A 55,676-nucleotide genomic window follows, 5' to 3' on the forward strand; every position below is an offset into this window, starting at 1 on the left:
ACCGAAAGGTGGGCCGTTTTGTTTAGGCTATAGCGCCGGTCGCTCCTCGGCTTGAGCCAAGGATTCATGTCGCGAGGTTAGCCGAGAAATGCGGCTCCCTCTCCGCGCTGGGACCACGAAGCGTTGATCGCCTTTAGCTAAATGTGGAGCGGCTTGAAGAACGTTGCCAGCGCCGCCTCCTTGACCGCTTCCGACATCGTCGGATGTGCGTGGCAGGTGCGGGCGAGATCCTCGGACGAGCCGCCGAACTCCATCAGCACCGCCGCCTCGTGGATCAGCTCGCCGGCGCCGAAGCCGACGATATGCACGCCGAGCACGCGGTCGCTCGTCTTGTCGGCGAGGATCTTCACAAAACCGTCGGTATGCAGCATGGCGCGTGCCCGGCCATTGGCGCTGAAGGGAAACTTTCCCACCTTGTAGTCAATGCCTGCCTTCTTCAGCTCTTCCTCGGTCTTGCCGACCGAGGCGATTTCCGGGCTTGTGTAGACGACGCTCGGAATGACGTCATAGTTCACGTGGCCGGCTTGGCCGGCAATGATTTCCGCCACCGCCACGCCCTCGTCCTCGGCCTTGTGCGCAAGCATCGGTCCGGCGATGACATCGCCGATAGCATAGATGCCGGGAACGTTGGTCCGCAGATGGCCATCGATCTTGACACGGCCGCGTTCGTCGACCTCGACGCCGGCTTCCTTCAGCCCGAGGTTGTCGGAATAGGCGCGGCGTCCCGTCGAAATCAGCACCGCGTCGGCTTCGATGGACTCGGCGGCACCGCCCGTGACCGGCTCAAAAGTGACGGTCGCGCCCTTCTTGGCCTTGGCGACGCCGGTGACCTTGGCGCCGAGCTTGAACTCGAAACCCTGCTTCGACAAAAGCCGCTGGAACTGCTTGGAGACCTCGCCGTCCATCCCGCCCAGGATCGTGTCGAGGAACTCGACCACGGTGACCTTGGCGCCGAGCCGGGCCCACACCGAGCCGAGCTCGAGCCCGATAACCCCGCCTCCGACCACCACCAGATGGCCGGGCACCTTCTCCAGCGACAACGCCCCGGTCGAAGACACGATCACATTCTCATCAATGTCGACCTTGACGCCGGGAATGCTGGCGACATCGGAGCCGGTGGCGATGACGATGTTCTTCGTCTCGATCTCCTCGACCTTGCCGTCCTCGCCGGTCACCGAGACCTTGCCGGCCGCGATCACCTTGCCGGTGCCGCGAAACGCGTCGATCTTGTTCTTCTTGAACAGGAAAGCGACGCCGTTGACGTTCGAAGACACCGTCGCGTCCTTGTGCGCCATCATCTTCTTCAGGTTCAGCTTCGGCGCCGGTATCTCGACGCCCAGCGTGTCGAAGGAATGCCCGGCCTCGGCGAACATCTCGGAGGCATGGAGCAGCGCCTTGGACGGGATGCAACCGATGTTGAGACAGGTGCCGCCGAAGGTCGCGTTCTTCTCGACCACCGCGACCTTCAGCCCGAGCTGCGCCGCCTTGATGGCGCAGACATAGCCGCCCGGTCCCGATCCGATGATAACGACGTCATAAGCCATGATACTGTCCTTCTTGATTGGGGCTCAGCGGCCGCCGCTGACATTCAGGATCGCGCCCGTCGTATAGGACGCCGCATCGGATAGGAGATAGAGAACCGCACTCGCGACTTCATCCGCGGTGCCCGCTCTTTTCATCGGCAGTATATCGCGGAACCGTTCTATCCTGTCCGGCTGCCCGCCAGAGGCATGGATCTCGGTATCGATGAGGCCCGGCCGCACCGCATTGACGCGGATACCTTCCAGGGCGACTTCACGGGCGAGCCCGATGGTAAAAGTGTCGATGGCACCCTTGGAGGCGGCATAGTCGACAAATTCGCCCGGCGAGCCCAATGTCGCTGCCGCCGACGAGATGTTGACGATGGATCCGCCCGAGCCGCCGTGGCGGGTCGACATGCGCTTGACCGCCTCGCGGGCGCAGAGGAACGAGCCGACGACATTGATGCGCATCATGCGCTCGAGCCGCGCCACATCCATTTCATCGACGCGCGCCTTGACGTCGACGATGCCGGCATTGTTGACGAAGGCATCGAGCCGGCCATAGGCGCGGTCTACAGCGCCGAACATGGCCACGATATCGGACTCGGCGCCGACATCGCCCTTGACGGCAAAAGCCTCGCCGCCGCCGGCCTTGATCTCGGCGAGCAATGCGTCGGCGGCATTCCGGTTCGAAGCGTAGTTGATTCCCAGCCGGTAGCCGGCCTTCGAGCCGAGCCGGCAGATCGCGGCGCCAATGCCGCGGCTGCCGCCGGTGACCAGCAACACCTTTTGCGTCCCGCTCATTCCTGACATCCCTTCAAGGCAAATACATCCCACGGCACCTTCGAAAACCCGCTGCCGCCATAGGCCGAGGATTGGCGCAGCGACGGCCCGAGATCCGGCAGTATCAGCGTCTTAGGCGCCTCGACGCTTTCAGACGGCAGCAGCCCGATGCTGCCCTCGTCATCCGATGCGTAGATGACGCCATGCCAGGCCGTGCAGGCGGCAAGCTCCTCGCCGGTAACGTCGCCGTCCGGGCATTTGTACATGAGCGCGCCGTTGGGCCGCGACACGCCCTCGTTCCACATGACGATGCCGTTCAGCACGACATTGTTGTCGAGGATCATGCGGAACGTGTTGGTGACGGTCGCCGAGGTGCCGGTTGGCGTAAAATCGATCTCGCTGCCGCTTTGGGCATCGCCATAGACGGCGAGCCCGATCGGACAGGCGGCATGGGCGCCAGCGACGGCCAACGCCATGCCGCCCGCGATCGATACGAACGAAAGCACCCTAGAAAGGCTAAGGGAACAAATCGTCATTCTGCTGCGCAGATCCCTTCCCCCTGCCTACCGTTTAACAGCCGGATCGGCACCAATCCTAGAGATCGAGCACCAGCCGTTCCGGATCCTCCAGGCTTTCCTTGACGCGGACGAGGAAGGTCACCGCTTCCTTGCCATCGACGATGCGGTGATCGTAGCTGAGCGCCAGATACATCATCGGCCGGATCACGATCTGGCCGCCGACCACGACAGGCCGGTCCTGGATCTTGTGCATGCCCAGGATGCCCGACTGCGGCGCGTTGAGGATCGGCGTCGACATCAGCGACCCGTAAACGCCGCCATTGGAGATCGTGAACGTGCCACCTTGCATGTCGGCGACCGACAGCTTGCCGTCGCGCGCGGCGATGCCCAGCCGGCCGATGTCCTTTTCGATCTCGGCGATCGACATCTGGTCGGCATTGCGCACGACCGGCACGACCAAGCCCTTTTCGGTGCCGACGGCGACGCCGATATGGGCGTAGTTCTTGAAGATGATATCGGTGCCGTCGATCTCTGCATTGACCGAAGGGATTTCCTTCAAGGCGTGGGTCACGGCCTTGGTGAAGAAGCCCATGAAGCCGAGCTTCACGCCATGCTTCTTCTCGAACACGTCCTTGTACTTGGCCCTGAGTGCCATCACCGCTGACATGTCGACCTCGTTGAAGGTGGTCAGCATGGCGGCGGTCGACTGCGCTTCCTTGAGACGGCGCGCGATCGTCTGGCGCAGCTTGGTCATGCGCACACGTTCCTCGCGCGATGCGTCGTCGCCAGAGGACGGCGCGCGCATGGCAACCGGTGCCGGTGTGGCCTTGGGTGTCTCGGCCGGCTGCGATGGCGCACCCTTGGAAATGGCGTCGAGCACGTCGCCCTTCAGCACCTGGCCGCGCTTGCCCGAACCCGAGAGCTGGTCGACCGAGAGATTGTGTTCGGCGATCAGTTTCGCCGCCGCCGGCGCCGGCGGCATGCTGCGCGGCTCGACCGGTCCGGCATCGCCGGCAATCTTGGCGGTCTCGGCCGCCGCCTGCTTGCCGGTCGATGCTGCATCCGGCGACGAGGCCTGCGACACCGCCTGCGGCTTGGTCGCAGTCGCTGCGGCCGCGCCATCTGCCGAAATCGAACCCAGCAGCGCGCCGACGCCGACCGTCTCGCCTTCCTTGACGGTGATTTCGCTCAGCGTCCCGGCGGCGGCGGCGGGCACTTCCACCGTCACCTTGTCAGTTTCGAGCTCGACCAGCGGCTCATCGGCGGCAATGGCATCGCCGACCTTCTTGAACCATTTGCCGATGGTCGCTTCGGTGACGGATTCGCCGAGAGTGGGAACGCGGATTTCGGTAGCCATTGTGCCTGTCCGTTTCTGGTCGGTTCTGTTTTGTCAGCCCAATTCTGCTCTATTGGGGCGCTCTGTTCTATTCACCAAGCGCGTCTTCGAGCAAGGCGGCGAGCTGGGCAAGGTGCTTGGACATCAACCCGGTCGCCGGCGAGGCAGCCGCCGGGCGGCCGGTGTAGCGCACCCGCTGATGCTTGGCATCGATATGCGCCAGCACCCATTCCAGATACGGGTCGATGAACGACCAGGCGCCCATGTTCTTGGGCTCCTCCTGGCACCACACCATCTCCGCATTGCGGAAGCGCGACAGTTCCGTGATCAGCGCCTTGGCCGGGAATGGATAGAGCTGTTCGACGCGCAGCAGATAGATGTCGTTGATGCCGCGCTTCTCGCGCTCCTCGTAGAGATCGTAATAGACCTTGCCCGAGCACAGCACGACGCGGCGGATCTTCGAATCCTTGGTGAGCTTGATCGCCTGGTTGGGCAGCAGCTGGGCATCGTCCCAAAGCAGCCGGTGGAACGAGCTCTCGCCCGACATTTCCGGCAGCGTCGACACCGCCCGCTTGTGGCGCAGCAGCGACTTCGGCGTCATCAGGATCAGCGGCTTGCGGAAGTCGCGCTTCAGCTGCCGGCGCAGGATGTGGAAGTAGTTGGCCGGCGTCGTGCAGTTGGCGACTTGCATGTTGTCTTCGGCGCAAAGCTGCAGGAAGCGCTCGAGCCGGGCCGAGGAGTGTTCCGGGCCCTGGCCTTCATAGCCATGCGGCAGCAGGCACACGAGGCCCGACATTCGGAGCCACTTGCGCTCTCCTGAGGAGATAAACTGGTCGAACACCACCTGGGCGCCATTGGCGAAGTCGCCGAACTGCGCTTCCCACAGCGTCAGCGCCTTCGGCTCGGCCAGGCTGTAGCCATATTCGAAGCCCAGAACCGCCTCTTCCGACAGCATTGAGTTGATGACTTCGTAGCCGGCCTGTGCGGCCGACAGATTGTTGAGCGGGATGTAGCGGGTCTCGTCGCGCTGGTCGTAGAGCACGGAATGGCGCTGCGAGAAGGTACCGCGTTCGGAATCCTGCCCCGACAGGCGGATCGGATTGCCGTCGAGCAGGATGGCGCCGAAGGCCAGCGCCTCCGCCGTCGACCAGTCGATGCCTTCGCCGGATTCGATCGCCTGGCGGCGGTTTTCGAGGAAGCGGATGATCGTCTTGTGCGCCTCGAAATCCTTCGGCACCTCGGTCAGCTTCTTGCCGATTTCCTTCAGCGTCTTGACCGGCACGGCGGTCTTGCCGCGCCGCTGTTCATCCTGGTTGTCGGCCGTGCGCAGGCCCGACCAGGCGCCGTCGAGCCAATCGGCCTTGTTGGGCTTGTAATGCTGGCCGACTTCCCACTCGGATTCCAGATGCGCGCGCCAGTCGGCCTTTATCCGGTCGAATTCGGCCTGGGTGATGTGGCCTTCGGCAATCAGGCGGTCGGCGTATATCTGTACCGTGGTCTTGTGGGTGCGGATGTTGCGATACATGATCGGCTGGGTGAAGGCCGGCTCGTCGCCTTCATTGTGGCCGAAGCGGCGGTAGCAGAACATGTCCACCACCACGGGCTTGTGGAACTTCATGCGGAATTCGATCGCCACCTTGGTGGCGTGCACCACGGCTTCCGGGTCGTCGCCATTGACGTGGAAGATCGGCGCCTCGATCATCTTGGCCACGTCGGACGGATAGGGCGACGAGCGCGAGAAACGCGGATTGGTGGTGAAGCCGATCTGGTTGTTGATGATGAAATGCAGCGTGCCGGCGACCCGGTGGCCGCGCAGGCCGGACAGGCCGAGAATTTCGGCGATCACGCCCTGGCCGGCGAAGGCGGCGTCGCCGTGCAGCAAGAGTGGCAGCACCTTGGCGCGTTCTTCCAGCGGCACGATTTCCTCGCGGCTGCGGCCGAACAGATAATCCTGCTTGGCGCGCGCCTTGCCCATCACCACCGGGTCGACGATTTCCAGATGCGAGGGGTTGGCGGTCAAGGACAGATGCACCTTGTTGCCGTCGAACTCGCGGTCCGACGAGGCGCCGAGATGGTACTTGACGTCGCCCGAGCCCTCGACCTCGTCGGGCGCGGCCGAGCCGCCCTTGAACTCATGGAAGATGGCGCGGTGCGGCTTGGCCATCACCTGGGAGAGCACGTTCAGCCGGCCGCGATGCGCCATGCCGAGCACGATCTCCTTCATGCCGAGCTGGCCGCCGCGCTTGATGATCTGCTCCAGCGCCGGGATCAACGCTTCACTGCCATCGAGGCCGAAACGCTTGGTGCCCTTGTACTTGACGTCGATGAACTGTTCGAAACCTTCGGATTCGACCAGCTTCTGCAGGATCGCCTTCTTGCCGGTGGCGGTGAAGGAGATCTCCTTGTCGGCGCCCTCGATGCGCGCCTGGATCCAGGCCTTTTCCTCGGGATCGGAAATATGCATGAACTCGACGCCCAGCGTCGAGCAATAGGTGCGGGTGAGGATTTCCAGCATTTGCCGGATGCTGCCGAATTCAAGCCCGAGCACATTGTCGAGGAAGATCGGCCGGTCGTAATCGGCTTCGGTGAAGCCGTAATTTTCCGGCGACAATTCGTTGTAGTCCTCGAGCGGCTTGGCGATGCCGAGCGGGTCGAGATTGGCATGCAGATGGCCGCGCATGCGGTAGGCGCGGATCATCATGATGGCGCGCACGGAATCGCGCGTCGCCTGGTGTACGTCGGCATCGGAAAGCACGACACCGTTGGTGACCGCCTTGTCCTTGACCTTCTTTTCGATGGTCTTCTCGACGATGCCCCAATTGCCGTCTAGCGCCGAGACCAGTTCGCCATTGGCCTGCAGCGGCCAGGACGGCTTCGCCCAGGAGGCGCCCTTGGCGTTCCTGCGCACATCGCCGGCATCATCCTTCAGCCCGGCGAAGAACTCCTGCCATTCAGCATTGACCGAGGCTGGATCGTCCTCATAGGCGGCATAGAGCGCGTCGATGTAATCGGCATTGCCGCCATAGAGGAAAGAGGTGAGCGAAAACTGGTCGTTGGCCTGATCTTGTCTTGCCATTTTTTGTCCGCGGAGCCCGGCTCCGTCTCCTGTTTGAGCGAATAGGGNGGTCGTTGGCCTGATCTTGTCTTGCCATTTTTTGTCCGCGGAGCCCGGCTCCGTCTCCTGTTTGAGCGAATAGGGAGTAGCGAATAGCGAGTAGGGATTGCCCCGTGGTCGCACCGCTACTCTGTTTTCCCTATTCGCTATTCACTACTCGCTACTCGCTACTCGCTTTAACTCTTGATTGCCTCGACCAGCGTCGTGCCCAGCCTTGCCGGCGAGGGCGATACCTTGATGCCGGCCGATTCCATTGCCGCGATCTTGTCCTCGGCGCCGCCCTTGCCGCCAGAGATGACCGCGCCCGCATGACCCATGGTGCGGCCGGCCGGCGCCGTGCGCCCGGCGATGAAGCCGGCCATCGGCTTCTTGCGGCCACGCTTGGCTTCGTCCTTGAGGAACTGCGCGGCGTCTTCCTCTGCCGAACCGCCGATCTCGCCGATCATGATGATCGACTTGGTCTCGTCGTCGGCGAGGAACATCTCGAGCACGTCGATGAACTCGGTGCCCTTGACGGGGTCGCCGCCAATGCCGACGGCGGTGGTCTGGCCGAGGCCGACATTGGTGGTCTGGAACACTGCCTCATAGGTAAGCGTTCCCGAGCGCGAAACAACGCCGACCGAGCCCTTGCGGAAGATGTTTCCGGGCATGATGCCGATCTTGCATTCGTTGGGCGTCAAGACGCCCGGGCAGTTCGGGCCGATCAGCCTCGAGGTCGAGCGGTCGAGCCGCGCCTTGACCCTGATCATGTCCATCACCGGTATGCCTTCGGTGATGCAGATGATCAGCGGGATCTCGGCCTCGATCGCCTCCAGGATGGCTTCGGCGGCGCCCGCCGGCGGCACATAGACGACTGAAGCGTTGGCGCCGGTCTTCTCCTTGCCCTCGGCGACGGTGGCGAAGATCGGCAGGCTCTCGCCCTTGGAACCGGTCCAGGTCTCGCCGCCCTTTTTGGGATGGATGCCGCCGATCATTTTTGTGCCGTGATAGGCCAGCGCCTGTTCGGTGTGGAACGTACCGGTCTTGCCGGTCAGGCCCTGCACCAGCACCTTGGTGTTCTTGTCGACGAGAATGGACATGGGTGATAACGCCTCTGGATTCAGCGATTACAAGAAAGGATTGACGGCTCGTACCGAGCCATAAACCTGGTTGTGGTTGAGACCCTCAGTGTAGAAAATCGGCGCACCGAGATAGACGGCCGCGGCGAGAAGCGCGGCGTCGTAGTAGTGAATTCCGTAACGGCGCGCGAGGTCCAGCCCAGAGCGGACGTAGCTTTCGTCGACGGGCACCAAAGGACAGGTCCCGAGGAGAACCAGCCACTGGTCGAGCAGGTCATCGCCCAGGAGGGATTTCGCTCGCGACACTGCGGCGAATTCGGCCAAAGTTTGCCCCGACACGCCAAAGATGGTGCTCGATACCAGTTCTGCGGCGATCGGCGCGCGGCGTGGATCACGATTCTTCTCCGAAGCCGCGTAGATCAGGACGTTCGTGTCGAGAAAGCAATCGATCCTCCCGGTCGGCATAGGCGTCCCTTCGATCCCACTTGTAGGGGGTGTCGGCGCTGTCGCCCCGTCTCGCGGCCTCGTCCATGAGTCGCTTCATTCCCGCCTTGGCCCAGGCCATCCGGTCTTCCTGCTCGACTTCATGCGCAAGCAGTGAACGAATGAGGGCGTTGAGCGTGGTGTTGCGACGTCCGGCAAGGCCTCGCGCCTTTTCGAGCAGAGCCTCGTCCATGGCTAGGGTGACATTCTTCATCGCTTGTCTCCACATAAATACACAGCCAATATATGTGTGATTATGTGTATTTTTTCAACCGCCATGCCCACGACCTGCATCGCTCAGCCTTCCCCTAACTCGGAAGGCGAGACGCGCCGGTAAACGCCGCTCACCATGTCCTGCCAGGCATCGCTGCCGGCAGGTTTGAACTGCAATCGCATGCGGTAGGCGTCGGCACCGTCGAAAACATACGTCACGCGCGCGACGCCGCGCGGCGACGACCGCTCCACAGTGAGTTCGTTGCCGTTCCAAGTGCCCGTGGCCGGAGCCGCCGGCACGAAGCCCATCGAGTCGAACTGATGCATGGTGGCGATGCTGTTTTGCTGGTCGAAGCCAAACACGCTGTGCGCGCCGAACGAGACCGTGCCGTCGCGACGCTGGCGATAGCGCTGCACCACGAACAGCCCGCCGAACTGTGCCTCAGCCAGCACTTCGGAAGTCGCCGTGCCGGCATCGGTCCATTGAGTTGCCGCCACCTCTTCCTCACCACGCCACGCGCCGACCAGCGCCTGCAGGCGCTGGTGATCGGCCGAGAGCGAGGAGAAGGCGGCTGCGTTCATGGGTCAGAGCCGCTTCAGGTCGGAGACGGTGAGGTCGCTCTTGGCGTTGCCGGTGTTGAGCGTCGTCGCCGGCTCGAACATCAGCACCACGGGCTCCGAAGTCAGCGAGCGCGGCCGGTGCTCGACGCCGCGCGGCACGACGATGAAATCGCCCTCGCCAAGCTCGACCGGACCGTCGCGAAAATCGATGGCAATGCGCCCACGCAGCACGAGGAAGGCCTCGTCCTCATTGTCATGCGCGTGCCAGTCGAAGGATTCGCCGAACTTGGCGACCTTGGCCTGGCTGTCATTGATGTCGCCGGCAATGTGCGGATCGAAGACCTTGCTGATCTTCGCATCCGCCGCCTCGACCAGATTTATCTTGCGCGGAGGCATCCGCTCAGCCCTTCACCGCCGCCACGATCTTCTTGGCCGCGTCGTCGAGATCATCGGCCGACACCACGTTGAGGCCGCTGTCGTTGATGATCTTCTTGCCGAGCTCGGCATTGGTGCCTTCCAGGCGCACCACCAGCGGCACTTGGAGCCCGACTTCCTTGACCGCGGCAATCACGCCCTCGGCAATGATGTCGCACTTCATGATGCCGCCGAAGATGTTGATCAGGATGCCCTTCACCGCCGGATCCTTGGTGATGATCTTGAACGCCGCCGTCACTTTCTCTTTCGACGCGCCGCCGCCGACATCGAGGAAGTTGGCCGGCTCGGCGCCATAGAGCTTGATGATGTCCATTGTCGCCATGGCGAGGCCGGCACCGTTGACCATGCAGCCGATATTGCCGTCCAGCGCGACATAGGCGAGGTCGTATTTCGACGCCTCGATCTCCTTCTCGTCCTCTTCGGTGGTGTCGCGCAGTTCGAGCACATCCGGGTGACGGAACAGCGCGTTGTTATCGAACGACACTTTTGCGTCGAGCACGCGCAGCCGGCCGCTCTTCATGACGATCAGCGGATTGACCTCGAGCAGGCTCATGTCCTTCTCGACAAAGGCCTTGTAGAGGATAGGGAACAGCGTATCTCCGTCCTTGGCCGCGTCGCCGTCGAGCTTCAGCGCACCGTTGAGCGCCTTCAGATCGGCCGATGTGACGCCCTTTTCCGGATCGATGGCGACAGTGATGATCTTTTCCGGCGTGTCATGCGCGACCGCTTCGATGTCCATGCCGCCTTCGGTCGAGACGACGAAAGCAACGCGGCCGACCGAGCGGTCGACCAGGATCGACAGGTAGAGTTCGCGCTCGATATCGGCGCCGTCCTCGATGTAGAGGCGGTTGACCTGCTTGCCGGCCGGGCCGGTTTGCTTGGTGACCAGCGTGTTACCCAGCATCTCATTGGCGTTGGTGACGACGTCGGCGACCGACTTCGCCAGCCGCACACCGCCCTTGGCATCCGGGCCGAGCTCCTTGAATTTGCCCTTGCCGCGGCCGCCGGCATGGATCTGGCTCTTCACCACATAAAGCGGGCCGGGGAGCGCCTTGGCGGCGGCTTCCGCTTCGTTCGCCTTGAACACCGGTACGCCCTCGGCCACCGGCGCCCCGAACGACTTCAGCAGCGCCTTGCCCTGATACTCATGGATGTTCATCTGGATTTTCTCCGGGTTACTTGGCGGCGAGCTGCGGTGCGATCTTGGCGCAGGCCTCGGTCAGTCCCTGCACCGTCGCCACCGAACTGTCGAACATCTTCTGCTCGCTCTTGTTCAGTTCGATCTCGATGATGCGCTCGACGCCGCCGGCGCCGATCACCACGGGAACGCCGACATAGGTGTTCTTGACGCCATACTGACCGGAAAGATACGCGGCGCACGGCAGCACACGCTTCTTATCCTTGAGGTAGGCTTCGGCCATCGAGATCGCCGAGGCGGCCGGCGCGTAGTAGGCCGAGCCGGTCTTGAGCAGGCCGACGATCTCGGCGCCGCCGTCGCGGGTGCGCTGNATCTTGATGAGGTCGGGCAGCGGAATGCCGGACACCGTCGAATAGCGGATCATCGGCACCATGGAATCGCCGTGGCCGCCGAGCACGAAGGCGGTGACGTCCTCGACCGAGACCTTGAATTCTTCAGCCAGGAAATAGCGGAAGCGCGCACTGTCAAGCACGCCGGCCATGCCGACGACATGGCTCTTGGGCAGGCCGGAGAACTTCTGCAGCGCCCAGACCATGGCGTCGAGAGGATTGGTGATGCAGATGACGAAGGCCTTCGGTGCGTACTTCTTCAGCCCGGCACCGACCTGTTCCATGACCTTGAGGTTGATGCCCAGAAGGTCGTCTCGGCTCATGCCGGGCTTGCGCGGCACGCCGGCGGTGACGATGCAGACATCGGCACCCTCGATGCCGGCATAGTCGTTGATGCCGGTGAGGCGGCTGTCGAAGCCATCGACGGGCGACGACTGCGCGATATCGAGCCCCTTGCCCTGCGGGATACCATCGGCGATATCGAACAGCACCACGTCGCCGAGGTCCTTGAGGCCGATCATATGGGCGAGCGTGCCGCCGATCATGCCGGAGCCGATGAGCGCTATCTTGTTGCGTGCCATGTCAGGATGTTTTCCCTTTGTCGGTGACGGTGTCTCAAATCGTTTGGCGACTTGATGGCACGTCGAAGAAGAGGCCGGAATGCTGCGAGGACCCGCGAGACTTTCGCCGCACCAATAGCCTCGGCGCGGCTCAAATTCAAACGATTATTTTGAGGCGAGCATTTTCAATCGGTTAGACTGATTGGGACTTACGTAAACGTCAAAGTTTGTAAGCCGACTTGCGAAGTTTTACACAGTGAGTATGGAAATCAGAAGGCTATTTCCAGATGATGACGCCCTTGTGATGCGCGTGGCAGAGGATGTGTTTGGGCACACGGTCAGATCGGACTCGAACGGTTTGATAGTCGGCGGGACAGAGGGGTGTGACGGAACGCTACGGATCCGCTTTGGGGTTCCATCTCTACGCCCGCGCCTGCTGCGCTTCTGGCGCCACTTTCACCTTCTGCCGCTCCGCCCAATCCTCCAGCCAGTCGTGGCTTTGCATCTCGATCAGGCGCGATGCCGTGCGCTCGAATTCGAAGACCTCGACGCCGCGCTTTGCGAGATAAAGCTGCGTCGGCGGAGCCTCTGCACTCATCACCAGCCGTACATGATGGTCATAAAGCGTGTCGATCAACAGGATGAAGCGCTTGGCCTCGTTGCGCTTGCCTTCGCCGAGCACCGGGACATGGTCGACGAAGATGGTCGAAAAGCGCCCGGCGATCGCCAGGTAGTCGCGTGCCCCAAGCGGCCTTTCGCAGAGATCTGCGAAGGAAAACCGCGCCGCATCGCCTGCTGCGCGCGGCACGACCACTTGCCGGCCCTTGAGGGTCAGCGAGGTCTCCGTAATCGGCACGCCACGCGTCATGGTTTGCCAGGCCTCGTCGAGTATCTGGTCGGCCGCCGCACCGGCCGGCGTGACATAGACCGGCATGCGGGCGAACTTTTCCAGCCGGTAGTCCTTGTCGGCGTCGAGTGCCAGCACCTGTGCATGCCGCTCCAGAATGCCGATGAAGGGCAGGAAAAGCTGGCGGTTCAGCCCTTCTCTATAAAGATCTTCCGGCGCCACGTTCGAGGTGGCGACCAGCACCACGCCGTTGGCAAACAGCGCCGAAAACAGCCGCGACAGGATCATCGCGTCGGCAATGTCGGTGACCGAGAACTCGTCGAAGCACAGCACCCAGGCCTGCTCGGCAAGCGCCTTGGCGACGGGCGGGATCGGATCGTCTTCCCTGACGTCACCGTTCTTGCGCGCCTGCCGGTGCTTCTGGATGCGGTCCTGGACATCGGCCATGAAGTCGTTGAAGTGGACGCGGCGTTTGCGCCGTACCGGCACAAGCTCGAAGAACATGTCCATCAGCATGGTCTTGCCGCGGCCGACGCCGCCATGGATGTAGAGCCCTTTGACGGCCTCGTGCGTTCCGCGCTTGCGGGCAAACAGCCAGCCCAGCGCGCTGGACTTCTGTGCCAGCCGCTTGGCCGAAATCTCATCGGTCAGCCGGTCAAGCGCAGCTGCGATCCGCTCCTGTAGCGGATCGCGTTCGATCGCCCCCGTTTCCACCAGATGGTCGTAACGCTGCCTGACGGTCGCATGGATCTGGAGGCCGTCACGCAGATGCATCGGTCATGTCGTTCCGGAGCAATTTCCAGGAAAAATATGTCTATCTTGTAAGCGAAATCGGCTGGCCGTTCGAAGTCTGGCCGTCGAATTTCGAGCCGCCCGAGGAATAGAGCCGCGCCAGCGCACCGCCATTCTCGTCATAAAGCGTCAGTTGCTTGCCGGCGACGTTCCACGACTTGATGCCGTCGATCGGTGCCGGGCAATGCAGCGGCCCGGCGCGGAAGCCGGCACCGAACTTGGTCTGCGGCGTCGCCACCTTGCAGCTCTGGCCCGAAACGCTGGCATTCCAGACGCCGGCGACGCTGGCGGCATTGAGATCCGAGGCTCCGGCGGGCGCCGTACCGTCCGGCGGCAGCGAGGCCACCTGCGTATTCGCCGGCGCGGTCGGGAATTGCGACGGGTCCGTGGTGCCGGGCGACGCCGGCGGCGGTAGCTGGTTCGCGGTCACCTTGCCGGCGGGCGCGGCCTCCAGCGGTGCCGGCTGCTGATCGCCCATCGACGAGAAACGTGAGGTCGAACAGCCGCTCGCAACGAGCGCGGCCAGCGATACGGCCACCAGGCCGGTTTTCGAAAAAGTCATTCCAACCTCCGTCGGATCCGGCTGGGGGGAAGCCGTCCGCACAATCTCACCTCCACCAAGATGGAGAAGGTGGCGAAATTTCAACCCGATATGGTTAAAATACGGTTTGCAGCAAGATTTGTTGCAAATTTGTCGCAATCGCGATGGTACGGGCCACTGTCGCGCGTCGCCCTGAGGTCCCGGTTGACACTGGCCGCCCCCTGGCATTCGGCGGTCACACGCTTGCGCAAGCAGGCACAGCGCCTATGTCAGGGAGACGCAACCTGCCGGAGCCGCAAAATTGGCCGCGAGAAAGAGAGCCGCCAATCGCTACTATAGCGGCCCGCCCAGCGATCATTTCGACGGCACCTTGTTCTTCAATCCCGACGGCCAGCTGCCCGGCCGTTTCGCCGACCTGCTGAAATGGCAGTTGAATGGCAAGCGCTCGAAATGGCCGGCGACGAATCCAAGCCCCTTCCCGCAGGCAAAGCCGGCCGCGAGCGTCGAAGGCGCCGCGCTTGATGTGACGATGGTGGGCCATTCCAGCTTGCTGATCCAGACGGCCGGTCTGAACATCCTGACCGACCCGGTCTGGTCGCAGCGCGCGTCGCCGCTTTTCTTTGCCGGTCCACGGCGCATCAATCCGCCAGGCATCGCTTTCGCCGACCTGCCGCCGATCGACCTCGTGCTGGTCAGCCACAATCATTACGACCATCTCGACCTCGCCACGCTGAAGCGGCTGAAGGCCGGCCACGACCCGCTGGTGCTCACTCCGCTCGGCAACGATACCCTGATTGGCGATGCGATTCCCGGCATGCGGCTGTCGGCGCACGATTGGGGCGACAGGGTCGAGGTCGGCAATGGCGTCGTCGTCCATGTCGAGCCGGCGCACCACTGGTCGGCGCGGGGCGCCCGCGACCGGCGCATGGCGCTGTGGGCCGGCTTCGTCGTCGGGACGCCGAACGGCAAACTCTATTTCGCCGGCGACACCGGCTTCCACGGCGGCATCAACTATCGGCTGATGGCCGAGAAACATGGCGGCTTCCGCTTCGCCATCCTGCCGATCGGTGCCTATGAGCCGCGCTGGTTCATGGCGCCGCAGCACCAGAATCCGGAGGAGGCGGTGCAAGGCATGACATTGTGCAACGCCGCTTTCGCCGCCGGCTGCCACTGGGGCACTTTCCAGCTCACCGACGAACCGATCGACGAGCCGGCGCGAAAACTGACCGAGGCGCTTGATGACCAAGGCGTCCCACGAGAGCGCTTTCGCGCCTTGCGGCCCGGCGAGGTCTGGAGCATACCCGAGATCGGGCGCGACTGACGTCTGCATTGGCCATTTACGCCCCGGTCATTTTCGCAGATGGTCAGCCTAACGGGCAAAGGGGAATTCAGATGAAATCGATCGTGGCAGTTCTGATGGCGCTGGCGTTTTCGACGCCGTGCGCTTTCGCAGGCGAAATCGGCGACCGCGCCACCGAGGCCGAAAAACTGCTGCAGTCGGGTGACGGCGCCGGCGCGCTGGACAAATTCCGCGGCGCGGAGGAAGCCTTTTGGCAAGCGATGCCGCTGACCGTCCAGAACGTCAAACAGGTCGATTCCGCAAGCGGTTTCGGCATCTACAGCGAGCGTGCCAATCGCATCTACAAACCTGGCGAGAAGATCGTGCTCTATATGGAGCCTGTTGGCTACGGCTATGGCACGGACGGTCTCGGCAACAGCATGATCGCGCTTTCCGTCGACATCACCGTCGTTTCACCGGCCGGCGAGACTCTCGGGACAAGTGAGAAGGTCGGCCGTGTCCAGGTCGCCTCCCGCTCACACAACCGCGAACTGTTCTTCAAGCTGGACCTCTCCCTCGACGGCTTGCTGCCCGGCAAATACCGGTGCGACTTTCTCATGCATGACGAGAATTCGAGCAAGACGGCGCCCTTCACCACCGATATCGAGATCGCCGGCTAGGTCGGTCAACGGGCAGCGGCCTCGCAAGCCGACGGGAACCCAAGCGCGGCAACCGCGTTTTTCATATGGTTTCAAAATCTATCGGTTTGCGAGGCATTCCCATGCTCAAATGGATTGTCATTTTGCTGATCATCGCCGCAGCGGCGAGCCTGCTCGGCATGCCGGCGCTGGCAGGTGCTGCCGCAACCGGTGCGCGCATCCTCATCGGCATCGTTCTGATCATCTTCCTGCTGATGGTACTGGGCATTTTCGCGGTGACGTAAAGCGGCTCCGCACTGGTAATTCCTGCCCGTTTCCGCCATATAGCGCCAATCGGACACGGAATTTACGGAGCAATGGCCAGCACTGCCCCATTCGCCAAGATGAACGGCATCGGCAACGAGATTATCGTTGCCGACATGCGTAGCCGTGCCGATCGGGTGACGGCGGCCGCGGCAATCGCGCTGAACGCCGATGCCGCGACAAGGTTCGACCAGATCATGGCGATCCACGACGCCAGGACGCCGGGCACCTCCTTTTTCATCGACATATTGAATTCCGACGGAACCAGCGCGCAGGCCTGCGGCAACGGCATGCGCTGCGTTGTCCAGGCGCTCGCCGCCGAGACGGGCCAGAAGACCTTCACCTTCGAGACCGTGGCCGGCATTCTTAACGCGCGCGAACATGCCGACGGCTCGATCTCCGTCGATATGGGCATACCGCGCTTCGGCTGGCAGGACATTCCGCTGGCCGAGGAATTCCACGACACCCGCATGATCGAGCTGCAGATCGGTCCGATCGACGCGCCGGTGCTGCATTCACCCTCTGTCGTCTCGATGGGCAATCCGCACGCCATCTTCTGGGTCGACCGCGACATCTGGTCCTACGAGCTCGATCGTTTCGGCCCGCTGCTCGAGAACCATCCGATGTTTCCCGAACGGGCCAACATCACCATCGCTCAGGTCACCTCGCCAGAAACCATGATCATCCGCACATGGGAGCGTGGCGCCGGCCTGACCAAGGCCTGCGGCTCGGCCTCCTGCGCCGCAGTGGTCGCAGCCGCCCGCACCAATCGGACCGGCCGCAGCGTCAGCCTGTTGACGCCCGGGGGCGGCACACTGCATGTCGAATGGCGCGACGATGACCACGTCATCCTCACCGGTGCCGCCGAATGGGAATTTTCCGGCAGCTTCGATCCGGCGACAGGAACATGGGCCCGCGACACCGAAAGCGCGGCCTGATGTCCGCTCTGTCCAAGAGCCCGGTGTCCAAGGGCATCGATGTGGTGACCTTCGGCTGCCGGCTGAACACCTATGAATCGCAGGTGATGCGGCGCGAGGCTGAAAGTGCCGGCCTCGGTGCGCTGGAAGGCGGCGCCGTGATCTTCAACACCTGCGCCGTCACCGGCGAAGCCGTTCGCCAGGCCAAACAGGCGATCCGCAAGGCGCGCCGCGACAACCCGCAAGCCCGCATCATCGTCACCGGCTGCGCCGCGCAGACCGAGCCTGAAAAATTCGCCTCAATGGACGAGGTCGATCTCGTGCTCGGCAACGAGGAGAAGCTGAAGGCGAACTCCTATCGCGCGCTGCCGGATTTCGGCGTCAACGACACCGAGAAGGCGCGCGTCAACGACATTTTTTCGGTGCGCGAAACCGCAGGCCACATGGTCGACGCCATCGAGGGCCGCGCGCGCGCCTTCGTACAGGTGCAGACCGGCTGCGACCACCGCTGCACCTTCTGCATCATCCCTTACGGCCGCGGCAATTCGCGCTCTGTGCCGATGGGCGCCGTGGTCGAGCAGGTCAAACGGCTCGCCGGAAACGGCTATGCCGAGATCGTGCTGACCGGAGTCGACATGACCAGTTTTGGCGCCGACCTACCGGGCGCGCCGAAGCTCGGCAAACTTGTAAGAACCATCCTCAGGCAGGTGCCCGACGTGAAGCGCCTGCGGCTGTCCTCGATCGATTCGATCGAGGCCGACGACGATCTGCTCGACGCCATCGCCACCGAGCCCAGGCTGATGCCGCATCTGCATCTGTCGCTGCAATCGGGCGACGACATGATCCTGAAGCGCATGAAGCGCCGGCACAGTCGAGACCAGTCGATCCGCTTCTGCGAGGACGTTCGCAAGCTGCGCTCCGGCATCGTCTTCGGCGCCGACATCATCGCCGGCTTCCCGACCGAGACCGACGAAATGTTCGAGAACTCGGAAAAAATCGTCGAGGAGTGTGGCCTGACCTATCTCCACGTTTTCCCCTTCAGCCCGCGCGACGGCACGCCTGCCGCGCGCATGCCGCAGCTCCGTCGCGAATTGGTCAAGCAGCGCGCTGCCCGGCTGCGCGCCGCGGGTGACGCTGCCTATATCAGGCATCTGTCGTCGCTTTCCGGAACCCGTCAGTCGATCCTGGTCGAGCGCGACGGACTTGGCCGCACCGAAGGGTTTACGCTTGCCGCACTCGGCACCGGCGCACCGGGCGAAATCGTCGAGGCCGATATATCGGGCCACGATGGTACCCGGCTGATCGCGACGCCCCTTTCCGCCCGCGCGGCCTGAGAAACGCAAAGCATGGCTGGTTTTTTCAAGAAGATATTTTCGTTCGGCAAGAAGGAGGTGGTCGAGGAGCGGGTCGACGAAACCGCCCCTTTGCCGCCGATCAAGTGGGAAGCACTCGATGCGCTGAAGCCGGCGGCCGAGCAGGTCGTGCCGGAGTTTTTGAAGCGCGACGAGCTGGAGCCCGAGGCGGAGACTGCGCCGACGCCGACGGTTGAGCCGAAGGTGATCCCTGCGACGGAACCGGCGCCTGTCGAGGAGCCGGCACCGACCATTCCGCCAGCACCTGAGCCGATAGTTCCGCCCGGGCCGGAACCTCTGCCGAAGCCCGAGCCGGAAGAAGAACCCGCGCCTGAGACGCCTGCCGAGCCGCCGGCGCCCGAGGAAATACCAACACCTCCCGCCGTCCCAGAACCTGCTCCCAAACCTCAGCCGCAAGAGGTACCGCCACCCGCGCCCGCCGAGCCGGAGATCGTTCCGTCACGCCCGGAAAAGCAACCGGAACCGGCGCCGATCGAAGTGCCGGTGCCGCCGGTCGAGGTTCCGACAGAGACACCAACTCCAATCGAGGTGCCGACGCCGGCGCCGGCCCCTCAGCCACCATCAGACGTCGGCGCGGCCCCTCATCCGCCGGCCGAGATCGCACCTCCCATTCGCCAGCCTGCGCCATTCGAATCGCAGCCGCTCGTTTCGGAGATCGCGCCCGAACCGCAGGCCGTCCCCGCGCCAAAATCCGTTCCCGCGCCTGGCAAGGTAACCGTCACCAAGAAGGTCGAGCAGAAGGCAGAGCCGCAGAAGGCGCCGGAGCCGGCGCCGAGGCGCTCATGGTTGCAGCGTATGAAGGACGGGCTTGCCCGTTCGTCCAAGGAACTGACCGGCAACATTGCCGGGGTCTTCACCAAGCGCAAGCTGGACGAGGAGACGCTGCAGGATCTGGAGGACGTGCTGATCCGTGCCGATCTCGGCATGGAAACCGCGCTGCGCGTCACTGATGCGCTGGCCGCCAGCCGTTACGGCAAGGATGTCTCCGACACCGAGGTTCGCACCATCATGGCGGCCGAGGTGGAGAAGGTGCTGACCCACGTCGCCATGCCGCTGGAACTCGATCTCTCGCACAAGCCGCATGTCATCCTGGTGGTTGGCGTCAACGGCACCGGCAAGACCACGACGATCGGCAAGCTTGCCGCCAAGCTCACCAATGGCGGCCTGTCGGTGATGCTTGCCGCCGGCGACACGTTCCGCGCCGCGGCGATCGAGCAGTTGAAGATCTGGGGCGAGCGGACGAAATCGCCTGTCATCGCCTCCAAGCTCGGCGCCGATGCGGCGGGCCTCGCCTATGACGCCTTCGAAAAGGCCAAGGAAGCCGGCTCAGACGTGCTGATCATCGACACCGCCGGCCGCCTGCAAAACAAGACCGAGTTGATGGCGGAGCTCGAAAAGATCGTCCGCGTGCTCGGCAAGCTCGATCCGGAAGCGCCGCACACCGTGCTGCAAACCGTCGATGCCACCACCGGCCAGAATGCACTCAGCCAGGTCGAAATCTTCCGCAATGTCGCCGGCGTCAACGGCCTGGTGATGACCAAGCTGGACGGCACGGCGCGCGGCGGTATTCTAGTGGCGATCGCGGCGAAGCACAAATTGCCGGTCTATTTCATCGGCGTCGGCGAACAGGTCGACGACCTCGAACCGTTCTCGGCAAGCGAATTCGCCAGGGCGATCGCTGGAGTTGCCTAACAAGCATGTCCCAAAAAGTTGCAGTCTTTTTGGATCGGATTCTGCGTAAGAAAGAGCTTCCATGAACCCACCCATTCTCGAACGCGATCCGTCCGATCCGCAAAAACAAAAGAAGGAAGGCGTCAATCCGCTGCTCAAGCTGGTGTTGGAGCTGGGGCCGTTGATGGTGTTCTTCTTCACCAATGCGCGCGGCGCCTGGCTGGTGCAGAAATTCCCTGCCCTGGCCGAGTTCGGTGGGCCGATTTTCGTCGCCACCGGCCTGTTCATGGCCGCCACGGCAATCGCGCTGATCGCCTCATGGCTGCTGATGCGCACCTTGCCGATCATGCCGATGGTGTCGGGCGTCGTCGTCTTCATCTTCGGCGCGCTGACGCTCTATCTGCAGGACGACATCTTCATCAAGATGAAGCCGACCATCGTCAACACGCTGTTCGGCGGCGTGCTGCTCGGCGGCCTCTACTTCGGCAAGTCGCTGCTTGGCTATGTCTTCGATTCGGCCTTCAGCCTCGATGCCGAAGGCTGGCGCAAGCTGACCTTCCGCTGGGGCCTGTTCTTCCTGTTCCTGGCCCTCGCCAATGAGGTTGTGTGGCGGAATTTTTCCACCGACGCCTGGGTTACCTTCAAGGTCTGGGGCATCATGCCGATCACGCTTCTGTTCACCTTCAGCCAGATGCCGCTGATCCTGCGCCATTCGCTCGAGGACAAGACCGGGAAATAGGAGAGGACCGTGGAATTCGTCACCACGCGCGACGAACTGAGGACGATCTACAAGACGCCGCGACCGACCGACGGCTCGATCCGTAAGGAGTTGAAAGCGCTCGACGGCCATTGCCGCTCCTTCATTGGCAAGAGCCCGTTCGTGCTGATCGGCTCGTCCGACGGCGCCGGCAATGCCGACGTGACGCCGAAGGGCGACAAACCGGGCTTTGCCGCCGTGCTCGACGACACCACCATCGCCATTCCGGACCGGCCCGGCAATAACCGGCTCGACACGCTGGAGAACATCCTCCTCCATCCCTCGGTCGGGCTGCTCTTCCTCATTCCCGGCATGAACGAGACGTTGCGTGTCAACGGCGCCGCCCGCATCACCGTCGACGGGGGCCTTCGCGAGCGCCTTGCCATCGACGGCAAGGAACCGCAAAGCGTCGTCGTGGTCACCGTCAAGGCCGCCTACATGCATTGCGCCAAGGCCTTCATGCGCTCGGATTTGTGGAAGCCGGAGACCTGGTACGACCGCGCGACGCTGCCGACGCTCGGCCAAATCCTGCGCGATCAGCTGGCGCTGACCGATTCGGCCGAGGCGACCGACCGCTGGCTCGATGAGGAATATAAGCAGACGATGTGGTAGGTTTTTCGGACGACGATTCGTCCCGACTGGTTCCCTGCCTTGCTGAACATCCTTGCCATCTCCGGCAGCCTGCGGGCGGCCTCCACCAATTCGGCCCTGATCGCGGCACTGGCGCGCAATGCGCCGACCGGCTGTCGCATCGCCATCTATGACGGGCTTGGCCGTCTGCCGATCTTCAATCCCGACGATGAGGGCGAGCGGACGCCGCTCGAAGCCGCCGAACTGATCGATGCCGTCACTCAAGCCGACGGCGTCATCTTCTCCTGTCCCGAATATGCCCATGGCATACCGGGCGGGCTGAAGAACGGGCTCGACTGGCTGGTGTCGCGTGACGCCGCTGTCGCCAAGCCCGCCATGCTGGTGCACGCCTCGCCGCGCTCTCTAATCGCCCGCGCCGCACTGGCCGAGATCATGCGCACCATGTCGTTCGCGCTTTGCGAGCATGTGCTGGAGATTGCCCTGCTCGGCAAGAAGCCGCCTGAGGTGGAAGCTGTCTTGGCCGAGCCGGCGAGCCGGCTGGCGATGCATGATGCGCTGAATTCTTTCGCGGATTTCATTCGCGCGCGTTGATGCTGAACGGCCATCACCGCGCTTCGTCATCCTGGGGCGGAGCAAGGAGCGCAGCGACGCGGCGCAGACCCTAGGATGACGAAGGCGTGGGGCTGGGCCTCCACGCCTTCGAACTACTTCTTCCCCCTCAATGTCTCCACATCCGTCTTCCCGACATACCAGTCACGCGCATTGACCTCCTCGAAGACCACCCAGACATCGTCATTGCCAAGGCCAGTGGCGTCCATGATGGCAGCCGTGACCTTCTTGGCAATGTCCGCTTTCTTGCCCGCCGGATCGGCGGCGATCACTTCTTTGACGATGCGGATGTTGACGAATGGCATTTTTTGTCCTCCCCGGGGCGGTTCGTGCTCGCGAGCCGCTTCTATGAAACTGTCTAATGGTCGCAGTGCTTGGTCTCAATAGGTCTTGGCGCCGTTGACCATGAGCCGCACCATGTAGAGCGAGGTCGTGCCGGCGATGTAGAGGCAATTCAGCTTGTTGCCGCCGAACACGCAATTGGCGGTCACCTCCGGCACCTTGATCTTGCCGATCAGCGTGCCGTCTGGATCGTAGCAATGGATGCCGTCGGCAGCACTTGTCCAGATGCGTCCGTCCTCGTCGAGGCGGAAGCCGTCGAACAGGCCGGCGGTGCAGTCGGCGAAGATCTTTTCGCCCGACACCTTCTTGCCGCCCTTGCCGACGTTGAACACCCGCAAATGCGCCGGGTTCTGCGCGCCATGCGTGCGGCCGGTGTCGGCGACATAGAGCTTGCTCTCGTCGAGCGAGAAGGCCAGCCCGTTGGGCCTGACCATGTCGGTGATGACGGCTTCGACGTCGCCTGTGCCGGGATCGACCCGGTAGACATGACAGGCGCCGATTTCGCTCTCGGCCTTGTCGCCTTCATAGTCGGTGTCGATGCCGTAGCTCGGATCGGTGAACCAGATCGAGCCGTCCGACTTCACCACCGCGTCGTTGGGCGAATTCAGCCGCTTGCCCTTCCATTTGGCGGCGATGGTGGTGACCGAGCCGTCGAACTCGGTGCGGCTGACGCGGCGGCCCGAATGCTCGCAGGTCACCAGCCGGCCCTGCCGGTCGACCGTGTTGCCGTTGGAGTTGCCGGATGGTTGCCGGAAGACGCTGACATTGCCGTCGGTCTCGTCATAGCGCAGCATGCGGTTGTTGGGGATGTCGGACCAGACGACATAGCGGCCGGCGGCGAACCAGGCCGGTCCTTCCGCCCACTGGCATCCGGTGAACAGCTTCTCGACCTGCGCGTTGCCGTTGAACAGGCGTGCGAAGCGTGAATCGAGAACTTCATAATAGTCTGCGGCCGCCATACTTTTCCTCCCGGCATCACGTGAGATCGGATCAAGCCAGCCGGCGATCGATATGGCAAGATCGATCCGTGAAATCGTCCGCAGTCTCCTTCAGACGTGATTGAGGGAATGCGGGTTGATCGCGGTTAACTTGGGTTAAGTCGGCTTAACTCGGGTAAATGTGGCTTTAACCGGCTATGCGCTGGACGCAATGGTGCATTGCAACATCTTCTTTTTGCAATGCACCATTACTATGTCATGCTTCGTATCGATCAAGGGAGGAATAACGGCCGCGCAAATGCGGCGCCATAAGGAACCTTGCTATGATCCTCGACAGTCTCATGACCCGCGCTCGCAACAGCATTGCCAAGCGCAAACACTACAACCGCCTTGTCGCCGAAATCGACAGCTTTTCCAGCCGCGATCTGGCCGACATGCGCGCCGACCGCTCGGAAATGCTCTACCAGATCCACAAGCAGATCTACGGCTGATCTCAAGTCTCTCGTGATACGCGCCGCCAAGGCGCGTTGAGATTCAGGTCAGGCCGAGCCGAGAATGGTGGGTTCCGAGAACCGGAGCGGAGCGTACTTTTGGGTATGTGAGCACCGGAAGCGCAGGAAGCCGCCGTTCGTAGGCCGGCATCACCTGAATATCAACGTGCCGCCAGCGCCTTTTCAATTTGTGGCAGCAAAAGATCCCTCGCCGTCTCGGGCGTCAGCGGACCGACATGCTTGTAGGCGATCTTGCCGTCCTTGCCGATGACGAAGGTTTCCGGCACGCCGTAGACACCCCAGTCGATCGCCGCGCGACCGGCTTCGTCGACCCCGATCGCCTGAAACGGATTGCCGAGATCGCCGAGGAACCGGCGGGCGTTTTCCGGCTGGTCCTTATAGTTCAGCGCCGCCAGGACAAAACGCTTGTCCTGCGACAGCGCCAAAAGCACCGGATGCTCTTCGCGGCACGGCGCGCACCACGATGCAAAGACGTTGACCAATGTGACCTTGCCGGCGAAGGCTTTCGAATCGAGCCCCGGCAGGTTGCTGCCTTCGAGCGCCGGCAGGCTGGTCTGCGGCGCCGGCAGGCCGATCAGCGCCGACGGCACCTCCGAAACGTCGCGCCCCGATAACAGTTGCGACAGGAACAGTCCGGCCAGGCCGAGGAAAATCAGCAGCGGCAAGAGCACGAACAGGCGGCGACGGGGTGTCGGCGTTTCCGTTTCTGTGCTCATGATTTGGCCACCTTGTCGGAGCGGCGCCGCACGCCGGCCGCCTCCAGTTCGGCGAGCTCGCGTTTTCGAGCCCGCTGGTCGAGCAGGATCCAGCCGATCAGCCCGATCAGCACCACGGCGGTGATGCCATAAGCTGCGGTCACATAAAGTGCGTGCGCGCTCATGACTGCCGCTCCATCGACGACGTCCTTCCTTGCAACCGCATCCTTCCGTCTCGCCCGATCATACCTTCCCATAACGGCGTGCTGGCAGCTTCGCAATCGGCTGCCGCGCCGCCGCCTCCGAACTTATAGGATCGCTGCGCCGACCCCTTGATGTCGCGCAAATCATGACTGATGTCACTCAATCCGTGCCGTGGCGCAGCGCCAGCGCCGCCGAGACTGGACCCAGCACTGCAAGAAACAGTGTCAGCGCGGCAAGAATGAGGAAGGGTTGCAGAAACGGGTCGGGATTGGCCGTCGCGCCATAGCTCGCCGAAACGCCGAAGATCAGCACCGGAATGGTCAGCGGCAGCACCAGAACGGAGATCAGCAGCCCGCCACGCGGCAGCGCCACCGCCACCGCCGCGCCGGCGGCGCCGATGAAGGTGATTGCCGGGGTGCCGACCAATAGGGTCAGCGCCGTGGCGCCGATGCCGAGCGGCTCCATGTTCATGAACAGGCCGAGCAAGGGAGCGGCAATGACCAGCGGCAAGACGCTGCCCGCCCAATGCGCCAGGCATTTGGTCAGCACCGTCAAGGCCAGCATGTTGCGATCATTGCCGAGCACCAGCAGATCGAGCGAGCCGTCCTCGCGGTCGGCCTGGAACAGCCGGTCGAGGCCGAGCAGGCAAGACAGCAGCGCGCCGATCCACAGGATCGCCGGGCCGATACGGGCAAGCAGCTTGAGATCCGGTCCGACCCCGAACGGGATGGTGGCGATGACGGCGAGGAAGAAGATGACGCCGGTCAACGCGCCGCCGCCGGCACGGATGTTGAGGCGGATGTCGCGCAGGAAGAGCGCTAGCATGACTTGAGAAGCCTTCGCCCAGGCGCCCCGCCGCAGAGCGCCGACATCAACCGGCTTCCCCCATCACCAACGCCTTCGCCCCATCCAATCCGAGCGGCAAATGCGTCGCCGCAACAATCATCCCGCCCTCTTCACAATGCCTCGTCATCAACCCCGAAAACCGCGCCTCAGAAGCCTTGTCCAACCCGGCCGTCGGCTCGTCCAGCAGCCACAGCGGCCGATGACTGACCAACAGCTTGGCGATAGCCGCGCGGCGCCGCTGCCCGGTCGACAGATAGCCGAACGGCAGATGGCCGATGCCACCAAGCCCGACCGATTCAAGCGCCTCTTCGACGTCCAGTTGCCCATCGCCGTTGAAATCGCGCCAGAAGCGCAGGTTCTCCGCCACGCTCAGTGCCGTCTTCATTGCGTTCTGGTGGCCAAGGTAATGGCAGGCCGAGGCGACAGACGGAAACGCCTCGCCCCCATCTTCGATCTTCATGACACCTTCGATCTTCACGCTGCCCTCCGCCACCGGAAGCAGTCCGGCGATGACCCTCAGCAAGGTCGATTTGCCCGATCCGTTCGGCCCTGTGACGACAAGCGCCTGGCCGTCCTCCAAGGCAAAGCCGATGCCCGAAAACACCGTGTCGCCGCCGCGTTCGCCGCCTAGATTTTCGGCGATCAGCCGCATTCGTCGCCTGCCTTGAAAACCATGTCTCGCGACAGTTGCCGCATCGCACAAATTTGCTCTCCAACTGTCTAGAACTATTCCAGAAAATTCTCTATATGCGGTGCATCCGTGCCAGCGGTCGGCGCGGGAACAGAATTAGCGCCGAACCAGCGCACGCGCCGCCTTGAACGGCTCGGGTTGCTTGGGAACGGACAGCGGAAATGGCCGTACCCGCACCTTTGCGCGTGATTGCATGCCATCGGCGTCCGTTCCCTTTCAGGCTGAACAGACAAGGACGGATCGCACGTGTCAAAATCCCTCGACAGTTTCAATTGCCGCCGCACGTTGACCGCGGGCGGCGCGGAATATGCCTATTTCGACCTCATCGAGGCCGAGAAGAACGGCCTCACCGGCATCTCCCAGCTGCCCTATTCGATGAAGGTGCTGCTGGAGAACCTGCTGCGCAACGAGGACGGCCGCTCCGTCACCAAGGAGAGCATCCAGGCAGTTGCCGGCTGGCTGACCGACAAGGGCACTGCCGGTGTCGAGATCGCCTATCGCCCGGCCCGCGTGCTGATGCAGGATTTCACCGGCGTTCCGGCCGTGGTCGACCTTGCCGCCATGCGCGACGCCATGGCCTCGCTCGGCGGCGATCCGCAGAAGATCAACCCGCTGGTGCCGGTCGACCTCGTCATCGACCATTCCGTCATCGTCGACGAATTCGGCACGCCGCTGGCCTTCGCCCGCAATGTCGAGCTCGAATATGAGCGCAACGAGGAACGCTACAAGTTCCTGAAATGGGGCCAGCAGGCGTTCCGCAACTTCCGCGTCGTGCCGCCTGGCACCGGCATCTGCCACCAGGTCAACCTCGAATATCTCGGCCAGGTGGTGTGGACCAACACCGAGGACGGCGAAACCACCGCCTATCCCGACACCTGCGTCGGCACCGATTCGCACACCACCATGATCAACGGCCTTGGCGTGCTCGGCTGGGGCGTCGGCGGCATCGAGGCCGAGGCGGCCATGCTCGGCCAGCCGGTCTCCATGCTTTTGCCCGAAATCATCGGCTTCCGTCTGACCGGCAAGCTCAAGGAAGGCGTCACCGCCACCGACCTCGTGCTCACTGTCACGCAGATGCTGCGCAAGAAGGGCGTCGTCGGCAAGTTCGTCGAGTTCTTCGGCCCGGGCCTGTCCAACATGACACTGGCCGACCGCGCCACCATCGGGAACATGGCGCCCGAATACGGCGCCACCTGCGGCTTCTTCCCGGTCGATTCGGAAACCATCCGCTACCTCACAATGTCCGGCCGCAGCGAGGACCGCATCGCGCTGGTCGAGGCCTATGCAAAGGCACAAGGGCTGTGGCGCGAGACCGGCTCGACCGATCCGGTGTTCACCGACCTGCTCGAGCTGGAGCTCGGCTCCGTCGTGCCGTCGATGGCCGGCCCCAAGCGCCCCGAAGGCCGCGTTGCCCTGGAAGACATCCCGGCAGGCTTCGCCAAGGCGATGGAGACCGAATACAGGAAGGCGGCCGAACTATCCAAACGCTATGCCGTCGAAGGCACCGACCATGATCTCGGCCATGGCGACGTCGTCATCGCCGCCATCACCTCCTGTACCAACACGTCGAACCCAAGCGTGCTGATCGGCGCTGGCCTCCTGGCCCGCAACGCCAACCGCCTCGGGCTGAAGCAGAAGCCATGGGTGAAGACCTCGCTGGCTCCCGGCAGCCAGGTGGTCGCCGAATATTTGGAAAAATCCGGCCTGCAGAAGGAGCTCGACCAGATCGGCTTCAACCTGGTCGGCTTCGGCTGCACCACCTGCATCGGCAATTCCGGCCCGCTGCCGGCGCCGATCTCCAAGACCATCAACGACAAGGGCCTGATTGCTGCCGCGGTCTTGTCCGGCAACCGCAACTTCGAAGGCCGCGTCTCGCCCGACGTGCAGGCGAACTATCTGGCGTCGCCGCCGCTGGTCGTCGCGCACGCGCTGGCTGGCACCGTCACCAAGGACCTCACGACAGAGCCGCTCGGCGAGGACAAGAACGGCAACCCGGTTTATCTCAAGGACATCTGGCCGAGTTCGGCCGAGATCCAGGAGTTCATCGAAAAGAACGTCACCCGCGAGCTGTTCGCCCGCAAATATGCCGACGTCTTCAAGGGCGATGAATATTGGCAAAACGTCAAGGCGCCGGAAGGCCAGACCTATGCCTGGGACGACAACTCGACCTATGTGCAGAACCCGCCCTACTTCGCCGGCATGACATCAGGTTTCGGCAAGATCGGCGACATCAAGGGCGCTCGAGTGCTCGGCCTGTTCGGCGACAAGATAACCACCGACCACATCTCGCCGGCGGGTTCGATCAAGGCCGCCTCGCCGGCCGGCAAATACCTGACTGACCATGGCGTCGGCGTCGCCGACTTCAACCAGTACGGCACAAGGCGCGGCAATCACGAGGTGATGATGCGCGGCACTTTCGCCAACATCCGCATCCGCAACCACATGCTGGGCGAGAACGGCCGTGAGGGCGGCTACACCATCCACTACCCGTCGAAGGAAGAAGAATCGATCTACGACGCGGCGATGGAATACAAGAAGGAAGGCGTGCCGCTGGTCATCTTCGCCGGCGTCGAATACGGCAACGGCTCGTCGCGCGACTGGGCGGCCAAGGGAACCAACCTGCTTGGTGTCCGCGCGGTCATCGCCCAGTCCTTCGAGCGTATCCATCGCTCGAACCTGGTTGGCATGGGCGTCATCCCCTTCGTCTTCGAGGACGGCACGTCCTGGGCCTCGCTCAATCTCAGGGGTGACGAGTTGGTCGAGATCGATGGCTTGAGCACCATCAAGCCGCGCCAGACGATGATCGCCAAGGTCACGTATGGCGACGGCACGGTGAAGAACGTGCCGATCATCTGCCGCATCGATACGCTGGACGAGCTCGACTACTTCAAGAACGGCGGCATCCTGCAATACGTGCTGCGCGATCTGGCTGCTTAGGGAATAGAGGCTAGGCAGTAGGGAATAGAGGCGCCTACTGCCTAGCCTTCGGCGCCCCAAAACGCGCCGCTGCTGCCAGAAGCACGCCGAGCATCAGCCCGTTGAGGATGTGCCAGAGGAAGTGCGTGCCGAGCGGAAAGCTGCCGCAGACCAGCGGATCGATCATCCGGCAGATGACGGACACCACGAAGATCGCCGAGCCAGCCAGATTGTACCAGCCGGCGCGATTGCCGCTCGCCGCCACCAGCGCGCCGAAGAAGGCGAGCGCCAGGAACGGCGGCAGATAGCCAGTCGTGCCGTTGGAGGCCTGACGCAGCCAGTCCGGCACGGCCACGGTTATCGCTCCGGCAATGATGTAGAAGGCAATGAAGATGGCGATGGCCTTGCCCCATCGCATGGCGAGGAAGCGTCGCAGGTTGAACCACGTATAGGCCAGCGTGAAGCCGGCGATCGGCAGCACGTCGGCCCAGACCGTACCCTTGGTGGCAAAGGTGTGGAAGATAGTCGAGCCGATGCCGATCGCCACGACCCACCAGGCCAGCACTTCGGCGAAGGTCCCCGTGCCCAGCCTTCGTACCTCGCTCACGCCCCACAGGCCTGCGGCGATGAAGGCCAGGTTTGTCAGCGCATTGATCGGCTCGGACCAGAATTCCGGCCCGGTCCGCTCGCAATAGAGATCGACCGGCGTCAAAAAAGTTTGCCACATCGTGATTGCCGCCCGAATCGCTTCCATCCTGAAGCGCAGAGCTTCTCCTATTGTGCCGTCGCGGTCGGCTGCAACGCCAAAATTTCACCGCAACGTGACTTCCCGTTGACTTCCGCTTCTGCCACATATTTTAGCAATCAAGACAAAGCCGGCACCACCGGCGGGAATCGGAATGGCCATGGCCTCGCGAAAATCATTGTGGCTGGCAGCCCTTGCGCTGGCCTTTTCGGCGTTCGCCGGCGCCGGGCGTGCCGACGAGTCCGAAAGGCCCCAGGTCGAAAGACCACTGGGCGTGGTCGAGCTGTTCACCAGCCAGGGCTGCACTTCCTGCCCGCCGGCCGATGTGTTGTTCGCCGAGTTCGCTGCCCGGGAAGACATCGTCGCGCTCGCCTATCACGTCGACTACTGGGACTATCTCGGCTGGCAGGACACGCTGAGCCGCAAGGAGAACACCGAGCGGCAATATGAATATATGCGCGCCTTCGGCAGCCGCTCCGTCTATACGCCGCAGGCCGTCATCAACGGCCGCGTCCACGTCAACGGCGGCAGCCGCGGCGAGGTCGATGGCGCGCTCGCCCGCATGGCCAGGAGCGGCGAAGGCATGCGCGTCGTCATCAAGGTGAGCCGCACCAGCGACCGCGTCATGATCGACACCGGCGATGCCGGCAGCGGTCCCAGCGATGCCCATGTCGTCATCGTCTATTTCGACCCGCCGCAGACGATCAAGATCGGCGAGGGCGAGAACACCGGCCGCAAGATGACTTACTGGAACGCGGTCACCGGCATCCAGACCGCCGGCATGTGGCACGGCAAGGCGCAGCGCTACGAGCTGCCGATGAGCGAGATCACCAAGAAGGGCGGCTGCGCCGTGCTGCTGCAGTCGGTCGGCAAGGATGGCCTGCCCGGTCCCATTCTCGGCGCTGCGTTTATTCACAAGCCTTAGAGGCCACTTCCCTTCTCCCACAAGGGGAGATGGAAAGTGCCCCAGACATGAAAAAACCGACGCCAGCTTGCTTCTGACGTCGGTCATTTAGGTTTTGGGATCGTCGCACCCGGTTCTTCCGAAGAAGAACCGAGGTTGGTTCGATCCGACGCAGACCCGTGGGCGGGGGGCTTGGGGTTTACGAGCCGGTGCCGGACCGAACCGTCTCAGGCAACGCCGGTAAATTCGTCGGACATTGGGGCATGAGCGCGGATAAAAAAAGGCAGAAATGTGGCGAAGCATCACCAATTCCAACAAGGCGTTTCATAAAAGTGACTGGACGTTGCGAAAACAGCGCAGCGCCGCCCTGCTTCGCCGGGCCTTGCAATTCAACCGCGAACACGCCAACTTTGGTTGGCAAAGATTCATTTTGAAGGATCGAGGCATGACCGATGACAGCGGCGGGACTGGGGATGGGGACGCATCCGCAATATTGATCCCGCTGCACGAGGCGCGACACGCGCGCCTCGATCAGCCGGTGCGGTTCGACCGGCGTGAGCTGGACCAGATCCTCAGGCTCTACGGACGCATGGTCGCTGCCAACGAATGGCGCGACTATGCCATCGATCATCTCACCGACCGTGCCGTGTTTTCCGTATTTCGCCGTACCAGCGAAGTACCGCTGTTCCAGATCGTCAAGGATCCGAAACTGGCCCGCAAGCAGGGGGCCTTTGCCGTCATTGCCGCCGGCGGCCGCATCTTGAAACGCGGCCAGGAACTCGGCCGCGTGCTTGGGATATTCGACAGCAAGCTGAAGCTGGTCGAGGCCTGAGCGGGGAATGGAGCAGGGGAATTGAAGAACTGGAGAATTGATGAACTGATGAGAAGCCCGCAGCGCGATTCATAGCCGCTGTTTCTTTATTCTTCAGCTCATCAATTCTTCAATTCCTCAGTTTCAATTCCTCAGTTCATTTCCCTCCAAGCCCCTCGCGGAACTTCCGCTCCGGCAGCGATTCGAGATCGGGCGGCGCCGATGCCCCGCCATTCAGCGACAGTTGCATGAACACCGTGTCCAGCCAGCGCCCGTGCTTGTAGCCGGAACCTTCAAGGCGTCCCGAATGGCGAAAGCCGAGCTTCTCGTGCAGCCGTACCGAGGCGCTGTCGGCATGGCCATCGCCGATCACCGCGATGATCTGGCGAAAGCCCGCTGCTTCCACCGCCTCGATCAGGCTTTGCATCAGCTTGAGCCCGACGCCCTGGCCCTTGGCCTCCGGCGCGATATAGACCGAATCCTCAACGATGAAGCGGTAGGCAGGGCGCGGCCGAAAGGCACCGGCATAGGCATAGCCGAGCACGGCACCGTTCTTTTCCGCCACCAGATAGGGAAAGCCGCCGGCCATCAAACTGTCGAACCGGACGCCCATCTCGGCGCGGCTGGGCGCCTCCAGCTCATAGCTTGCCGTGCCTTGAGTCACCGCGGCGGCATAGATTTCCGTGATCCGATCAAGGTCGGCCGCTGTCGCGAGACGAATCGTGACATTGCTCATTCTTAATGCGCACCCCTTTGTCTGCCTTCGATAACAGCAAAGGCCGGTACAAAAGAAAAGGGCGGCCGTTGGGCCGCCCTTTGGAACTCGATGGTCCAGTCAGAACATGATCTCGAAAAGCTGAAACCGATCTTCGGAAAAGATCCGATCCAGCTTAAAAAGCCTAGCGGCGGTCGCCCATGAACTGCAGCAGGAACATGAACAGGTTGATGAAGTCGAGGTAGAGCCTCAACGCGCCCATGATGGCTTTGCGGCCGGCGACATCCGAAGCATCGCCCTCGAAATACATCTCCTTGATGTTTTGCGTGTCATAGGCGGTGAGGCCGGCGAAGATCAGCACGCCGGCAGCCGACACGGCGAAGGACAGCGCCGATGAGTGCAGGAAGATGTTGATCACCGACGCGATGATAATGCCGAACACGCCCATGATCAGGAAAGAACCCATCGCCGTCAGGTCACGCTTGGTGGTGTAGCCGAACAGCGACAGCGCGCCGAAGGCCGCGGCCGTAGCGAAGAAGGTCTGCGAAATGCTGGCCGTGGTGTAGACCAGGAAGATCGACGACAGCGACAGGCCGACAAGGCCTGCATAGACCCAGAAGGTAGTCTGCGCCGCCGAAACGCTCATCGACTGAACGCGGAACGACAGGAACATCACCGCCGCGAGCGGGGCAAAGATCACGACCCATTTCAGTGGCGAGCCGAAGATCGCATAGCCGAAGGAGGTCAGCATTTCGCCGCTTGACAGCGTCGCGACAGCCGAAGCCGGATCGGTGGTGGTGGCCAACATGATCGTGCCGACAGCGGCAAGACCGGTGATGAGGAGGCCAAGCCCCATCAGATTGTAGACCTTGATCATGTAAGCGCGCAGGCCCTGATCGATGTCAGCACCGACACCGACGCCGGGCACGGCGCGCGTCTGGTAGTTGCGAATGGGATCAGCCATTGAAGTCCTCTATTGCTTCTGCCCCGTCCGGTGTCAGGCCCTTTCAGACCCAGGCGCCGCTGGCAGGGCTCCAGCATGCCTGTCGCGAAATATGATGGTTATTCGCGTCAAGAACAAGACCGTAACCGGATGTAACGGTTCGTGAGACAACGAAGCGTCGATTTTCCGGCTTCCCAGACGGAATTCTTACCAAGATTTAATCCGGGACGGCCGTTTCGTGCCCGAGATCACAGGTTGCGCAGCACCGGTGCTGCCTTGTGGCCGAGCACCCGCCAGGTGCCGGCGAGACCAATGCCGACCGTGATCACCAGCGAGAACAGAATGGTTGCCACCGCCACCTCGGGCAGGAAATGCGACGGCAATGTCATGATGCGCGCGACGACGAACCAGGCCGCGGCACTGCCTGCGGCCAAGGCGAAGATCGCGGTGGCGAGCCCGATCAGCATGTATTCGAGGGAGAAGGCCGATATCAAAGTCCTGCGTGTCGCGCCAAGCGTCTTCAGCACCACCGCGTCATGAATGCGCGCCCGGTTGCCGGCGGCAAGCGCGCCGGCCAGCACCAGCACCGACGCGATCAGCGCCACGCCGGCGGCCGCCCGGATCGCCGTGCCGAGCTGCCCGACCAGCCGGTTGACGACATCGAGCGCATCCTTGACCCGCACCGTCGTCACCGCCGGGAAGGCGCGGGTGACGGCATTGAGGATGCGGGCGTCGTCGGCCGCGGAGGCATTCTTTTCGGTCAGCGTCGCAATCCAGCCATGCGGCGCGCCCGCAAATGTGTTTGGCGAGAACACCATGACGAAATTGATGCCCATCGTTTCCCACTCGACCTCGCGGAAATTTGCGATCCTGGCCGTGACATTGCGGCCGAGCACATTGACGGTGATGGTGTCGCCGAGCTTCAGCCCGATCTCCTTGCCTTCCTGCGCCGAAAACGAGACCAGCGGCTCGCCGCTATAATTGTCCGGCCACCAGCTGCCTTCGGTCAGCGTCGCGTTTTGCGGCTGCCTGGCGTCGTAGGTCAGGCCACGATCTCCCTTCAGCACCCAGGCGCCTTGCGCCGGCACCTTCACCTTGTCGACATCGACGCCGTTCAGCGCCATCACCCGGCCGCGCAGCATCGGCACCTTGGCCAGCGTCCCCTGCGGCGCCTCCTTGCCGATCAGCGCCGAGAAGGAAGCGACATCGCTGCCCTGGATGTCGACGAAGAAGAAATTCGGCGCCCGTTCCGGCATACTGCCGGAGATCTGCCGCCTGAGATTGCCGTCGATCAGCGCCAGCGTCACCAGCAGCGTCAGCCCAAGTCCCAGCGACAGCACAACCGATGGCGTCAAGGCGCCGGGCCGATGGATGTTGCCGATGGCGAGCCGCAGCGCCACGAACCGCACACGCGGGCTCTTCCTGGCCGCCCATTGCACCAGCGCGCCGACAAGGCGCAGCACCAGGAAAGCGAAGATGGTGGCACCGACGAAGATCGAGGCGATACGCTGATCGTCCGAGGATAGAATTGCCAGTGCCGCCAGCAGCAGCGCAATGCCGAGTGCCGCCGCGACATAGACAGGTCGTGGAGAACCACGGCCTTCAAGCCCCATCTCACGAAACAGCGCGGTGGCCGGCACGTCGCGGGCGCGGCCGAGCGGCAGCAACGCGAAGGCCAGCGTCACCAGCAGACCGAACAGTGCCGCCATGCCGAGCGCGCCGGGATAGAAGCCGCCCTCCGCCGGCACCGGGATGACCTGATGAAGAGCAGCGCCGGCCACGAACGGCATCAGCGCGCCAAGCACCAGGCCAAGCAGGATGCCGAGCGCGGCGATAATCAGGATCTGCACCAGATAGACGGCAAAGACAAAGCCACCCGAAGCGCCCAGGCTCTTGAAGGTGGCGATGACGCCGCGCTTGCCGTCGAGATAGGCGCGCACCGCATTGGCGACCCCGACGCCACCGACCACCAGCGCCGTCAACCCGACCAGCGTCAGGAACTGCGAGAAGCGCTCGATGTTGGACGACAGCGCGGGAGCGGCGTTGCTGCGCGTGCGGATCGACCAGCCGGCCTCCGGAAAATCCCTGGCCGCCTGGTCCTGGATGGCCCTGAGCCGCGCCTCGTCGGCGTCCGCCGGCAGGCGGACCTTGTAGGCATTTTCGACCAGGCTGCCCGGCTGGATCAAACCGGTGGCCGCCAGCCCTTCGGTCGAGATCATCAGCCGCGGCGCAAAGCCGAAGCCGTCGGAGACGGCATCCGGTTCGGCGGCCAGCCTGGCACGCAGTTCGAAAGTGGCGGTGCCGAGCTTCAGCCGGTCGCCGATCCTGAGATGCAGCCGCTCGAACAAGACGTCAGGGGCCGCGGCGCCGAAGACGCCGAACTCTTCACCGAACAGTTCCTGCTTCGACAATTCCGGTTCGATGTCCAGCGCGCCGTAGAGCGGGTAGGCATCATCGACAGCCTTGGCCTCGACAAGCGCCTGGTCGGACCCGTCGGCGAGACGCGCCATCGAACGCATGCTGGCGGTTCTGGAAATCGCGCCCAGCCCGTCAAGAAAATTGCGTTCGGCCTTGCTGGCGTCACGCTGGTTGATCTGGAAGCGGAGATCGCCGCCAAGCAGCGTCTGGCCCTGATTGGCGACACCGGCGGTGATCGAACGCGCCACCGAGTTGACGCCGCCGATGGCCGCGACGCCGAGCGCGATGCAGGCGAGGAAGATGAGGAAGCCGGACAGGCCGCCTCGCATCTCGCGCAGCGAGAAGCGAACCGCGAGCCTCAGCGTCTGCGACAACGGCATCAAGCTGTCACCTTGGCGAGCGCCGGCGCTTCGATCCTGCCCGACCGCATCGAAACCTGGCGTGAACAACGCGCCGCAAGCGCCGGATCATGGGTGACCAGCACCAGCGTCATGCCGCGCTCGGCCGCCTTGGCAAACAATAGATCGGCGACTTGCCGCCCCGTCGCCTGGTCGAGGTTGCCGGTCGGCTCGTCAGCAATGAGAATGCGTGGCGACGGCGCCAGTGCGCGGGCTATCGCCACGCGCTGCTGCTCGCCGCCCGACAATTCGCCGGGATAGTGGGTGACGCGTTCGCTGAGGCCAACCGCCGCCAGCTCGCGCGCCGCAACCGAAAACGGATCGGCATGGCCGGCCAGCTCCAGCGGCACCGCGACATTTTCGAGCGCCGTCATGTTGGGAATGAGATGAAAGGATTGGAACACGATGCCAATGTTTCGGCCACGAAACGAAGCAATCTGGTCCTCGCTTTTGCCGTTGAGCAGCTCACCGGCAATTCGTACCGTACCCGAATCGACCCTTTCCAGGCCAGCCAGAACCATCAGCAATGTCGACTTGCCGGAGCCCGAGGGTCCGACGATGCCGGTCGCCTCGCAGGGCGCCACGTCGAGGCTGACGTCCTTCAGCACATGGACCAATGAGGCCCCCTCGCCAAGGGTTAGCGATACGTTTTTTAGCCCAATGACGGCTTCTGTCAAAATGAAAGCGTCCTATATGCGAGGATGAGGGTTCTGCTTGCCGGAAGCCGTCGCCGGAAAAATTCCTTGCTCATATGGGGCCTACCGCATGTCTTTCAAACGCAGGATTGCCGCAGGCCTCGTCGTTTTCCTCGCCATTTGCGGCGCCATGTCGTCGGCGCGTGCCGAGCCGTTCAAGATCGTCGGCTTCGGTGACAGCTTGATGGCGGGCTTCGGCCTTGGGCCAGGCCAGGGCTTTACCGACAGGCTGCAGGCAGCGCTTGGCGCCAAAGGCCATGATGTGACCGTCGCCAATGCCGGCGTCTCCGGCGACACGACGAGCGGCGGCCTGGCGCGGCTCGACTGGTCGGTGCCGGATGGCACGCAATTGGTCATCCTCGAACTCGGCGCCAACGACATGCTGCGCGGCGTTTCGCCCGACATCACCAGGAAGAACCTGGACGAGATGCTGGGCAGGCTGAAAGAACGCAAGATCGCCGTGCTTCTGGCCGGCATGCGCGCCGCGCCCAATCTCGGCGCGGACTACCAGAGCGCCTTCGATGCCATATTTCCGGGCCTAGCCGACAAATACGACGTTGCGTTCTACCCGTTCTTTCTCGACGGCGTTGCCGGCCAGCCCGGCATGCAGCTCGAGGACGGCCTGCATCCGAGCGCGCAAGGCGTCGACCAGATGGTAGAACGTATCCTGCCGGCGGTCGAGAAGGCCATCGCGGCGGTGCCGGGCAGCTCATAAGGTGGGACTGGAGCTCTTTCCGTTAGGGAAGCTTTTTAACAGGGACTGTGACCAACAAACCTCTTGCCCCGTTTGACTATCGATGATTCGCTAGAGGTGACAGTTCGATTCGAGGAAGGGAGGCTCTTCATGCCGCGTCTTTTCACCGCCCTCGAAATACCGCGTGACGCTGCCCTTTCGCTGTCCCTGCTGCGGGGCGGCCTGCCCGGCGCCCGCTGGATCGATGTCGAGAACTACCATCTGACACTGCGCTTCATCGGCGATGTACCTGGTCACGTCGCCGACGAGATCGCCAACGCGCTCGACCGCGTCCACCGCCCTTCCTTTTCGCTGGCCCTGTCCGGCGTTGGTGCCTTCGGCCAGAAAAAGCCGCATGCCGTTTGGGCCGGCGTTTCCACCTCGCCCGATCTTGCCGCCCTTCAGGGCGAAATCGACCGCATCTGCCAGCGGCTCGGTATCCCAGCCGACCCCCGCAAGTTCATGCCGCATGTCACACTTGCAAAGCTGCGCAATTCGACCCCGCTGGGCGTCGCCCAATATCTGTCGGCGCGCGGCAATTTCTTGACGCTGCCGTTTCGTATCGGTCGCTTCGTATTGATGTCGTCGCGCGATTCGGTCGGGGGCGGCCCCTACATCGTCGAGGAAGCTTGGCCGCTGTCGGGCACAGATGCCCGCGCCTCCAGCCTTGTCGCCAGCGCTTCCGATGCCTCGCGGATCATGCGGTAGACCGAAGCGAAAGCTTCCGCCCCGTCATAATAGGGATCCGGCACATCACGTGCCTTGCCGTCTGCGAATTCAAGGAACAGTTGCACCCGGTCGCGCATGGCTGCTGGCGCCAACGCTTTCAGGTCGGCGACATTCGACCGGTCCATGCCGAGAATCAGGTCGAAGTGGGAGAAATCCTCCGGCGTAACCTTGCGCGCCCTCTGTCGGGAAATGTCGACACCGTGACGCGCCGCAATCGCGATCGAGCGTGGATCGGGCGCCGCGCCGGCTTCCCAGCTGCTGGTGGCGGCTGAATCGAGCAGGATATTCCTGCCCAACCCACGCTCCGCCAGCACGGCACGAAAGACGCCCTCCGCCAGTGGCGACCGGCAGATGTTGCCGAGGCAGACGAAAAGAATGGAATTTATGGGCTTTGCGCTCATCGATCCGACACTATGGTAGGGACTCCAGAGACGGTTTCGAAACTCGCCAGGGTTCCAGACAGTCTTTCAGCCGAAATAACACGGGAAGCTGACATGACGAGAGAAAAACTGGGCAAGGACGCAATCGCCGCCGCGTTGGTCGGGCTCGAAGGCTGGGCACCGGCTGCGGATGGTGCCTCCATCAAGCGCACGTTCACCTTCGCGAATTTCTCCGAGGCTTTCGCCTTCATGACCCGCGTTGCGCTCGCCGCCGAGAAGATGGACCATCATCCCGACTGGTCGAATGTCTACAAGACCGTCGACGTGACGCTCAACACCCACGATGCCGGCGGTGTGACCGCGCTCGATATCGATCTGGCCAAGAAGATGAACCGCTTTGCCGGTTAGGGAGGTCCAAACGTGCGCAACCCCAGCTTCGTCATCCACGGGCGAAGCAACGAGCGAAGCGACGCGGCGCAGACCCTAGAATGACGACGGGAGGGGCGTTTCCGCCAATCTCCAAAGAGGCGATTGCCAGCCTGACGAGCGCCTTTGTAGGCCGGCATCCCCCTGAACCGTTGGTCCGCGCGGCAAACGCCGATTCCGATTTTCGGGTCGAGGAATGGGCCGGTATCTTGCAGTAGGGGTCGCCTTTCACCACATTTCGCCTCGCCGACATGTGCCGGGTTGCGCATGAGTCCTGCTAGGAGACACTGATGGCGCGACAATCCGGTTTTGATTTCTTCGGCTTTGGCGGCAAGCTCGCCGACGAGAATGAAGTGCGCGAGAAATTCTGGCGGACAGCCAAGAAGGCCGCGCGGCAGATCCCGTTCATGGAAGAGGTCGTCGCCTCCTATTACTGCGCCATGGACAAGAACACGCCGCTGCGCGCCAAGGGCATTCTGCTGGCCGCGCTCGGCTATTTCGTGCTGCCGGTGGATGTCATCCCCGACTTCATCCTCGGGCTTGGTTTCACCGATGACATCGCCGTGCTCACCGCCGCGATCACCGCTGTCAGCGCCCACATCACCCCTGCGCACCGGCAGGCTGCCAAGGACGCCATCGCCGACAAGGGCTGAACAGGCGCACGAAAGCGCCATTTAGGCCGGTTTCGGCGGCGGCATGAAAGTCAAACTCTTGCCGCTTTCGTGGCCTCCAAGTCGCCAAAGGGACGTCGCGCCACTCGCTCGCAAGGCGGCGGCGCGGGAATGGCGGCGGTTTCCTCGGGGTGGGATTCCTTTCTCAAAGGAAATTCACTGTTTGGTAACCCAGATTAAATCAAAATGAAGCGACGGGCAGGACGCCGAGCCGGCCTGCCGCCGCACCTTTGGAATACGGGAAAAACGATGCGCGGATTGATTGCTATAGTTTCGAGCCTGGTCCTGGTCGCCGCGGCAGCGCCGGCACTGGCTCAGTCGGCGACCAAGATCGGCCAGCACAATGCCTGGGGCACCTACAGCTACCAGGCATCGGGCGGCAAGGTCTGCTATGTCCTGACCGTGCCGACCGACAAGCAGCCGCCGACGCTCGACCATGGCGACATGTTCTTCTTCGTCAGCCAGCGGCCCGGCCAGCAAGTGTCCTACGAGCCGCAATTCATCGCCGGCTACAATTTCCAGGAAGGCTCCAAGGCCACCGTCACCATCGACAAGAAGTCGTTCTCGATGTTCACGCGCGGCAAGTCGGCCTGGGTCGAGAACGCCGCCGAGGAGCCGGTGCTGATCGCCGCCATGAAGACCGGCACCGATATGAAGGTGACGGCGAAGTCCGGCCGCGGCAACCCGACCTCCTATGTCTTCTCGCTGAAGGGCATTTCGGCTGCGCTGACGTCGATCGCCAAGTGCAAATAGGCTGGCGCCCACCCCGATAGCCTATGGCGCAATAGCGAAGACCGGCTCCCCGAGGCCGGACATCAGCGCTTTAGATCAAAGGCCCGGCGGGGGATTTGGACCCCGCATCGGAATGACCCGCCGGCGTGTGCCGGCGGGTCTCGATCTTGACGGGTTCAGTCTTACATGGCCATTTTTTCACATTCGGCCTGAGCCTTTTTGGTCGACGTATCGATCATATACGCTTTGCCCTTGGCATCGGTCATCATCATCATGCAGTGCTTGATCGGCTTTGCCATCTTCATCATCTCGGCCGCCATCTTCGCATCCGGCTTCATGGTGCCCATGTGCCCATCCGGCATGATCGCCGTCACCTCTCCGCTCTTCATCATGGTCATTGTGCCCATCGCGTCTTCGGCAAATGCCTGCGAGGCGGAAAGGCCGACGAGGCCGGCAATGAGGGCTAGCTTGATAGAGTTCATTCTGCGTACTCCCATTTTGTAGAGGCAAAGTTGCCCCATTCAGATTTCGAAGGCGCGATGGGAATCGTTACGCAAACACGATCATGTGATCGTTTCCTTGCAGCGGGAGGACAGGGCAAGGTTGCCAGATAGCCGCAGCGGGCCTTCGACCTGCATCCATGGGTTTGGACTCCCACCGCATGACTCTGCCCCCAACCTGTGCTATGCGCCGCGCTTCATGCCGGCACGATAAGTGAAATCGGCCGCAAACCGCTTATATCTGTGCAACCATGACCCTTTCATTCGATCTCACCACCGAAGGCGCCCGTGACGCGTTGCGTGCCCGTGCGGCACTGCCCGAAAAACAGTCGCTGATCGGCCTGACGCGCACTGAGCTCGGCGAGGCGCTTGTCACTTCGGGAACCGTGCCGGAGCGCCAGGCCAGGATGCGGGCCCAGCAGCTCTGGCACTGGATGTATGTGCGCGGTGTCTCCGACTTCGCCGGCATGTTCAACATCTCCAAGGATTTGCGCGCCGAACTGGACAAGCACTTCACCATCGCCAGGCCCGAGATCGTCGAGGAACAGATTTCTTCGGACGGCACGCGCAAATGGCTGTTCCGCTTTCCGCCGCGCGGCGCCGGCCGGCCGGTCGAGATCGAGACCGTCTATATTCCCGAGGAAGGCCGCGGCACGCTCTGCATCTCCTCGCAGGTCGGCTGCACGCTGACCTGCTCGTTCTGCCATACCGGCACGCAGAAGCTGGTGCGCAATCTGACGGCTGAGGAAATCCTTGCGCAGTTACTCACAGCGCGCGACCGGCTCGGCGATTTTCCCGACCGCGACACGCCCGACGGCGCCATCGTGCCGGCCGAGGGCCGCAAAGTCTCCAACGTCGTGATGATGGGCATGGGCGAGCCGCTCTACAATTTCGAGGCGGTGAAGAAGGCCCTGCTGATCGCCTCCGACGGCGATGGCCTGTCGCTGTCCAAACGGCGCATCACGCTGTCGACTTCCGGCGTCGTGCCGGAAATTTTCCGCACCGGCGAGGAGATCGGCGTCATGCTGGCGATCTCGCTGCACGCCACCAATGACGATCTGCGCGACCTGCTGGTGCCGATCAACAAGAAGTATCCGCTGAAGGACCTGATCGCCGCCTGCCGCGCCTATCCCGGCCTGTCCAACGCCAAGCGCATCACCTTCGAATATGTGATGCTGAAGGACGTCAACGATTCCATCGAGGACGCAAAAGGCCTGATCAAGCTGCTCAAGGGTATTCCGGCCAAGATCAACCTGATCCCGTTCAACCCGTGGCCGGGCACCAACTACCAGTGCTCGGACTGGGAGACGATCGAGAAATTCGCCGACTACATCAACAATGCCGGCTATGCCTCGCCGATCCGCACGCCGCGCGGCCGCGACATCCTCGCCGCCTGCGGCCAGCTCAAGTCGGACTCCGAACGCATGCGCAAAGTCGACCGACTGGCGCTGGAGGCCATGATGATCGCGGGGCACGGCGAGGCGTGAGCCGCCGTCTCGCCTGGCTGAAGCGCCTCGCCACGATGGCAGTCGGCTATTTCGCCGCTGTGCTGACCTCGATCCTGGTCCCCGTGCTGCTGATCGCTCTTCTGGAAGGTATAGAAGACGGCAACTGGTCCATCATCTTCGCCTTCGACTGGCTGGGTTCTTTCCCGCTCGCGGTGTTGACCGTGATGGTCGCAGCGCTGCTGATCGTCGGCCCCGCGCTCTTTGTCGCCGAACGGCTGTCGCTTCGGGGCTGGTTCTACTTCGCCGCTACGGGTGCGATCACGTCGATCGCCTTTGGCGTATCCATGCCGCGCTCGGCCGGCAGCTTTGTCTTCAATCCGGGTTTTCTCGGGTTTCTGGCCACAGCCGGCATTGCCGCCGGGTCGGTCTACTGGCTTCTGGCCGGGCGCAAGTCCGGCATGCCCAGGGATTCAGGCCGAGATTGGGGCCGGGATTTGGGATGACCCGTCTCCTCGGCTATCTCCTCCGTTTCGCCGCGATCCTGTTCGGCTATGCCGTCGCCTCGCTGGCGGCGAGCGCGTTCCTCAACGTCCTGTTCCTGGCATCTTTGGGTTACACGCCGGAGCACGCTCAGCCGACGGCGACGGCTTCGCTGTATTTCTCAATTCCCTTCGTCGCCCTGTTCGTCGCCTATTTCGCCCTGATGCCGGCTTGCGTCGTCATCCTGGTCGCCGAAATCCTCGGCCGGCGCGACTGGCTGTTCTATGCGCTGGCGGGCGCCGTGGTTGCGGCCGTATTCCTCGGCCTTGTAGACCACAGCGGCGACACCACCTTCGCCTTTACCCACACCAGCGCCATCATGGCGGTGATTGGCGGCGGCATGGTCGGCGGCATCTTCTATTGGCTCAGCGCAGGGCGCTGGGCCGGAAGCTGGTGGAAGGACGAGAACGCCCCTACTTCGCCTGGGCCGTCAGGATCTTGAGCGCAAAGGCGGAGAACACGCCGGCAAAGAGATAATCGACCACTCGCGTCACGCGCGGGCTGGCCTTCATCGCCGCCGAGAACTTTTCCGCCGCCAGCACCATCGGCACGGTCACCGGGATCGCCAGCACGATGAACATCGTGCCCAGGAAAAACAGCTTTCCCGGCGCGTTCGGGTCATGCGCGGAGACGAACTGCGGCAGGAAGGTCATGAAGAACAGGATGATCTTCGGGTTGAGCAGATTGACGCCAAGACCCGCGGCCCAGCTGCGCAACAGCGAAATCTCGGGGCCTGTCTTCTTCTCCGGCGAAAAGGCCGAGCCCCTGGTGACCGCCTGCCAGGCCAGGAAGACGAGATAGCCGGCGCCAAAGATCTTCAGCACGAAGAAGGCCATCGGCGAAGCGACGATCAGCGCCGAGACGCCGACTACCACCAGCGTGGTGTGGATCAGCGTGCCGCACAGCGCACCGGCCATCGAGGCAAAGCCGGTGGCGCGCCCCTGGCTCAGCGTCCGCGAGACGAACAAGGTCATGTCCGGCCCCGGCGTGATCGCCAGGATGACGGTGGCGATGGCAAACTGGATCAGCGTGGCGGTGTCTGGAATGAACGACATGGTTGGCCCTTTGGCAAGAACATGCATGCCTATAGAGGATGCAGCCCCTCACAGCCAGCGGCTGGGCGGCAAAGGGCTGATCCAGCGCTTCTCAATCGGCTGTCCTGATGCGACCTTGTTTCGCCGCACGCCCTTCATCTCTTGCGCAGCCCGGAAACTGCGTGATACCTCGCCCGCCAGGAACTCAGTCGCGGAACCGCCAAATGTCAAAAGCCAAAGACGTCAAGAAAGTCGTGCTCGCCTATTCCGGCGGCCTCGACACATCCATCATCCTGAAATGGCTGCAGACCGAACTCGGCGCCGAGGTCGTGACCTTCACCGCCGATCTCGGCCAGGGCGGCGAACTCGAGCCGGCCCGCCGCAAGGCCGAGATGATGGGCATCAAGGACATTCGCGTCGTCGACGTGCGCGAGGAGTTAGATCGGAAGAGCACACGTCTGAACTCNCCCGCCGATCTCGGCCGGGGCGGCGAACTCGAGCCGGCCCGCCGCAAGGCCGAGATGATGGGCATCAAGGACATTCGCGTCGTCGACGTGCGCGAGGAGTTCGTCTCGGACTTCGTCTTTCCGATGTTCCGCGCCAACACCGTCTATGAAGGCACCTATCTGCTCGGAACCTCGATAGCGCGGCCGCTGATCTCCAAGCATCTGGTCGAGATCGCCAGGGAGACAGGCGCCGACGCGATTGCGCACGGCGCCACCGGCAAGGGTAACGACCAGGTTCGCTTCGAACTCTCGGCCTATGCGCTCAACCCCGACATCAAGGTCATCGCGCCGTGGCGCGACTGGTCGTTCAAGTCGCGCACCGACCTGATCAATTTCGCCGAACAGCACCAGATCCCGGTGCCCAAGGACAAGAAGGGCGACGCCCCGTTCTCGGTCGATGCCAATCTCCTGCACTCCTCTTCCGAGGGCAAGGTGCTGGAAGACCCATGGACCGAGCCGCCGGAATTTGTCCACCAGCGCACCGTTTCGCCGATGGATGCGCCGGACAAGGTCACCGAGATCGAGATCGAGTTCCTCAAGGGCGATCCGATCGCACTCAACGGCAAGAAGCTGTCGCCGGCAACCATGCTGGCAGCCCTCAACGATCTCGGCCGCGACAACGGTATCGGCCGGCTCGACCTCGTCGAAAACCGCTTCGTCGGCATGAAGTCGCGCGGTGTCTACGAAACGCCCGGCGGCACCATCCTTATATCAGCGCACCGCGCTATCGAGTCGATCACGCTCGACCGCGGTGCCGCCCACCTCAAGGACGAGTTCATGCCGCGCTACGCCGAGCTGATCTACAACGGCTTCTGGTTCGCACCCGAGCGGCTGATGCTGCAGGCGATGATCGACAAGAGCCAGGAAGACGTCGAAGGCACCGTGCGGCTGAAGCTCTACAAGGGCAACGTCATGATCACCGGCCGCAAGTCCAGGAAGACGCTCTATTCCGATGCGCTGGTCACTTTCGAGGACGACCGTGGCGCCTACGACCAGAAGGACGCCGCCGGCTTCATCCGCCTCAACGCGCTGCGGCTCAGGACGCTCGCGGCGCGCAACCGCAAGGGGTGACCTTCAACCTGCCGCCTCGAGCAAACCCGGCGTCCCTGCCGGGCCCGATTGTCGGCAAGGCGCTGCCCCTCGTCGCCTTGCCGCGCACTTCTCCTGTATAGCGACGGGTTCAAACTGAAGTGATTGCCGCAGGAGGCCCGGCGCATGGCCGGGCCTCTTGTCGAAGATGCCAGTTCTCAGTCGCCGTCTATCGCCGTGGCGATGCGGGCGATGGCCTGCTGATAGACGCTCGCGGAATTCCAGCCGGCGATCGCGCCGATATTCGACTGCGCACTGGCACCGGCCCGCCAGCCATGACCCTTGAGGAAGTTGGCGGTGGACGCCAACGCGGTGGCCTTGTCGCGCAGGTTTCCGCCGCCGACACCGTACTTCAAGACATTTCCAGGCAGGAACTGCGTGTGGCCAATCTCGCCATGGGCAGCGCCGACCGACGAGGCTGTCAACGCCCCACGATCAACCAGCTTCAGGGCTGCAATGGCATGCGGGTAAAAGAATTCCGGGCGGCGGCAATCATAGGCAAGCGTCAAAATTGCCGAGACCGTATTCTGGTTGCCCATGGCGGAGCCGAAGCCGGTCTCCATGCCCCAAATGGCGAGCAACACACCCGGCGACACGCCGTAGTTCGCCTCGATCTTGTCGAACAGCGCCGCGTTCGCCTTCTTCAGTGCGCGGCCCTTGGAAATGATCGCGGACCCGCCACGGCGTTTCATGAAATCGTCCACCGAGCCGCTGAAGGCCTTGTGGATGCCCCGGTCGACTGAGATCGTCTTTGTTGCGTAGGTCGCGCCGGCCAGGGCGGCCAGACCCCTGGCTCCCACACCTTCGGACTTGGCCTGCGCAGCGAACTCCGGCTTCCAAGCCTCGAAGCCGGCGCCGGTCTTGCCGCAGCTGGCTCCCGCCTGCGCGCCCGTTGCCAGCGCAAGCACCGACACCACGGCTGCTGCAAACATCTTTCCCTTGGCAAGAAATGCCATGTTGTTCTCCTGGTTGCCTGAATCACGTCCCAATTGCGAACTTGCCAGCGAAACACGACCTTGTCACTGTCGCCGCTGCATTGCTGGCGAATGCCGTGGAATTTGCCTACGATCAAGTGATTATTGTGGCAAGCGGCCCCAAAAGAAGGCGTCGATATCGTGATCATCGGCGCCGGCTCGGTGGGTATTAACACAGCCAGGGCCATGCTGGCGGCGGGCATCTTGCGGCGAATAGCCTCGATATATGGAACGCCGGTGGGCGGTCCGCGTTGGGCACCTGCCGCCCTGAATATGCTGGCTCTGAAGGTTAGAGACCGACATGAAACTCTTCGACTGTCCGCATTGCGGCCATCGCCTCTATTTCGAGAACGCCCAGTGCCTGAACTGCGGCAGTCTCGTGCTCTACGATCCGGAGCACGCCCGTTTTGCGCTGTCGGATCTCGACGGCGTCTTCCAGTGCACCAATGCCGACGAATGCGCCTGCAACTGGATGGCCGAGCGCGGACAGGGTTTTTGCCGCGCCTGCGTACTGAACCAATTGATCCCTGATCTTTCCGTCGACGGCAACCGCCGCCGCTGGATCCGCGTCGAGGCGGCGAAGAAGCGTGCCATTTATTCGCTGCTGGCCTTCGGACTGCCGGTTGCGCCCAAGCTGAGCCCTGCCGACGAGGTCGGGCTGGCCTTCGACTTTCTCGCCGATCCGATCGGCGGCGGGCCCGGCGGCGAGCGCATCCTGACCGGCCACGACAATGGCCTGATCACGCTCAACGTCGCCGAGGCGGATTCAGCCGAGCGCGAGAAGCGGCGCGTCGAGATGGGCGAGAACTATCGCACCTTGCTCGGCCATTTCCGTCACGAACTTGGCCATTACTACTGGGACCGCCTGATCCGCGACGATCCGCGGAGGCTGGAAGCGTTCCGGGCGCTGTTTGGCGATGAGCGCCCCGACTACGAACAGGCGTTGAAGTCGTATTATGCCAATGGCGCCGCGCCCGACTGGCAGCAAGGCCATATCTCGGCCTATGCCACCTCGCACCCATGGGAGGATTGGGCCGAGACATGGGCCCACCATCTGCATATCACCGACACGCTGGAGATGGTCCACGCGCTGAACTTCCCGCTCGGCCGGCTGGAGACGGTGGAAGCCAACGATTTGCCGCGGGGCGATATCGGCGGCGAGCTGCAAGCGGCACCTTCGGAGCCGGCGACCGCGCCCGAGCCTTTCGAAAAGATCCTCGCCCGCTGGCTGGTGCTGTCTGAAGCTTCCAATTCGATCAACCGCTGCATGGGCCTGCCCGATCTCTACCCTTTCGTCATTTCGGACATGACGGCACGGAAACTGGTCTTCGTTCACGAACTTCTGACCGATTTGCCGAAAGAAAAGGGAACAAATCGTGAGTTGGCGCAGGCCTTTTAGCGGGAACGCATGCGCCGCTGATCCGTTTTCGCAGGCGAGGGACCATGAAACGGAGAAAAGCCATGAAATCCCTACTGTTTCCGGCGGTCGCCGGAATGCTGACCGTGATGTCGGGCACCGCGTTTGCCGACACCGCCGTCTCCGCGGTTACCGATCTCAACGTCCGCGCCGGGCCCGGCCCGCAATATCCTGTCATTGGCGTGCTTGCCGCCGGCCAGTCGGCGACGCTCAATGGCTGCATCGAAAACAGCAAATGGTGCACCATCGCCGAGGCCGGCGGCCAGGGCTGGGTTTATTCCGACTATGTGACGACTAATTCCGGCGGCAGCCGCGTGGTACTGACGCAACGCCGTTCCAGCGTTGCCGTCGTCTCGCCCCCGGACGACATTGGCGACTATTCGACCGATTATACCGGCGCGATCATTGCCAGCGATCCGGTCGTGGATGAATTTCCCCCGCCTCCCGCCGAGGTTCGGACCTATGTCGACACACATCGCCTCGATCCAGTCTATCTTGAAGGCGAGGTGGTGACCGGTGCGATCTTGCCGGACACCGTCGAGCTGCGCGAAATCCCGAACTACGACTATCGCTACGTCTACGTGAACGGCCAGCGGGCGCTGATCGACCCGCAGACGCGGCGCATCATGTACGTGGTACGCTGACAGAGAATTGCATAGGCGGCCGCAACCTTGGCGGTCGCCTGACTGCCAGGCAGAGCAGTGCTGCCACGCGGGACATCTATGGACATGTTGCGATCTCCGAGACGCGAATGCTTCTCTTGCGAAAACGATTCCGATTTTCTCGGCCCCCGGCTAGAGCAATTCCAGGAAGTATGACGCGGTTTTCCGTCCGGAATTGCGTCAAAACATAGAGTTAGAGCGGTTCGCCGTTTTCGTGAAACGGTGAAATGCTCTAGATCAACAGGCAATGAATTCGGCGAGGAACCAGCGTGACGATCGATTCGGCCGCCTTCGAACGCTATCGGCGCTCACCCAACACCAGGACGACCTTGCCGCGCCTGTTCCTGGGAACCGCGATAATCATCCTGTTCTGGGCCGCAACGACGATGGCCGTGCTGTTCGGCGGCATCTATGCGTTCTTTGCCTGGCAGGCCGGTGCGGCGACGCCATCCGGCGTGCATGGGTTTCTCTCCTCGCCCCTCGGCATCCTCACCGCGCTTGCGTCGTTTGCCGGCATCTGGATCGGCCTGTGGATCGCCATGCGCTGGGTCCACCGCGAGAAGCTCTCGGCGCTGCTCGGCGTCAGCCGCCGCGTGTCGCGATCGGACTTTCTCAAGGGGTTGATTGCGGTGCTGATCACCTCTCTTGTCTCCGAGATCCTGCTCTATCTCTTGCAGCCCGAGATCGCGCGCGGTCCGATCAGCCTGTCATCCTGGCTGCTGTTTGCAATGCCGATCGTCGCGCTCACCTGGCTGCAGACATCTTCGGAAGAGATGCTGTTCCGCGGCTATCTGCTGCGGGGCCTGGCCAACCGGTTCAGCAGCCCGTACATCTGGGCGCTGCTGCCGGCCCTGCTGTTCACCGCGCTGCATTGGAGCCCCAGCTCATCCGCCGCCATCAACGCCTGCGTTCTCGCCTCGATCGCCGCTTTCGCGCTGCTGCTGACCGTTGTCGTCTATGCCACCGGCAATCTCGGCGCCGCCCTCGGTGCTCATCTCGGCAACAATCTGACCGGCTTCCTGCTGATCTCGCATCAGGAGAGCTACAATTCCTTCGCCCTGTTCAACGCCAAGCCGCTCGAAGGGCCGGGCTGGACGACAGCTGATGCAGTGCTCATCGCCTTCATCGGAATCGGCTGCAGCCTGCTGACGATCGTGCTGCTTTTGCATCCGCGCTCGCCGCTCAGGGTTGCCGCCGAGCTTCCGGATAGAGCAAGCTCGGCCTGATTGCAGCCCGGGGTACAACGCGAAACTGCGCTTGTCTTGACTCTGGCGCCGATTTCCTGTCTACACTCCCGAATTCCGCGACGAGTATCCCTCCGAGCAAGCCGACCAGGACGCCGAAACCTCTTCGAGGTGAAGTGCTGTAAATCGATCCTGGAGGCCAACACCCGGCAGCGCTGAGCGCCCCCGGGTGCGTTTTGGTTTTGGCTTTTGCTCGCCACGAGACTTGGACACTTGGCGCGAACGCATTACCTCTCGGGCACCGCTTGCCTGGGAAAAGGAAAAAGAATGTTTGAATCGCTTCAGGAGCGTCTTGGCTCCATCCTGAACGGCCTCACCGGCCGCGGTGCCCTGTCCGAGGCGGATGTCTCGGCAGCACTGCGCGAGGTGCGCCGTGCGCTGCTCGAGGCAGACGTGGCGCTGGAAGTGGTGCGCTCGTTCACCGACAAGGTGCGCGAGAAGGCCGTCGGCGCCGCCGTTGTGAAATCGATCAAGCCCGGCCAGATGGTCGTCAAGATCGTCCATGACGAGCTGGTCGACATGCTCGGCGCCGAGGGCGTCGCCGTCGATCTCAATGCACCGGCACCGGTCGTCATCATGATGGTCGGCCTGCAGGGTTCCGGCAAGACGACCACTTCGGCCAAGATCGCCAAGCGCCTTTCCGAGCGTCAGAACAAGAAGGTCCTGATGGCCTCGCTCGACACCCGGCGGCCTGCCGCGCAGGAGCAGCTTCGTCAGCTCGGCGAACAGGTCAAGGTCGCCACGCTGCCGATCATCGACGGCCAGTCGCCGGTCGACATCGCGCGCCGCGCCGTGCAGGCGGCCAAGCTCGGCGGCCACGACGTCGTCATCCTCGACACTGCCGGCCGCACCCATATCGACGAGCCGCTGATGGTCGAGATGGCCGACATCAAGAAGGTGTCGAGCCCGCACGAGATCCTGCTGGTCGCCGACTCGCTGACCGGCCAGGACGCCGTCAATCTGGCCAAGAGCTTCGACCAACGCGTCGGCATCACCGGCCTGGTGCTGACCCGCATGGATGGCGACGGTCGCGGCGGCGCGGCACTTTCGATGCGCGCCGTCACCGGCAAGCCGATCAAGCTGATCGGCACCGGCGAAAAGATGGACGGGCTGGAGGAATTCCACCCCAAGCGCATAGCCGACCGCATTCTCGGCATGGGCGACATTGTCTCGCTCGTCGAGAAGGCCGCCGAAAACATCGATGCCGAACAGGCGGCGGCGATGGCCAAGAAGATGCAGTCGGGCAAGTTCGACCTGAACGACCTCGCCAGCCAGCTTCAGCAGATGTCGAAGATGGGTGGCATGGGCGGCATCATGGGCATGATGCCCGGCATGGGCAAGATGAAGGACCAGATGGCTGCCGCCGGTCTCGACGACAAGATGTTCGGCCGCCAGCTCGCCATCATCTCGTCGATGACCAAGGCCGAGCGCGCCAACCCCGATTTGCTCAAGCATTCGCGCAAGAAGCGCATCGCCGCCGGTTCCGGCACCGACGCGGCCGAAATCAACAAGCTGCTCAAGATGCACCGCGGCATGGCCGACATGATGAAGGCGATGGGCGGCAAGGGCAAAGGCGGCGGCCTGATGCGCGGCATGATGGGTGGCCTCGCCTCCAAGATGGGCCTCGGCGGCATGATGCCGGGCGGCATGGGCGGCATGATGGGCGGCGGCATGCCGGACCTGTCGAAGATGGACCCCAAGCAGCTCGAGGCCTTGCAGAAGCAAGCGCAGGCATCCGGTCTTGGCGGCATGAAAGGGCTTCCCGGTGGTGGTGGTCTGCCCGGGCTGCCCGGCGGCATGAAACTTCCCGGTCTGCCCGGAATGGGCGGCGGGTTGCCTGGCCTCGGCAAGAAGAAGTGAGGACGTCATGAACGAAGAAAAGGACATGGCCGACGCACGCACCATCCTGGCCGACTATCGCGCCTCGATCGACAACATCGACGCGGCACTCATCCACATGCTGGCCGAGCGCTTCCGCTGCACCAAGGCGGTCGGCGTACTCAAAGCGACGCATGGCCTGCCGCCGGCCGACCCGGCGCGCGAGCAGCAGCAGATTGCCCGGCTTCGCCAGCTGGCGAAGGATGCCCATCTCGACCCGGATTTCGCGGAAAAATTCCTCAACTTCGTCGTCCGCGAAGTGATCCGCCACCATGAACAGATCGCCGCTTCGAACGGTGGCGAAACAAAGACCTCGCTGCCAACGGCGTGACGAAAACCAACTGAAACCCGATCAACGAACTGAGAATTTTTAGGAGAATAGAAATGCCCTTGAAGATCCGACTGGCCCGCGCTGGCTCAAAGAAGCGTCCTTACTATCACGTCGTCATCGCCGACGCCCGTTCGCCGCGTGACGGCCGGTTCATCGAGTCGATCGGCTCGTGGAACCCGCTGCTGCCCAAGGACGGCGAACGCGTCAAGGTCGACGCCGAACGCGTCAAGCATTGGCTGGCGCATGGCGCCCAGCCGACCGATCGCGTGCTGCGCTTCCTCGACGAGGCCGGACTCGTCAAGCGCGAAGCCCGCGCCAATCCGAAGAAGGCCGAGCCGGGCAAGAAGGCGCAGGAACGCGCTGCCCTTCTGAAGAAGGCGCAGGAAGACGCGGCAGCCGCTGCCGCGGCCGCCACTGCTGCACCCGCCGAGGCGGAAGCCGCCACCGCCNCGCGGCCGCCACTGCTGCACCGGCCGAGGCGGAAGCCGCCACCGCCGAATAAATATTGCCATATCGCATCCAGGAAAACGGCGGGCGAAGGCCCGCCGTTTTGCTATGTCGACATCACTTTGCGAACGCGGCCTATCAATATCCGCGTGGGCAGCGGTCGATGTAGACGCGGCCATAACGATCGCGGTAGCGGCATTCGCCCCGTTCGCTCGCCCGGCCGATCAACGCACCGGCAACAGCGCCGACAGCGCCGCCGACCACCGCGCCCTGAACCGGATTGTTGGCGACCGCCGCACCGACGGCAGCACCACCCAATCCGCCGACAGCCGCGCCCTTTTCCGTTTGCGAACAAGCGGCGAGCGGCACCAGCAAGGCCATCAAAAGCATCGTTTTCTTCATTGTCGTTCCTCTCCAGGTAGGAGCCGCCTCCTCCGCCGAGCAAATACCTAACTCGCAACTGGCCGATTTGATCCAAAGGAGATTGCCGGCGAAGGGCTAGCTTTCCAGCAGGCAGCGGAGCTTCGATTGCGGCCGGCCTTCCAATGTAAACGCCATGCGGGATATCGCTTATCGGCTGAGCCGGATCAGCGCGCGCACCCCGCGCAGTGTCGGAGTGGCTATCGTCACCCTTCGCGGGTGGATATTGAGGGACGTCGCGGCCCGTATCCATCGAGAGGAAAGAATGACCGGCGAAACCGATCTGAAGACACTGCTGGGATCGATGACGCCGGAACTGCTCGCCGGCACCTATGTCTTCGCCACGCTCGCGCCCGGCGTCGCGCAGCCGCGAGGCCTCGACCCGGTGATGGTGTTCCGCGAGCGCGAGGGAACGACGCTGATCGTGACCGAGGAGGCGGCCAGCGCAGCCGGCCTGACCGCTTCGTTCCGCTGCCGGATGCTGACGCTGAACATCCATTCGTCGCTGGAAGCCGTCGGCTTCCTCGCCGCCGTCACCACCCGCCTGGCCGCCGCCGGCATGGGCGTCAATCCTGTCTCAGCCTTCTACCACGACCATCTTTTCGTCCCCGCCGACCGGGCGGAGGAAGCGCTGGAGCTGTTGGTGAATTGGACAAGGGAAGGGGCGGCTGAACTTTGACAGCACCCCAAAAGTCGCGTAAATTACGTCAATAACGTAACTTACGCGATTTAGGATGGACCATGCGTGAAGTTCCCACCACCGAATTCACCCGTAATTTCGGGCGCTACCGGGAGATCGTGCAGCGTGAGCCGGTCGCCGTGATGAGTCACGGGAGGCCAACCGGCTATTTCGTTTCGGCTGTCGAGTATGAAGAGCTGCAGCACTACAAGAACCTAGCCCGGCAATCATTTGCGACCAAGGATCTGCAGCGCGAGGAAGTGGAAGCTATCGCCGGCGGCCGCATGTCATCGGAACACGATCATCTCAATGCCTTGATGAATCCCAAGTAAGGCATGCCGCTTCCCGACCCGCAACTCGGCCTCGTGATCTCCTACGCGTATTTGTGGCATCATGAGCAGCAAGCCGGACAGGATGAAGGGCGGAAAGATCGCCCTTGCGTGATCGTTCTCGCCGTCGAGCGCGGTGCCGACGGCCTGATCGTGACGGTGGTGCCAATCACGCATGTATCGCCAGCAGACCCATCGCTGGCGATCGAGCTGCCACCAGCCGTCAAAGGTCACTTGGGTCTGGACGGCGAGCGCTCATGGGTGATGCTCCACGAAGGCAATCGTTTTGTATGGCCAGGCTATGACCTACGTCCCGTACCACGCTCCACCGATCGCTACGACTACGGCCTGCTGCCGCCACGGCTGTTTTCGTTGATGGTGGAGCGCTTCAAGACGATCTGGGAAACCGGGCAAGGCCGTCAGGTGCCGCGCGACTGACCGTTACGGATGGCAACGCCGATCGGTCAGCGAAGGACATTTCGAAGAGCCCCGCTTGGCGCCGCATTCCGGCCAAAGGCCGAGCCCGCGACGGCGGGCCGCCGGTCTTCCGGCGCCCCCGCGGAGGGCCGCCGGGGCAGCGGCGATACGGCCCGTGAGCGAAACTGATGACCGTCAGGCAGCCTTCTTCTTCGGCTGGATCAGGCCGCGCTCGACCAAAAGCTCGGCAATCTGCACGGCGTTGAGCGCCGCGCCCTTGCGCAGATTGTCGGAGACGATCCACATCGACAGGCCGTTGTCGATGGTCGAATCCTCACGGATGCGCGAGATGAAGGTGGCGTCCTCGCCGGCCGATTCCAACGGCGTGATGTAGCCGCCATCCTCGCGCTTGTCCAAGACCTGGCAGCCCGGGGCCTCTCGAAGAATATCCCGCGCCTCGTCGGCGGTGATCGGCTTTTCGAACTCGATGTTGACCGCTTCCGAATGGCCGATGAACACCGGCACACGCACGCAGGTCGCCGTCAGCTTGATCTTGGGGTCGAGCATCTTCTTCGTCTCGGCCACCATCTTCCACTCTTCCTTGGTGAAACCATCGTCGAGGAAGACGTCGATGTGCGGGATGACGTTGAAGGCGATGCGCTTGGTGAACTTCTTGACGTCGACGGTGTCGGCGACGAACACGGCGCGCGTCTGCGTGAACAGCTCGTCCATGCCTTCCTTGCCGGCGCCCGACACCGACTGGTAGGTGGCGACGACGACGCGCTTGATGATAGCGAAGTCGTGCAGCGGCTTTAGCGCCACCACCAGCTGCGCCGTCGAGCAGTTCGGGTTGGCGATGATGTTCTTGC

The 55,676-nt window shown here is 62.9% G+C and carries 60 protein-coding genes and 1 pseudogene (1 of these 61 running past the window's edge); 30 read left to right on the forward strand and 31 right to left on the reverse strand.

Features of this window, described 5'->3' with window-relative positions; translation table 11 throughout:
- Positions 1-137: 137 nt before the first annotated feature.
- The 14 genes from lpdA to X744_RS158555 form a co-directional block, all read right to left on the reverse strand.
- Positions 138-1,544 carry a dihydrolipoyl dehydrogenase gene (gene lpdA, locus X744_RS158610; protein ID WP_023758896.1) on the reverse strand — a complete coding sequence of 469 codons (1,407 nt, stop codon included), beginning with the start codon at positions 1,542-1,544 and terminating at the stop codon, positions 138-140.
- A 24-nt stretch (positions 1,545-1,568) separates the two neighbouring features.
- Positions 1,569-2,324 (reverse strand): SDR family oxidoreductase, encoded by a 756-nt coding sequence (locus X744_RS158605; RefSeq protein WP_023758897.1) that lies wholly within the window; start codon positions 2,322-2,324, stop codon positions 1,569-1,571.
- A complete protein-coding gene (locus tag X744_RS158600; RefSeq protein ID WP_023758898.1) occupies positions 2,321-2,839 on the reverse strand; it encodes a hypothetical protein in 519 nt (172 codons plus the stop codon). The genes X744_RS158605 and X744_RS158600 overlap by 4 nt, the downstream gene beginning before the upstream one ends.
- Positions 2,840-2,897: 58 nt before the next feature.
- A complete protein-coding gene (gene odhB, locus X744_RS158595) occupies positions 2,898-4,178 on the reverse strand; it encodes a 2-oxoglutarate dehydrogenase complex dihydrolipoyllysine-residue succinyltransferase (protein ID WP_023758899.1) in 1,281 nt (426 codons plus the stop codon).
- Positions 4,179-4,245: 67 nt separating this feature from the next.
- Positions 4,246-7,233, reverse strand: a complete 2,988-nt coding sequence (locus X744_RS158590; RefSeq protein WP_023758900.1) for a 2-oxoglutarate dehydrogenase E1 component — start codon at positions 7,231-7,233, stop codon at positions 4,246-4,248.
- A gap of 215 nt (positions 7,234-7,448) precedes the next feature.
- On the reverse strand, positions 7,449-8,351 hold the full coding sequence (gene sucD, locus X744_RS158585) for a succinate--CoA ligase subunit alpha (RefSeq protein ID WP_023758901.1): 903 nt from the start codon (positions 8,349-8,351) through the stop codon (positions 7,449-7,451).
- A gap of 27 nt (positions 8,352-8,378) precedes the next feature.
- On the reverse strand, positions 8,379-8,795 hold the full coding sequence (locus tag X744_RS0136710; protein WP_031260135.1) for a PIN domain-containing protein: 417 nt from the start codon (positions 8,793-8,795) through the stop codon (positions 8,379-8,381).
- Positions 8,722-9,027, reverse strand: a complete 306-nt coding sequence (locus tag X744_RS1000000173615; RefSeq protein ID WP_023758903.1) for a hypothetical protein — start codon at positions 9,025-9,027, stop codon at positions 8,722-8,724. Before X744_RS1000000173615 ends, X744_RS0136710 begins: the two co-directional genes overlap by 74 nt.
- Before the next feature lie 83 nt (positions 9,028-9,110).
- Positions 9,111-9,608 carry a DUF1579 family protein gene (locus tag X744_RS158580; protein ID WP_023758904.1) on the reverse strand — a complete coding sequence of 166 codons (498 nt, stop codon included), beginning with the start codon at positions 9,606-9,608 and terminating at the stop codon, positions 9,111-9,113.
- Positions 9,609-9,611: 3 nt separating this feature from the next.
- A complete protein-coding gene (locus X744_RS158575; RefSeq protein WP_023758905.1) occupies positions 9,612-9,983 on the reverse strand; it encodes a cupin domain-containing protein in 372 nt (123 codons plus the stop codon).
- A gap of 4 nt (positions 9,984-9,987) precedes the next feature.
- Positions 9,988-11,181: an ADP-forming succinate--CoA ligase subunit beta gene (sucC, locus tag X744_RS158570; RefSeq protein WP_023758906.1), complete on the reverse strand. Its 1,194-nt coding sequence runs from the start codon at positions 11,179-11,181 to the stop codon at positions 9,988-9,990.
- 16 nt (positions 11,182-11,197) lie between these two features.
- On the reverse strand, positions 11,198-12,130 hold the full coding sequence (gene mdh, locus X744_RS158565) for a malate dehydrogenase (RefSeq protein ID WP_023758907.1): 933 nt from the start codon (positions 12,128-12,130) through the stop codon (positions 11,198-11,200).
- A 400-nt stretch (positions 12,131-12,530) separates the two neighbouring features.
- Complete coding sequence (gene zapE / locus X744_RS158560; RefSeq protein WP_023758908.1) at positions 12,531-13,730, reverse strand: cell division protein ZapE; 1,200 nt, start codon at positions 13,728-13,730, stop codon at positions 12,531-12,533.
- Between the two features lie 40 nt (positions 13,731-13,770).
- A complete protein-coding gene (locus tag X744_RS158555; protein ID WP_023758909.1) occupies positions 13,771-14,310 on the reverse strand; it encodes a protease inhibitor Inh/omp19 family protein in 540 nt (179 codons plus the stop codon).
- A 280-nt stretch (positions 14,311-14,590) separates the two neighbouring features.
- Between X744_RS158555 and X744_RS158550 the strand changes: the two genes are divergently transcribed.
- The 9 genes from X744_RS158550 to X744_RS158510 all read left to right on the forward strand — a co-directional run bounded on the left by X744_RS158550 (position 14,591) and on the right by X744_RS158510 (position 22,430).
- Positions 14,591-15,610 (forward strand): MBL fold metallo-hydrolase, encoded by a 1,020-nt coding sequence (locus X744_RS158550; RefSeq protein ID WP_023758910.1) that lies wholly within the window; start codon positions 14,591-14,593, stop codon positions 15,608-15,610.
- A gap of 71 nt (positions 15,611-15,681) precedes the next feature.
- Entirely contained in the window at positions 15,682-16,248 is a 567-nt protein-coding gene (locus tag X744_RS158545) for a hypothetical protein (RefSeq protein WP_023758911.1), read from the forward strand.
- A gap of 101 nt (positions 16,249-16,349) precedes the next feature.
- A complete protein-coding gene (locus X744_RS1000000171940; protein ID WP_023758912.1) occupies positions 16,350-16,511 on the forward strand; it encodes a DUF1328 family protein in 162 nt (53 codons plus the stop codon).
- A 72-nt stretch (positions 16,512-16,583) separates the two neighbouring features.
- Positions 16,584-17,468: a diaminopimelate epimerase gene (gene dapF / locus X744_RS158535; protein ID WP_023758913.1), complete on the forward strand. Its 885-nt coding sequence runs from the start codon at positions 16,584-16,586 to the stop codon at positions 17,466-17,468.
- A complete protein-coding gene (gene mtaB / locus X744_RS158530; protein WP_031260138.1) occupies positions 17,468-18,781 on the forward strand; it encodes a tRNA (N(6)-L-threonylcarbamoyladenosine(37)-C(2))-methylthiotransferase MtaB in 1,314 nt (437 codons plus the stop codon). Before dapF ends, mtaB begins: the two co-directional genes overlap by 1 nt.
- A gap of 12 nt (positions 18,782-18,793) precedes the next feature.
- Positions 18,794-20,512 carry a signal recognition particle-docking protein FtsY gene (gene ftsY, locus X744_RS158525; protein WP_023758915.1) on the forward strand — a complete coding sequence of 573 codons (1,719 nt, stop codon included), beginning with the start codon at positions 18,794-18,796 and terminating at the stop codon, positions 20,510-20,512.
- A 61-nt stretch (positions 20,513-20,573) separates the two neighbouring features.
- The gene (locus tag X744_RS158520) at positions 20,574-21,230 is read left to right on the forward strand and encodes a septation protein A (RefSeq protein ID WP_023758916.1); all 657 of its coding nucleotides are present in this window, start codon (positions 20,574-20,576) and stop codon (positions 21,228-21,230) included.
- Positions 21,231-21,239: 9 nt separating this feature from the next.
- Positions 21,240-21,860: a pyridoxamine 5'-phosphate oxidase family protein gene (locus tag X744_RS158515; protein WP_023758917.1), complete on the forward strand. Its 621-nt coding sequence runs from the start codon at positions 21,240-21,242 to the stop codon at positions 21,858-21,860.
- Positions 21,861-21,899: 39 nt separating this feature from the next.
- Positions 21,900-22,430, forward strand: a complete 531-nt coding sequence (locus X744_RS158510; protein ID WP_023758918.1) for an NADPH-dependent FMN reductase — start codon at positions 21,900-21,902, stop codon at positions 22,428-22,430.
- A 113-nt stretch (positions 22,431-22,543) separates the two neighbouring features.
- Here the strand turns inward: X744_RS158510 and X744_RS158505 are convergent, their stop codons facing one another.
- Together X744_RS158505 and X744_RS158500 are read right to left on the reverse strand one after the other, a co-directional pair.
- Positions 22,544-22,753, reverse strand: a complete 210-nt coding sequence (locus X744_RS158505) for a 4-oxalocrotonate tautomerase family protein (RefSeq protein WP_023758919.1) — start codon at positions 22,751-22,753, stop codon at positions 22,544-22,546.
- 75 nt (positions 22,754-22,828) lie between these two features.
- Positions 22,829-23,749 (reverse strand): SMP-30/gluconolactonase/LRE family protein, encoded by a 921-nt coding sequence (locus X744_RS158500; RefSeq protein ID WP_023758920.1) that lies wholly within the window; start codon positions 23,747-23,749, stop codon positions 22,829-22,831.
- Positions 23,750-24,051: 302 nt separating this feature from the next.
- On the opposite strand from X744_RS158500, the gene X744_RS1000000171945 reads away from it, so the two are divergent.
- Positions 24,052-24,219 (forward strand): hypothetical protein, encoded by a 168-nt coding sequence (locus tag X744_RS1000000171945; RefSeq protein ID WP_013528833.1) that lies wholly within the window; start codon positions 24,052-24,054, stop codon positions 24,217-24,219.
- A 161-nt stretch (positions 24,220-24,380) separates the two neighbouring features.
- Here X744_RS1000000171945 and X744_RS158495 read toward each other — a convergent pair whose 3' ends face one another.
- From X744_RS158495 to ccmA, 4 genes are all read right to left on the reverse strand, one after another.
- Positions 24,381-24,956 (reverse strand): DsbE family thiol:disulfide interchange protein, encoded by a 576-nt coding sequence (locus X744_RS158495; protein ID WP_023758921.1) that lies wholly within the window; start codon positions 24,954-24,956, stop codon positions 24,381-24,383.
- Positions 24,953-25,120 (reverse strand): heme exporter protein CcmD, encoded by a 168-nt coding sequence (ccmD, locus tag X744_RS158490; protein WP_023758922.1) that lies wholly within the window; start codon positions 25,118-25,120, stop codon positions 24,953-24,955. The genes X744_RS158495 and ccmD overlap by 4 nt, the downstream gene beginning before the upstream one ends.
- A 178-nt stretch (positions 25,121-25,298) precedes the next feature.
- Positions 25,299-25,964, reverse strand: a complete 666-nt coding sequence (gene ccmB, locus X744_RS158485) for a heme exporter protein CcmB (RefSeq protein WP_023758923.1) — start codon at positions 25,962-25,964, stop codon at positions 25,299-25,301.
- Positions 25,965-26,010: 46 nt separating this feature from the next.
- On the reverse strand, positions 26,011-26,637 hold the full coding sequence (gene ccmA / locus X744_RS158480; RefSeq protein WP_023758924.1) for a heme ABC exporter ATP-binding protein CcmA: 627 nt from the start codon (positions 26,635-26,637) through the stop codon (positions 26,011-26,013).
- Positions 26,638-26,922: 285 nt separating this feature from the next.
- On the opposite strand from ccmA, the gene acnA reads away from it, so the two are divergent.
- A complete protein-coding gene (gene acnA, locus X744_RS158475) occupies positions 26,923-29,613 on the forward strand; it encodes an aconitate hydratase AcnA (RefSeq protein WP_023758925.1) in 2,691 nt (896 codons plus the stop codon).
- A gap of 34 nt (positions 29,614-29,647) precedes the next feature.
- Here acnA and X744_RS158470 read toward each other — a convergent pair whose 3' ends face one another.
- Complete coding sequence (locus X744_RS158470; RefSeq protein ID WP_023758926.1) at positions 29,648-30,319, reverse strand: ceramidase domain-containing protein; 672 nt, start codon at positions 30,317-30,319, stop codon at positions 29,648-29,650.
- 172 nt (positions 30,320-30,491) lie between these two features.
- On the opposite strand from X744_RS158470, the gene X744_RS158465 reads away from it, so the two are divergent.
- Positions 30,492-31,262 (forward strand): thioredoxin family protein, encoded by a 771-nt coding sequence (locus X744_RS158465; RefSeq protein ID WP_023758927.1) that lies wholly within the window; start codon positions 30,492-30,494, stop codon positions 31,260-31,262.
- 424 nt (positions 31,263-31,686) lie between these two features.
- Positions 31,687-32,073, forward strand: coding sequence for a DUF2794 domain-containing protein (locus X744_RS158460; RefSeq protein WP_023758928.1), 387 nt, complete (start codon positions 31,687-31,689; stop codon positions 32,071-32,073).
- A 136-nt stretch (positions 32,074-32,209) separates the two neighbouring features.
- Here the strand turns inward: X744_RS158460 and X744_RS158455 are convergent, their stop codons facing one another.
- From X744_RS158455 to X744_RS158440, 4 genes are all read right to left on the reverse strand, one after another.
- Positions 32,210-32,788: a GNAT family N-acetyltransferase gene (locus tag X744_RS158455; RefSeq protein WP_023758929.1), complete on the reverse strand. Its 579-nt coding sequence runs from the start codon at positions 32,786-32,788 to the stop codon at positions 32,210-32,212.
- Positions 32,789-32,951: 163 nt separating this feature from the next.
- A complete protein-coding gene (locus tag X744_RS158450) occupies positions 32,952-33,731 on the reverse strand; it encodes a Bax inhibitor-1/YccA family protein (protein ID WP_023758930.1) in 780 nt (259 codons plus the stop codon).
- 227 nt (positions 33,732-33,958) lie between these two features.
- Positions 33,959-36,508, reverse strand: a complete 2,550-nt coding sequence (locus X744_RS158445; protein WP_023758931.1) for an ABC transporter permease — start codon at positions 36,506-36,508, stop codon at positions 33,959-33,961.
- Positions 36,508-37,203 carry an ABC transporter ATP-binding protein gene (locus tag X744_RS158440; protein WP_023758932.1) on the reverse strand — a complete coding sequence of 232 codons (696 nt, stop codon included), beginning with the start codon at positions 37,201-37,203 and terminating at the stop codon, positions 36,508-36,510. Before X744_RS158440 ends, X744_RS158445 begins: the two co-directional genes overlap by 1 nt.
- An 88-nt stretch (positions 37,204-37,291) precedes the next feature.
- Between X744_RS158440 and X744_RS158435 the strand changes: the two genes are divergently transcribed.
- Positions 37,292-37,936, forward strand: a complete 645-nt coding sequence (locus tag X744_RS158435; protein ID WP_023758933.1) for an arylesterase — start codon at positions 37,292-37,294, stop codon at positions 37,934-37,936.
- Between the two features lie 129 nt (positions 37,937-38,065).
- On the forward strand, positions 38,066-38,662 hold the full coding sequence (gene thpR / locus X744_RS158430; protein WP_023758934.1) for an RNA 2',3'-cyclic phosphodiesterase: 597 nt from the start codon (positions 38,066-38,068) through the stop codon (positions 38,660-38,662).
- Here thpR and X744_RS1000000171950 read toward each other — a convergent pair.
- The gene (locus tag X744_RS1000000171950) at positions 38,566-39,084 is read right to left on the reverse strand and encodes a low molecular weight protein-tyrosine-phosphatase (RefSeq protein WP_084025376.1); all 519 of its coding nucleotides are present in this window, start codon (positions 39,082-39,084) and stop codon (positions 38,566-38,568) included. The genes thpR and X744_RS1000000171950 overlap by 97 nt on opposite strands.
- Before the next feature lie 93 nt (positions 39,085-39,177).
- On the opposite strand from X744_RS1000000171950, the gene X744_RS158420 reads away from it, so the two are divergent.
- From X744_RS158420 to X744_RS158410, 3 genes are all read left to right on the forward strand, one after another.
- Positions 39,178-39,471, forward strand: a complete 294-nt coding sequence (locus X744_RS158420) for a 4a-hydroxytetrahydrobiopterin dehydratase (RefSeq protein ID WP_023758936.1) — start codon at positions 39,178-39,180, stop codon at positions 39,469-39,471.
- Between the two features lie 308 nt (positions 39,472-39,779).
- A complete protein-coding gene (locus X744_RS158415; RefSeq protein WP_023758937.1) occupies positions 39,780-40,142 on the forward strand; it encodes a YkvA family protein in 363 nt (120 codons plus the stop codon).
- Between the two features lie 267 nt (positions 40,143-40,409).
- The gene (locus tag X744_RS158410; RefSeq protein ID WP_023758938.1) at positions 40,410-40,913 is read left to right on the forward strand and encodes an invasion associated locus B family protein; all 504 of its coding nucleotides are present in this window, start codon (positions 40,410-40,412) and stop codon (positions 40,911-40,913) included.
- 161 nt (positions 40,914-41,074) lie between these two features.
- On the opposite strand, the gene X744_RS158405 is transcribed toward X744_RS158410, so the two are convergent.
- A complete protein-coding gene (locus tag X744_RS158405) occupies positions 41,075-41,374 on the reverse strand; it encodes a hypothetical protein (RefSeq protein ID WP_023758939.1) in 300 nt (99 codons plus the stop codon).
- Between the two features lie 269 nt (positions 41,375-41,643).
- On the opposite strand from X744_RS158405, the gene rlmN reads away from it, so the two are divergent.
- Genes rlmN through X744_RS158390 form a run of 3 tightly spaced genes read left to right on the forward strand, consistent with a single transcriptional unit; the run spans position 41,644 to position 43,822 of the window.
- A complete protein-coding gene (rlmN, locus tag X744_RS158400) occupies positions 41,644-42,879 on the forward strand; it encodes a 23S rRNA (adenine(2503)-C(2))-methyltransferase RlmN (RefSeq protein ID WP_023758940.1) in 1,236 nt (411 codons plus the stop codon).
- Positions 42,876-43,343, forward strand: coding sequence for a hypothetical protein (locus X744_RS158395; protein ID WP_023758941.1), 468 nt, complete (start codon positions 42,876-42,878; stop codon positions 43,341-43,343). The genes rlmN and X744_RS158395 overlap by 4 nt, the downstream gene beginning before the upstream one ends.
- Positions 43,340-43,822, forward strand: coding sequence for a hypothetical protein (locus tag X744_RS158390; RefSeq protein ID WP_023758942.1), 483 nt, complete (start codon positions 43,340-43,342; stop codon positions 43,820-43,822). The genes X744_RS158395 and X744_RS158390 overlap by 4 nt, the downstream gene beginning before the upstream one ends.
- Here the strand turns inward: X744_RS158390 and X744_RS158385 are convergent.
- Both X744_RS158385 and X744_RS158375 read right to left on the reverse strand, forming a co-directional pair.
- On the reverse strand, positions 43,794-44,435 hold the full coding sequence (locus X744_RS158385; RefSeq protein WP_023758943.1) for a LysE family translocator: 642 nt from the start codon (positions 44,433-44,435) through the stop codon (positions 43,794-43,796). The genes X744_RS158390 and X744_RS158385 overlap by 29 nt on opposite strands.
- A 1,732-nt stretch (positions 44,436-46,167) precedes the next feature.
- Positions 46,168-46,965 carry a lytic transglycosylase domain-containing protein gene (locus tag X744_RS158375; protein ID WP_023758945.1) on the reverse strand — a complete coding sequence of 266 codons (798 nt, stop codon included), beginning with the start codon at positions 46,963-46,965 and terminating at the stop codon, positions 46,168-46,170.
- 319 nt (positions 46,966-47,284) lie between these two features.
- Between X744_RS158375 and X744_RS158370 the strand changes: the two genes are divergently transcribed.
- The 6 genes and pseudogenes from X744_RS158370 to rpsP all read left to right on the forward strand — a co-directional run.
- Positions 47,285-48,382 (forward strand): putative zinc-binding metallopeptidase, encoded by a 1,098-nt coding sequence (locus tag X744_RS158370; RefSeq protein WP_023758946.1) that lies wholly within the window; start codon positions 47,285-47,287, stop codon positions 48,380-48,382.
- A gap of 62 nt (positions 48,383-48,444) precedes the next feature.
- Complete coding sequence (locus X744_RS158365) at positions 48,445-49,044, forward strand: DUF1236 domain-containing protein (protein WP_023758947.1); 600 nt, start codon at positions 48,445-48,447, stop codon at positions 49,042-49,044.
- 287 nt (positions 49,045-49,331) lie between these two features.
- Positions 49,332-50,288 (forward strand): type II CAAX endopeptidase family protein, encoded by a 957-nt coding sequence (locus tag X744_RS158360; RefSeq protein WP_023758948.1) that lies wholly within the window; start codon positions 49,332-49,334, stop codon positions 50,286-50,288.
- 285 nt (positions 50,289-50,573) lie between these two features.
- Positions 50,574-52,166 carry a signal recognition particle protein gene (ffh, locus tag X744_RS158355; RefSeq protein WP_023758949.1) on the forward strand — a complete coding sequence of 531 codons (1,593 nt, stop codon included), beginning with the start codon at positions 50,574-50,576 and terminating at the stop codon, positions 52,164-52,166.
- Positions 52,167-52,173: 7 nt separating this feature from the next.
- Positions 52,174-52,515 (forward strand): chorismate mutase, encoded by a 342-nt coding sequence (locus tag X744_RS158350; RefSeq protein ID WP_023758950.1) that lies wholly within the window; start codon positions 52,174-52,176, stop codon positions 52,513-52,515.
- A 53-nt stretch (positions 52,516-52,568) separates the two neighbouring features.
- Positions 52,569-52,964: pseudogene (gene rpsP, locus X744_RS1000000171955) on the forward strand (30S ribosomal protein S16); the annotation flags it as partial.
- A 136-nt stretch (positions 52,965-53,100) separates the two neighbouring features.
- Here the strand turns inward: rpsP and X744_RS158340 are convergent.
- Complete coding sequence (locus X744_RS158340; protein ID WP_023758952.1) at positions 53,101-53,364, reverse strand: YMGG-like glycine zipper-containing protein; 264 nt, start codon at positions 53,362-53,364, stop codon at positions 53,101-53,103.
- A 283-nt stretch (positions 53,365-53,647) separates the two neighbouring features.
- Between X744_RS158340 and X744_RS158335 the strand changes: the two genes are divergently transcribed.
- The 3 genes from X744_RS158335 to X744_RS158325 all read left to right on the forward strand — a co-directional run bounded on the left by X744_RS158335 (position 53,648) and on the right by X744_RS158325 (position 54,828).
- Positions 53,648-54,061 (forward strand): ACT domain-containing protein, encoded by a 414-nt coding sequence (locus X744_RS158335; RefSeq protein WP_023758953.1) that lies wholly within the window; start codon positions 53,648-53,650, stop codon positions 54,059-54,061.
- Positions 54,062-54,123: 62 nt separating this feature from the next.
- The gene (locus tag X744_RS158330) at positions 54,124-54,393 is read left to right on the forward strand and encodes a type II toxin-antitoxin system prevent-host-death family antitoxin (protein ID WP_023758954.1); all 270 of its coding nucleotides are present in this window, start codon (positions 54,124-54,126) and stop codon (positions 54,391-54,393) included.
- A gap of 3 nt (positions 54,394-54,396) precedes the next feature.
- Positions 54,397-54,828 carry a type II toxin-antitoxin system PemK/MazF family toxin gene (locus X744_RS158325; RefSeq protein ID WP_023758955.1) on the forward strand — a complete coding sequence of 144 codons (432 nt, stop codon included), beginning with the start codon at positions 54,397-54,399 and terminating at the stop codon, positions 54,826-54,828.
- Between the two features lie 174 nt (positions 54,829-55,002).
- Here X744_RS158325 and X744_RS158320 read toward each other — a convergent pair whose 3' ends face one another.
- A protein-coding gene (locus X744_RS158320; RefSeq protein WP_023758956.1) for an aspartate-semialdehyde dehydrogenase crosses the window boundary here: on the reverse strand, positions 55,003-55,676 show its 3' portion. Its footprint extends 361 nt past the window's final position; the window shows 674 of its 1,035 coding nt (coding positions 362-1,035); its start codon lies beyond the right edge, outside the window; the stop codon is at positions 55,003-55,005.

Source organism: Mesorhizobium sp. LNHC252B00, from assembly GCF_000502955.1.
Taxonomy (GTDB): domain Bacteria; phylum Pseudomonadota; class Alphaproteobacteria; order Rhizobiales; family Rhizobiaceae; genus Mesorhizobium.

Coding starts and splice junctions, on each gene's coding strand:
- lpdA (WP_023758896.1), bottom strand. CDS start 1,544: ATGGCTTATGACGTCGTTATCATCGGATCGGGACCGGGCGGCTATGTC.
- X744_RS158605 (WP_023758897.1), bottom strand. CDS start 2,324: ATGAGCGGGACGCAAAAGGTGTTGCTGGTCACCGGCGGCAGCCGCGGC.
- X744_RS158600 (WP_023758898.1), bottom strand. CDS start 2,839: ATGACGATTTGTTCCCTTAGCCTTTCTAGGGTGCTTTCGTTCGTATCG.
- odhB (WP_023758899.1), bottom strand. CDS start 4,178: ATGGCTACCGAAATCCGCGTTCCCACTCTCGGCGAATCCGTCACCGAA.
- X744_RS158590 (WP_023758900.1), bottom strand. CDS start 7,233: ATGGCAAGACAAGATCAGGCCAACGACCAGTTTTCGCTCACCTCTTTC.
- sucD (WP_023758901.1), bottom strand. CDS start 8,351: ATGTCCATTCTCGTCGACAAGAACACCAAGGTGCTGGTGCAGGGCCTG.
- X744_RS0136710 (WP_031260135.1), bottom strand. CDS start 8,795: ATGCCGACCGGGAGGATCGATTGCTTTCTCGACACGAACGTCCTGATC.
- X744_RS1000000173615 (WP_023758903.1), bottom strand. CDS start 9,027: ATGAAGAATGTCACCCTAGCCATGGACGAGGCTCTGCTCGAAAAGGCG.
- X744_RS158580 (WP_023758904.1), bottom strand. CDS start 9,608: ATGAACGCAGCCGCCTTCTCCTCGCTCTCGGCCGATCACCAGCGCCTG.
- X744_RS158575 (WP_023758905.1), bottom strand. CDS start 9,983: ATGCCTCCGCGCAAGATAAATCTGGTCGAGGCGGCGGATGCGAAGATC.
- sucC (WP_023758906.1), bottom strand. CDS start 11,181: ATGAACATCCATGAGTATCAGGGCAAGGCGCTGCTGAAGTCGTTCGGG.
- zapE (WP_023758908.1), bottom strand. CDS start 13,730: ATGCATCTGCGTGACGGCCTCCAGATCCATGCGACCGTCAGGCAGCGT.
- X744_RS158555 (WP_023758909.1), bottom strand. CDS start 14,310: ATGACTTTTTCGAAAACCGGCCTGGTGGCCGTATCGCTGGCCGCGCTC.
- X744_RS158545 (WP_023758911.1), top strand. CDS start 15,682: ATGAAATCGATCGTGGCAGTTCTGATGGCGCTGGCGTTTTCGACGCCG.
- X744_RS1000000171940 (WP_023758912.1), top strand. CDS start 16,350: ATGCTCAAATGGATTGTCATTTTGCTGATCATCGCCGCAGCGGCGAGC.
- dapF (WP_023758913.1), top strand. CDS start 16,584: ATGGCCAGCACTGCCCCATTCGCCAAGATGAACGGCATCGGCAACGAG.
- mtaB (WP_031260138.1), top strand. CDS start 17,468: ATGTCCGCTCTGTCCAAGAGCCCGGTGTCCAAGGGCATCGATGTGGTG.
- ftsY (WP_023758915.1), top strand. CDS start 18,794: ATGGCTGGTTTTTTCAAGAAGATATTTTCGTTCGGCAAGAAGGAGGTG.
- X744_RS158520 (WP_023758916.1), top strand. CDS start 20,574: ATGAACCCACCCATTCTCGAACGCGATCCGTCCGATCCGCAAAAACAA.
- X744_RS158505 (WP_023758919.1), bottom strand. CDS start 22,753: ATGCCATTCGTCAACATCCGCATCGTCAAAGAAGTGATCGCCGCCGAT.
- X744_RS158500 (WP_023758920.1), bottom strand. CDS start 23,749: ATGGCGGCCGCAGACTATTATGAAGTTCTCGATTCACGCTTCGCACGC.
- X744_RS1000000171945 (WP_013528833.1), top strand. CDS start 24,052: ATGATCCTCGACAGTCTCATGACCCGCGCTCGCAACAGCATTGCCAAG.
- X744_RS158495 (WP_023758921.1), bottom strand. CDS start 24,956: ATGAGCACAGAAACGGAAACGCCGACACCCCGTCGCCGCCTGTTCGTG.
- ccmD (WP_023758922.1), bottom strand. CDS start 25,120: ATGAGCGCGCACGCACTTTATGTGACCGCAGCTTATGGCATCACCGCC.
- ccmB (WP_023758923.1), bottom strand. CDS start 25,964: ATGCTAGCGCTCTTCCTGCGCGACATCCGCCTCAACATCCGTGCCGGC.
- ccmA (WP_023758924.1), bottom strand. CDS start 26,637: ATGCGGCTGATCGCCGAAAATCTAGGCGGCGAACGCGGCGGCGACACG.
- X744_RS158470 (WP_023758926.1), bottom strand. CDS start 30,319: ATGTGGCAAACTTTTTTGACGCCGGTCGATCTCTATTGCGAGCGGACC.
- X744_RS158465 (WP_023758927.1), top strand. CDS start 30,492: ATGGCCATGGCCTCGCGAAAATCATTGTGGCTGGCAGCCCTTGCGCTG.
- X744_RS158460 (WP_023758928.1), top strand. CDS start 31,687: ATGACCGATGACAGCGGCGGGACTGGGGATGGGGACGCATCCGCAATA.
- X744_RS158455 (WP_023758929.1), bottom strand. CDS start 32,788: ATGAGCAATGTCACGATTCGTCTCGCGACAGCGGCCGACCTTGATCGG.
- X744_RS158450 (WP_023758930.1), bottom strand. CDS start 33,731: ATGGCTGATCCCATTCGCAACTACCAGACGCGCGCCGTGCCCGGCGTC.
- X744_RS158445 (WP_023758931.1), bottom strand. CDS start 36,508: ATGCCGTTGTCGCAGACGCTGAGGCTCGCGGTTCGCTTCTCGCTGCGC.
- X744_RS158435 (WP_023758933.1), top strand. CDS start 37,292: ATGTCTTTCAAACGCAGGATTGCCGCAGGCCTCGTCGTTTTCCTCGCC.
- thpR (WP_023758934.1), top strand. CDS start 38,066: ATGCCGCGTCTTTTCACCGCCCTCGAAATACCGCGTGACGCTGCCCTT.
- X744_RS1000000171950 (WP_084025376.1), bottom strand. CDS start 39,084: ATGAGCGCAAAGCCCATAAATTCCATTCTTTTCGTCTGCCTCGGCAAC.
- X744_RS158420 (WP_023758936.1), top strand. CDS start 39,178: ATGACGAGAGAAAAACTGGGCAAGGACGCAATCGCCGCCGCGTTGGTC.
- X744_RS158415 (WP_023758937.1), top strand. CDS start 39,780: ATGGCGCGACAATCCGGTTTTGATTTCTTCGGCTTTGGCGGCAAGCTC.
- X744_RS158410 (WP_023758938.1), top strand. CDS start 40,410: ATGCGCGGATTGATTGCTATAGTTTCGAGCCTGGTCCTGGTCGCCGCG.
- X744_RS158405 (WP_023758939.1), bottom strand. CDS start 41,374: ATGAACTCTATCAAGCTAGCCCTCATTGCCGGCCTCGTCGGCCTTTCC.
- rlmN (WP_023758940.1), top strand. CDS start 41,644: ATGACCCTTTCATTCGATCTCACCACCGAAGGCGCCCGTGACGCGTTG.
- X744_RS158390 (WP_023758942.1), top strand. CDS start 43,340: ATGACCCGTCTCCTCGGCTATCTCCTCCGTTTCGCCGCGATCCTGTTC.
- X744_RS158385 (WP_023758943.1), bottom strand. CDS start 44,435: ATGTCGTTCATTCCAGACACCGCCACGCTGATCCAGTTTGCCATCGCC.
- X744_RS158375 (WP_023758945.1), bottom strand. CDS start 46,965: ATGGCATTTCTTGCCAAGGGAAAGATGTTTGCAGCAGCCGTGGTGTCG.
- X744_RS158370 (WP_023758946.1), top strand. CDS start 47,285: ATGAAACTCTTCGACTGTCCGCATTGCGGCCATCGCCTCTATTTCGAG.
- X744_RS158365 (WP_023758947.1), top strand. CDS start 48,445: ATGAAATCCCTACTGTTTCCGGCGGTCGCCGGAATGCTGACCGTGATG.
- ffh (WP_023758949.1), top strand. CDS start 50,574: ATGTTTGAATCGCTTCAGGAGCGTCTTGGCTCCATCCTGAACGGCCTC.
- X744_RS158350 (WP_023758950.1), top strand. CDS start 52,174: ATGAACGAAGAAAAGGACATGGCCGACGCACGCACCATCCTGGCCGAC.
- X744_RS158340 (WP_023758952.1), bottom strand. CDS start 53,364: ATGAAGAAAACGATGCTTTTGATGGCCTTGCTGGTGCCGCTCGCCGCT.
- X744_RS158335 (WP_023758953.1), top strand. CDS start 53,648: ATGACCGGCGAAACCGATCTGAAGACACTGCTGGGATCGATGACGCCG.
- X744_RS158330 (WP_023758954.1), top strand. CDS start 54,124: ATGCGTGAAGTTCCCACCACCGAATTCACCCGTAATTTCGGGCGCTAC.
- X744_RS158325 (WP_023758955.1), top strand. CDS start 54,397: ATGCCGCTTCCCGACCCGCAACTCGGCCTCGTGATCTCCTACGCGTAT.